The sequence below is a fragment of the Paenibacillus sp. FSL R7-0163 genome (assembly GCF_037969975.1).
In the GTDB taxonomy this organism is placed as follows: Bacteria; Bacillota; Bacilli; order Paenibacillales; family Paenibacillaceae; genus Paenibacillus_AQ; species Paenibacillus_AQ odorifer.
In genome coordinates, this window is record NZ_CP150224.1 from 6805229 (window position 1) to 6859859 (window position 54631).

At 44.8% G+C, this 54631-nt stretch carries 70 protein-coding genes and 1 other annotated feature; of the genes, 68 read left to right on the forward strand and 2 right to left on the reverse strand.

Features of this window, described 5'->3' with window-relative positions; genetic code table 11:
* Positions 1-53: 53 nt before the first annotated feature.
* From NST45_RS29775 to NST45_RS30090, 64 genes are all read left to right on the forward strand, one after another.
* Positions 54-1142, forward strand: a complete 1089-nt coding sequence (locus NST45_RS29775) for a PIN/TRAM domain-containing protein (RefSeq protein WP_036680481.1) — start codon at positions 54-56, stop codon at positions 1140-1142.
* A gap of 95 nt (positions 1143-1237) precedes the next feature.
* Positions 1238-1936, forward strand: coding sequence for a 2-C-methyl-D-erythritol 4-phosphate cytidylyltransferase (gene ispD / locus NST45_RS29780; RefSeq protein WP_036680484.1), 699 nt, complete (start codon positions 1238-1240; stop codon positions 1934-1936).
* Positions 1933-2421, forward strand: a complete 489-nt coding sequence (gene ispF / locus NST45_RS29785) for a 2-C-methyl-D-erythritol 2,4-cyclodiphosphate synthase (RefSeq protein ID WP_036680486.1) — start codon at positions 1933-1935, stop codon at positions 2419-2421. The genes ispD and ispF overlap by 4 nt, the downstream gene beginning before the upstream one ends.
* A 51-nt stretch (positions 2422-2472) precedes the next feature.
* The gene (gene gltX, locus NST45_RS29790) at positions 2473-3936 is read left to right on the forward strand and encodes a glutamate--tRNA ligase (RefSeq protein WP_036680487.1); all 1464 of its coding nucleotides are present in this window, start codon (positions 2473-2475) and stop codon (positions 3934-3936) included.
* A gap of 553 nt (positions 3937-4489) precedes the next feature.
* Complete coding sequence (gene cysE / locus NST45_RS29795) at positions 4490-5182, forward strand: serine O-acetyltransferase (protein ID WP_036680489.1); 693 nt, start codon at positions 4490-4492, stop codon at positions 5180-5182.
* Between the two features lie 49 nt (positions 5183-5231).
* Entirely contained in the window at positions 5232-6638 is a 1407-nt protein-coding gene (gene cysS / locus NST45_RS29800; RefSeq protein WP_339824468.1) for a cysteine--tRNA ligase, read from the forward strand.
* Positions 6635-7069, forward strand: a complete 435-nt coding sequence (locus NST45_RS29805; RefSeq protein ID WP_038573467.1) for a Mini-ribonuclease 3 — start codon at positions 6635-6637, stop codon at positions 7067-7069. Before cysS ends, NST45_RS29805 begins: the two co-directional genes overlap by 4 nt.
* Positions 7070-7105: 36 nt before the next feature.
* Positions 7106-7870, forward strand: coding sequence for a 23S rRNA (guanosine(2251)-2'-O)-methyltransferase RlmB (gene rlmB / locus NST45_RS29810; protein ID WP_036680492.1), 765 nt, complete (start codon positions 7106-7108; stop codon positions 7868-7870).
* Between the two features lie 2 nt (positions 7871-7872).
* Positions 7873-8394, forward strand: coding sequence for an NYN domain-containing protein (locus NST45_RS29815; protein ID WP_036680494.1), 522 nt, complete (start codon positions 7873-7875; stop codon positions 8392-8394).
* Positions 8395-8552: 158 nt separating this feature from the next.
* A complete protein-coding gene (gene sigH, locus NST45_RS29820; protein WP_036680496.1) occupies positions 8553-9197 on the forward strand; it encodes an RNA polymerase sporulation sigma factor SigH in 645 nt (214 codons plus the stop codon).
* A gap of 391 nt (positions 9198-9588) precedes the next feature.
* The gene (gene rpmG, locus NST45_RS29825; RefSeq protein ID WP_076099620.1) at positions 9589-9738 is read left to right on the forward strand and encodes a 50S ribosomal protein L33; all 150 of its coding nucleotides are present in this window, start codon (positions 9589-9591) and stop codon (positions 9736-9738) included.
* A gap of 20 nt (positions 9739-9758) precedes the next feature.
* Complete coding sequence (gene secE, locus NST45_RS29830; RefSeq protein WP_036680497.1) at positions 9759-9950, forward strand: preprotein translocase subunit SecE; 192 nt, start codon at positions 9759-9761, stop codon at positions 9948-9950.
* A gap of 21 nt (positions 9951-9971) precedes the next feature.
* On the forward strand, positions 9972-10505 hold the full coding sequence (gene nusG / locus NST45_RS29835) for a transcription termination/antitermination protein NusG (RefSeq protein WP_036680499.1): 534 nt from the start codon (positions 9972-9974) through the stop codon (positions 10503-10505).
* Between the two features lie 74 nt (positions 10506-10579).
* Positions 10580-11005 carry a 50S ribosomal protein L11 gene (gene rplK / locus NST45_RS29840; protein ID WP_036680502.1) on the forward strand — a complete coding sequence of 142 codons (426 nt, stop codon included), beginning with the start codon at positions 10580-10582 and terminating at the stop codon, positions 11003-11005.
* Between the two features lie 82 nt (positions 11006-11087).
* Positions 11088-11780 carry a 50S ribosomal protein L1 gene (gene rplA, locus NST45_RS29845; protein ID WP_036680504.1) on the forward strand — a complete coding sequence of 231 codons (693 nt, stop codon included), beginning with the start codon at positions 11088-11090 and terminating at the stop codon, positions 11778-11780.
* 67 nt (positions 11781-11847) lie between these two features.
* Positions 11848-12000, forward strand: a sequence feature (ribosomal protein L10 leader region).
* Between the two features lie 64 nt (positions 12001-12064).
* Positions 12065-12568, forward strand: coding sequence for a 50S ribosomal protein L10 (gene rplJ, locus NST45_RS29850; RefSeq protein ID WP_036680505.1), 504 nt, complete (start codon positions 12065-12067; stop codon positions 12566-12568).
* Positions 12569-12633: 65 nt separating this feature from the next.
* Positions 12634-12993: a 50S ribosomal protein L7/L12 gene (gene rplL, locus NST45_RS29855; protein ID WP_036680508.1), complete on the forward strand. Its 360-nt coding sequence runs from the start codon at positions 12634-12636 to the stop codon at positions 12991-12993.
* A 111-nt stretch (positions 12994-13104) separates the two neighbouring features.
* Positions 13105-13704 carry a class I SAM-dependent methyltransferase gene (locus NST45_RS29860; RefSeq protein WP_038573463.1) on the forward strand — a complete coding sequence of 200 codons (600 nt, stop codon included), beginning with the start codon at positions 13105-13107 and terminating at the stop codon, positions 13702-13704.
* Between the two features lie 422 nt (positions 13705-14126).
* The gene (gene rpoB, locus NST45_RS29865) at positions 14127-17672 is read left to right on the forward strand and encodes a DNA-directed RNA polymerase subunit beta (protein WP_339824471.1); all 3546 of its coding nucleotides are present in this window, start codon (positions 14127-14129) and stop codon (positions 17670-17672) included.
* A 116-nt stretch (positions 17673-17788) separates the two neighbouring features.
* On the forward strand, positions 17789-21400 hold the full coding sequence (rpoC, locus tag NST45_RS29870) for a DNA-directed RNA polymerase subunit beta' (protein ID WP_036680514.1): 3612 nt from the start codon (positions 17789-17791) through the stop codon (positions 21398-21400).
* 180 nt (positions 21401-21580) lie between these two features.
* On the forward strand, positions 21581-21832 hold the full coding sequence (locus tag NST45_RS29875) for a ribosomal L7Ae/L30e/S12e/Gadd45 family protein (protein ID WP_038573459.1): 252 nt from the start codon (positions 21581-21583) through the stop codon (positions 21830-21832).
* A 133-nt stretch (positions 21833-21965) separates the two neighbouring features.
* Positions 21966-22385 (forward strand): 30S ribosomal protein S12, encoded by a 420-nt coding sequence (gene rpsL, locus NST45_RS29880; protein ID WP_036680518.1) that lies wholly within the window; start codon positions 21966-21968, stop codon positions 22383-22385.
* A 45-nt stretch (positions 22386-22430) separates the two neighbouring features.
* Positions 22431-22901 carry a 30S ribosomal protein S7 gene (gene rpsG / locus NST45_RS29885; protein WP_036680520.1) on the forward strand — a complete coding sequence of 157 codons (471 nt, stop codon included), beginning with the start codon at positions 22431-22433 and terminating at the stop codon, positions 22899-22901.
* Positions 22902-22948: 47 nt separating this feature from the next.
* Positions 22949-25027: an elongation factor G gene (gene fusA / locus NST45_RS29890; protein WP_036680521.1), complete on the forward strand. Its 2079-nt coding sequence runs from the start codon at positions 22949-22951 to the stop codon at positions 25025-25027.
* 109 nt (positions 25028-25136) lie between these two features.
* Positions 25137-26327, forward strand: coding sequence for an elongation factor Tu (tuf, locus tag NST45_RS29895; RefSeq protein ID WP_036680523.1), 1191 nt, complete (start codon positions 25137-25139; stop codon positions 26325-26327).
* Positions 26328-26590: 263 nt separating this feature from the next.
* The gene (locus tag NST45_RS29900) at positions 26591-27940 is read left to right on the forward strand and encodes a globin-coupled sensor protein (RefSeq protein WP_076099617.1); all 1350 of its coding nucleotides are present in this window, start codon (positions 26591-26593) and stop codon (positions 27938-27940) included.
* Positions 27941-28165: 225 nt separating this feature from the next.
* The gene (rpsJ, locus tag NST45_RS29905) at positions 28166-28474 is read left to right on the forward strand and encodes a 30S ribosomal protein S10 (protein WP_017692074.1); all 309 of its coding nucleotides are present in this window, start codon (positions 28166-28168) and stop codon (positions 28472-28474) included.
* Positions 28475-28517: 43 nt separating this feature from the next.
* Positions 28518-29141 carry a 50S ribosomal protein L3 gene (rplC, locus tag NST45_RS29910; RefSeq protein WP_036680532.1) on the forward strand — a complete coding sequence of 208 codons (624 nt, stop codon included), beginning with the start codon at positions 28518-28520 and terminating at the stop codon, positions 29139-29141.
* Between the two features lie 25 nt (positions 29142-29166).
* A complete protein-coding gene (rplD, locus tag NST45_RS29915; RefSeq protein ID WP_036680536.1) occupies positions 29167-29790 on the forward strand; it encodes a 50S ribosomal protein L4 in 624 nt (207 codons plus the stop codon).
* Complete coding sequence (rplW, locus tag NST45_RS29920; protein ID WP_036680537.1) at positions 29790-30083, forward strand: 50S ribosomal protein L23; 294 nt, start codon at positions 29790-29792, stop codon at positions 30081-30083. The genes rplD and rplW overlap by 1 nt, the downstream gene beginning before the upstream one ends.
* A gap of 29 nt (positions 30084-30112) precedes the next feature.
* On the forward strand, positions 30113-30943 hold the full coding sequence (rplB, locus tag NST45_RS29925; protein ID WP_036680541.1) for a 50S ribosomal protein L2: 831 nt from the start codon (positions 30113-30115) through the stop codon (positions 30941-30943).
* A gap of 76 nt (positions 30944-31019) precedes the next feature.
* Complete coding sequence (gene rpsS / locus NST45_RS29930; RefSeq protein WP_036652940.1) at positions 31020-31298, forward strand: 30S ribosomal protein S19; 279 nt, start codon at positions 31020-31022, stop codon at positions 31296-31298.
* Between the two features lie 33 nt (positions 31299-31331).
* Positions 31332-31664 carry a 50S ribosomal protein L22 gene (gene rplV, locus NST45_RS29935; RefSeq protein WP_036680546.1) on the forward strand — a complete coding sequence of 111 codons (333 nt, stop codon included), beginning with the start codon at positions 31332-31334 and terminating at the stop codon, positions 31662-31664.
* 13 nt (positions 31665-31677) lie between these two features.
* Complete coding sequence (gene rpsC, locus NST45_RS29940) at positions 31678-32343, forward strand: 30S ribosomal protein S3 (protein WP_038573452.1); 666 nt, start codon at positions 31678-31680, stop codon at positions 32341-32343.
* 2 nt (positions 32344-32345) lie between these two features.
* Complete coding sequence (gene rplP, locus NST45_RS29945; RefSeq protein ID WP_036680552.1) at positions 32346-32780, forward strand: 50S ribosomal protein L16; 435 nt, start codon at positions 32346-32348, stop codon at positions 32778-32780.
* On the forward strand, positions 32770-32967 hold the full coding sequence (rpmC, locus tag NST45_RS29950) for a 50S ribosomal protein L29 (RefSeq protein WP_019908232.1): 198 nt from the start codon (positions 32770-32772) through the stop codon (positions 32965-32967). Before rplP ends, rpmC begins: the two co-directional genes overlap by 11 nt.
* Before the next feature lie 43 nt (positions 32968-33010).
* Complete coding sequence (gene rpsQ / locus NST45_RS29955; protein WP_036680554.1) at positions 33011-33277, forward strand: 30S ribosomal protein S17; 267 nt, start codon at positions 33011-33013, stop codon at positions 33275-33277.
* A gap of 37 nt (positions 33278-33314) precedes the next feature.
* The gene (gene rplN, locus NST45_RS29960) at positions 33315-33683 is read left to right on the forward strand and encodes a 50S ribosomal protein L14 (protein ID WP_036680556.1); all 369 of its coding nucleotides are present in this window, start codon (positions 33315-33317) and stop codon (positions 33681-33683) included.
* A 48-nt stretch (positions 33684-33731) separates the two neighbouring features.
* Positions 33732-34085: a 50S ribosomal protein L24 gene (gene rplX / locus NST45_RS29965; protein ID WP_076099615.1), complete on the forward strand. Its 354-nt coding sequence runs from the start codon at positions 33732-33734 to the stop codon at positions 34083-34085.
* 31 nt (positions 34086-34116) lie between these two features.
* On the forward strand, positions 34117-34659 hold the full coding sequence (gene rplE, locus NST45_RS29970; RefSeq protein ID WP_036680558.1) for a 50S ribosomal protein L5: 543 nt from the start codon (positions 34117-34119) through the stop codon (positions 34657-34659).
* 49 nt (positions 34660-34708) lie between these two features.
* Complete coding sequence (locus NST45_RS29975) at positions 34709-34894, forward strand: type Z 30S ribosomal protein S14 (protein WP_013312154.1); 186 nt, start codon at positions 34709-34711, stop codon at positions 34892-34894.
* Positions 34895-34926: 32 nt separating this feature from the next.
* Positions 34927-35325 (forward strand): 30S ribosomal protein S8, encoded by a 399-nt coding sequence (gene rpsH, locus NST45_RS29980; RefSeq protein ID WP_036680560.1) that lies wholly within the window; start codon positions 34927-34929, stop codon positions 35323-35325.
* Positions 35326-35355: 30 nt separating this feature from the next.
* On the forward strand, positions 35356-35898 hold the full coding sequence (gene rplF / locus NST45_RS29985) for a 50S ribosomal protein L6 (RefSeq protein ID WP_036680562.1): 543 nt from the start codon (positions 35356-35358) through the stop codon (positions 35896-35898).
* A gap of 84 nt (positions 35899-35982) precedes the next feature.
* Positions 35983-36351, forward strand: coding sequence for a 50S ribosomal protein L18 (rplR, locus tag NST45_RS29990; RefSeq protein ID WP_036680564.1), 369 nt, complete (start codon positions 35983-35985; stop codon positions 36349-36351).
* Between the two features lie 27 nt (positions 36352-36378).
* A complete protein-coding gene (rpsE, locus tag NST45_RS29995; RefSeq protein ID WP_036652980.1) occupies positions 36379-36876 on the forward strand; it encodes a 30S ribosomal protein S5 in 498 nt (165 codons plus the stop codon).
* A gap of 14 nt (positions 36877-36890) precedes the next feature.
* Complete coding sequence (gene rpmD / locus NST45_RS30000) at positions 36891-37076, forward strand: 50S ribosomal protein L30 (protein WP_036680567.1); 186 nt, start codon at positions 36891-36893, stop codon at positions 37074-37076.
* A gap of 40 nt (positions 37077-37116) precedes the next feature.
* Complete coding sequence (rplO, locus tag NST45_RS30005) at positions 37117-37557, forward strand: 50S ribosomal protein L15 (protein WP_036680569.1); 441 nt, start codon at positions 37117-37119, stop codon at positions 37555-37557.
* Positions 37557-38855 carry a preprotein translocase subunit SecY gene (gene secY, locus NST45_RS30010; RefSeq protein ID WP_036680571.1) on the forward strand — a complete coding sequence of 433 codons (1299 nt, stop codon included), beginning with the start codon at positions 37557-37559 and terminating at the stop codon, positions 38853-38855. The genes rplO and secY overlap by 1 nt, the downstream gene beginning before the upstream one ends.
* A 96-nt stretch (positions 38856-38951) precedes the next feature.
* The gene (locus NST45_RS30015; protein WP_038573451.1) at positions 38952-39596 is read left to right on the forward strand and encodes an adenylate kinase; all 645 of its coding nucleotides are present in this window, start codon (positions 38952-38954) and stop codon (positions 39594-39596) included.
* A 4-nt stretch (positions 39597-39600) separates the two neighbouring features.
* A complete protein-coding gene (gene map, locus NST45_RS30020; protein ID WP_038573450.1) occupies positions 39601-40353 on the forward strand; it encodes a type I methionyl aminopeptidase in 753 nt (250 codons plus the stop codon).
* A gap of 11 nt (positions 40354-40364) precedes the next feature.
* Positions 40365-40673 (forward strand): KOW domain-containing RNA-binding protein, encoded by a 309-nt coding sequence (locus NST45_RS30025; RefSeq protein ID WP_036680581.1) that lies wholly within the window; start codon positions 40365-40367, stop codon positions 40671-40673.
* A gap of 2 nt (positions 40674-40675) precedes the next feature.
* Positions 40676-40891 carry a translation initiation factor IF-1 gene (gene infA, locus NST45_RS30030; protein ID WP_036652996.1) on the forward strand — a complete coding sequence of 72 codons (216 nt, stop codon included), beginning with the start codon at positions 40676-40678 and terminating at the stop codon, positions 40889-40891.
* A gap of 53 nt (positions 40892-40944) precedes the next feature.
* A complete protein-coding gene (gene rpmJ / locus NST45_RS30035; protein ID WP_003322638.1) occupies positions 40945-41058 on the forward strand; it encodes a 50S ribosomal protein L36 in 114 nt (37 codons plus the stop codon).
* A gap of 19 nt (positions 41059-41077) precedes the next feature.
* Entirely contained in the window at positions 41078-41446 is a 369-nt protein-coding gene (rpsM, locus tag NST45_RS30040; RefSeq protein WP_036680583.1) for a 30S ribosomal protein S13, read from the forward strand.
* A 19-nt stretch (positions 41447-41465) separates the two neighbouring features.
* Positions 41466-41861 carry a 30S ribosomal protein S11 gene (gene rpsK, locus NST45_RS30045; protein ID WP_019908251.1) on the forward strand — a complete coding sequence of 132 codons (396 nt, stop codon included), beginning with the start codon at positions 41466-41468 and terminating at the stop codon, positions 41859-41861.
* Positions 41862-41991: 130 nt separating this feature from the next.
* Complete coding sequence (locus NST45_RS30050; RefSeq protein ID WP_036680585.1) at positions 41992-42936, forward strand: DNA-directed RNA polymerase subunit alpha; 945 nt, start codon at positions 41992-41994, stop codon at positions 42934-42936.
* Positions 42937-42970: 34 nt separating this feature from the next.
* Positions 42971-43336 carry a 50S ribosomal protein L17 gene (rplQ, locus tag NST45_RS30055; protein ID WP_019908254.1) on the forward strand — a complete coding sequence of 122 codons (366 nt, stop codon included), beginning with the start codon at positions 42971-42973 and terminating at the stop codon, positions 43334-43336.
* 319 nt (positions 43337-43655) lie between these two features.
* Positions 43656-44438, forward strand: coding sequence for a tRNA pseudouridine(38-40) synthase TruA (gene truA, locus NST45_RS30060; RefSeq protein WP_036680587.1), 783 nt, complete (start codon positions 43656-43658; stop codon positions 44436-44438).
* A gap of 229 nt (positions 44439-44667) precedes the next feature.
* The gene (gene rplM / locus NST45_RS30065; protein WP_036680589.1) at positions 44668-45105 is read left to right on the forward strand and encodes a 50S ribosomal protein L13; all 438 of its coding nucleotides are present in this window, start codon (positions 44668-44670) and stop codon (positions 45103-45105) included.
* 20 nt (positions 45106-45125) lie between these two features.
* Positions 45126-45518 carry a 30S ribosomal protein S9 gene (rpsI, locus tag NST45_RS30070; RefSeq protein ID WP_025706574.1) on the forward strand — a complete coding sequence of 131 codons (393 nt, stop codon included), beginning with the start codon at positions 45126-45128 and terminating at the stop codon, positions 45516-45518.
* Positions 45519-45746: 228 nt separating this feature from the next.
* Positions 45747-46439: a phosphoadenylyl-sulfate reductase gene (locus NST45_RS30075; protein ID WP_036680616.1), complete on the forward strand. Its 693-nt coding sequence runs from the start codon at positions 45747-45749 to the stop codon at positions 46437-46439.
* Positions 46440-46476: 37 nt separating this feature from the next.
* Complete coding sequence (sat, locus tag NST45_RS30080) at positions 46477-47646, forward strand: sulfate adenylyltransferase (protein WP_339824473.1); 1170 nt, start codon at positions 46477-46479, stop codon at positions 47644-47646.
* 78 nt (positions 47647-47724) lie between these two features.
* Entirely contained in the window at positions 47725-48465 is a 741-nt protein-coding gene (gene cwlD / locus NST45_RS30085) for an N-acetylmuramoyl-L-alanine amidase CwlD (RefSeq protein ID WP_036680622.1), read from the forward strand.
* Positions 48466-48555: 90 nt separating this feature from the next.
* Entirely contained in the window at positions 48556-49665 is a 1110-nt protein-coding gene (locus NST45_RS30090; RefSeq protein WP_036680625.1) for an Mrp/NBP35 family ATP-binding protein, read from the forward strand.
* A 59-nt stretch (positions 49666-49724) separates the two neighbouring features.
* Here the strand turns inward: NST45_RS30090 and gerD are convergent, their stop codons facing one another.
* Positions 49725-50411: a spore germination lipoprotein GerD gene (gerD, locus tag NST45_RS30095; RefSeq protein WP_036680627.1), complete on the reverse strand. Its 687-nt coding sequence runs from the start codon at positions 50409-50411 to the stop codon at positions 49725-49727.
* Positions 50412-50542: 131 nt separating this feature from the next.
* Here gerD and NST45_RS30100 point away from each other — a divergent pair, with 131 nt between their 5' ends.
* Positions 50543-51133 carry a KinB-signaling pathway activation protein gene (locus NST45_RS30100; RefSeq protein ID WP_036680642.1) on the forward strand — a complete coding sequence of 197 codons (591 nt, stop codon included), beginning with the start codon at positions 50543-50545 and terminating at the stop codon, positions 51131-51133.
* 307 nt (positions 51134-51440) lie between these two features.
* Entirely contained in the window at positions 51441-52262 is an 822-nt protein-coding gene (locus NST45_RS30105) for a PPK2 family polyphosphate kinase (RefSeq protein ID WP_051491135.1), read from the forward strand.
* 50 nt (positions 52263-52312) lie between these two features.
* Here NST45_RS30105 and pdaB read toward each other — a convergent pair whose 3' ends face one another.
* Entirely contained in the window at positions 52313-53116 is an 804-nt protein-coding gene (gene pdaB, locus NST45_RS30110) for a polysaccharide deacetylase family sporulation protein PdaB (RefSeq protein ID WP_036680629.1), read from the reverse strand.
* Between the two features lie 108 nt (positions 53117-53224).
* Here pdaB and NST45_RS30115 point away from each other — a divergent pair, with 108 nt between their 5' ends.
* Together NST45_RS30115 and NST45_RS30120 are read left to right on the forward strand one after the other, a co-directional pair.
* Positions 53225-53836 (forward strand): stage II sporulation protein M, encoded by a 612-nt coding sequence (locus tag NST45_RS30115; RefSeq protein ID WP_036680630.1) that lies wholly within the window; start codon positions 53225-53227, stop codon positions 53834-53836.
* A gap of 253 nt (positions 53837-54089) precedes the next feature.
* Positions 54090-54320, forward strand: coding sequence for a hypothetical protein (locus NST45_RS30120; protein ID WP_036680631.1), 231 nt, complete (start codon positions 54090-54092; stop codon positions 54318-54320).
* Positions 54321-54631 lie beyond the last annotated feature (311 nt).

The following is a 54631-nucleotide window of genomic DNA, read 5'->3' on the forward strand; positions in this document are numbered from 1 at the left end:
ACTGGTGAGGAATAGATCCATTTAGGATGAATAAAAAGGAGGTGCGTTAGGTTATGTGGAAAAAAGTGATTTTGTCTTTTGCCTTAATATGTGGTGCTTGGTCAGGTTTTTCGCTATACCATGCGCTCGAAAGAGGATTCCCCAAGGGGATGGAAAAGCTGGGTGAAAGCTTACCTGTAGAAGGAAGCATTTTATTTACGGTGCTGGGTGCCATTATTTTTTTGTTTGCGGGGTCTTTATGCGCGGAATGGGGAGGTTCAAAACTGCGGGAGGCGGTTCACTACTGTTCGCGTATTCCAATGAATGAATTAGCTGCAAGTGCAGCTGGGCTTACAGGGGGGCTTCTGTTATCTCTTCTGTTATACCCTGCAATGATCTGGCTTGGGAAAGCTGGGCAGCTGCTGCAAGTGCCAGCTACGTTAGCTTTTGGATATCTGGGGCTGCGGATCGGTTTGGAGAAAAAAGAGGAGCTAGCTGCACTGTGGACATCTGGACGCTGGGGTCAAGCGGCTGAGCCGGAAGGCCGCGGGCTTGAGGAACATAAAATCCTCGACACAAGTGTTATTATCGATGGAAGAATCGCTGACATTTGTAAGACGGGATTTATTGAGGGAACCATTGTCATACCTGAATTCGTACTAGAAGAGCTCCAGCATATTGCTGATTCTTCGGATTTGTTGAAGCGGAACCGGGGACGGCGTGGGCTTGATATTCTAAACAAAATTCAAAAAGAGCTTGATGTGAAGGTATTGATCTATGAGGGAGATTTTGAAGAAATCTCTGAGGTTGACAGTAAGTTAGTGAAGTTGGCGAAGGTACTGCAAGGTAAAGTAGTCACTAATGATTTCAACTTAAATAAGGTTTGCGAATTGCAGGGCGTTTCCGTACTGAATATTAACGATCTGGCGAATGCTGTGAAGCCAGTAGTGCTGCCTGGTGAGGAAATCGTAGTTCAGGTCATTAAGGATGGCAAAGAGCATGGGCAAGGTGTAGCCTACTTAGACGATGGAACGATGATTGTTGTAGAGGGCGGACGGGAATATATCGGGACTACGATGGAGGTTCTGGTCACTAGCGTGCTGCAAACTTCGGCCGGACGAATGATATTTGCTAAGCCAAAACTTTTGGAAAAAGCGCAATAAGTGAAGATAAAGTGTATGGGGACTGTCCTATGGGTTGGAAATGCCCGCCAAACACGTTATGATGGGATTATACGTGAAAGACAGGAGCCAGATTAATGTCAAACAGTGTGGGCGTCGTCATTGTGGCGGCAGGCAGAGGAACGCGAATGGGAACTGCGGAGAGCAAGCAATATTTGTTACTGCAGGGGAAGCCGATTATCGTTCATACGCTGGAGGTATTCCAGCAGCACGAATTGATCTCTGAAATCGTGCTCGTAACCGGTGAAGAGGATGTTGAACGCTGCCGGGAATGGATACAGCTCTATAAGCTGGACAAGGTTAAGGCTATAGTAACTGGTGGATCTGAGCGTCAGCATTCCGTACATAAAGGGTTGTTGAAACTTACGACACAGTGGGTAATGGTACATGATGGTGTTCGTCCGTTTGTACAGCCGAATGAAATTGAGGCTTGCTACGAACGAGCGAAGCAGATGGGTGCTTCGGTTCTTGCTGTACCCGTCAAGGATACGATCAAACAGGTGGATAATGAAGGACAAGTACTGTCTACGCCGGATCGGCGAAGTCTGTGGGCGATTCAAACCCCGCAGACTTTTCGTCTTTCTGATTTGCTGGAGGCTTATGCAGCGGCGGAACGGGATGGCTTTCTGGGCACCGATGACTCCAGCTTGGCGGAGCGTGCGGGGATTCCGGTTTCTGTGGTAGAGGGAAGCTACAGAAATATTAAGATTACGACACCTGATGATTTGGATTATGCAGAATTCACAGAAAGAAACAGGGGAGAGGGACAATCATGATCGCTGTAGGACAAGGATTTGATGTGCATCAGCTGGTAGAGGGCAGGCCTTGTATTATTGGGGGAGTTACGATTCCTTACGAAAAAGGATTGCTTGGGCATTCCGATGCAGATGTACTGCTGCATGCAGTTAGTGACGCGATTCTAGGCGCACTTGGACTTGGTGATATCGGCAGACATTTTCCGGATACAGATCCAGCCTTTAAGGACGCAGATAGCTTGAAGTTATTAGAAGAGGTATGGGCACTTGCTCGTGAGCGAGGATATAAGCTGGGAAATATCGATTCAACAATTATCGCCCAAAAGCCTAAGATGGCTCCATACATTCCACAAATGACCGAGATTATCGCACGTGCGCTTAATGCCGACCCGTCCAAGGTGAATGTTAAAGCTACTACAACTGAGCAGCTTGGTTTTGCCGGACGCGGCGAAGGAATTGCCGCACAATCTATTGTCTGTCTACTCCAAGATGTGATATCATCTTGAGATGGTCTAAGTAGTAAATTAAGTTCAACCATATGAAGCGGAGGGAATACAATGACGGATGAAGTCCGGGTGCGTTACGCACCGAGCCCTACGGGACATTTACATATAGGTAACGCCAGAACGGCGCTGTTTAACTATCTGTTCGCCCGTAATAAAGGCGGTAAATTCATTATCAGAATTGAAGATACAGACGTAAAGCGCAATGTCGCTGGTGGTGAAGAGAGCCAGCTTAAGTATTTGAAATGGCTGGGTATGGATTGGGATGAGAGCGTTGATGTGGGCGGAGAGTACGGACCTTATCGTCAGACAGAACGTCTTGACTTATATCGTGTACATTGGCAGGATTTGCTGGACAGAGGTCTGGCTTACCGCTGCTATTGCACAGAGGAAGAGCTGGAAGCGGAACGTGAAGAACAGACTGCTCGCGGAGAAACGCCTCGTTATTCTGGCAAACATCGTGATCTGACTGAAGAGCAACGTCTAGCTTTTGAAGCTGAGGGACGAGTTGCCAGCATTCGCTTCCGTGTGCCAGAAGATCGTACGTATGCGTTTGATGATCTCGTAAAAGGCAGTATTTCTTTTGACACAAAAGAAATGGGTGACTTTGTTATTGTGAAGAAGGACGGAATTCCGACCTATAACTTCGCGGTAGCTGTTGACGATCATCTGATGGCTATTACCCACGTATTGCGTGGAGAAGACCATATTTCCAACACACCCCGCCAGCTTATGATCTATGAAGCGCTTGGCTGGGAGCCACCTTTATTTGGTCACATGACGCTTATTGTTGGCGACAACCACAAGAAGCTCAGCAAACGGGATGAATCCGTTATTCAGTTTATCGAGCAATATGATGAATTGGGTTACTTGCCTGAGGCTCTGGTTAACTTCATTTCTCTGCTTGGCTGGTCTCCAGAGGGAGAAGAAGAGATCTTCAGTAAAGAAGAACTTATTTCTATTTTTGATGCGGACCGTTTGTCCAAAAGCCCGGCTGTATTTGATAAAAACAAGCTGGCGCATCTGAATAATCATTATATTAAGCATGCTGATCCTAAACGGATCTCTGCGCTAGCTATTCCACATCTGCAAAAAGCGGGTAAAATACCTGCTGAGCTGAACGAAGAGCAACAAGCATGGGCGGAAAGCCTTGTCGCGTTGTATCAAGAGCAGATGACTGCAGCTTCTGACATCGTGGCGCTATCGGAACTGTTCTTCCGCAGTCACCTAGAGTTAGAGACGGAAGCAGCGCAGGTTCTGGCTGAAAGCCAAGTCCCTGAGGTATTGTCTGCTTTTCTGGCTAAGGTTGAAGCCTGTCAGGATTTCAGTGCAAGCAACATGGCTGTTCTGATTAAGGAAGTACAGAAAGAAACAGGTCATAAGGGCAAAGCACTCTTTATGCCAATTCGTGTGGCTCTGACCGGACAAACGCACGGACGTGATCTTAATATAACCATTGCTTTGCTCGGCAAAAATCGCGTTATCGAACGTTTGAAATCACAAATTAAGGGCGCTTAAGGTCGTATTTCATACGACTAAACCCCCTTGTCAGTATCTTGTCTTTTGCGCTAAGATAGAATTATATGATAATAGCTGTGATCAGGAGAAGTACGTCCATTGAAGACAATTGCCAGAGAGAATAACCGAGAAAGGGACACCCTTTCGGGCTGGGAGTTATTCATTTGTCCGGGGCAGAACATGCGCCTGTGAGCTGCACGGTTGAATGACCTTTTTAAGGCTCATTAGATCGCGCCGGGAACGTCGCCGTTAATGATGCCAAGTGGAATGAAGAAATTCTGCCGTTTGTTACAATAGCGGCTCATTTGATTCGTTCAAGCAGAGTGGAACCGCGGTTAAACGTCTCTGCAGCATTATGCTGCAGGGGCGTTTTTTGTCTAAATATAAGCAAAAATAATTTTCATACAATACTCTTTGTCTTATATTTCTACGAGATAACAAACCAAGCGAACACTCACAGCATATGTATGATAAGGATGATGGGCCTGGAGACAATACCTTTCTTGTGTACCTGTAAACAGGAGATAAGGAAGTTAAGAAGAGAGGAACCGTGATGTTTAAGCATATTAAGTCGGACATTCGGGCGGTATTTGATAACGATCCTGCTGCCCGCAGCTGGTTCGAGGTTGTCTTCACATATGCCGGCTTGCACGCCATTTGGGGTCACCGGATCGCCCACTCTTTTTTCAAACGCCGCTGGTATACAATGGCTCGTATGGTTTCGCAGTTTAGCAGATTTATGACTGGTGTTGAGATCCATCCCGGAGCTGTCATCGGAAACAGGCTGTTTATCGACCATGGTATGGGGATTGTTATTGGAGAAACCTGCGAAATCGGTGATGATGTTATAATCTATCAAGGGGTTACGCTTGGAGGAACCGGAAAAGAAAAAGGTAAGCGACATCCCACGGTTGGCAACAATGTAGTTATTGGTTCCGGTGCGAAGGTTTTAGGATCTTTTCGTATTGGTGACAATTCAAATATAGGTTCGAATGCTGTTGTGTTGCGTGAAGTGCCTAACAACAGTACAGTAGTAGGGAATCCAGGTCGTGTGGTAAAACGTAATGGAGAACGGGTATCCGATCGGCTCGATCATACGAAGATGCCTGACCCGCTTGTCGATTCATTGCGGTTTTTGCAGAAAGAAATCGAAGAAATTAGGGAAAAGCTTGGCGCAGAAGATAAACAAAAAACCGCACAGCGGATAGCAGAAGCTCAGCAGTATATTGGTGACTATGAAATTTAAGCATCCCGGTATTAAGGAATCCGGATGAACAGAAAGGGCTGGAATAAGGATGGCTTTACAAATATATAACACAATGACACGCAGCAAGGAGCAGTTTGTGCCCCAGGAGCAGGGCAAAGTTAAGATGTATGTGTGTGGTCCAACCGTTTATGGATATATGCATATCGGAAATGCTAGACCTATAATTGTCTTTGATATGGTCCGGAATTACTTGGAGCAGTTAGGCAATGAGGTGCGGTATGTTACGAATTTCACGGATGTCGATGATAAACTGATTCGCAAAGCCGAAGAAATGAACACTACTGTAGCAGAGGTAGCGGAAACTTTCATTGCTGCTTACCGTGAGGATCTGGAAGGGCTTGGTGTTAAACCGGCAACCTTGAATCCCCGTGTAACGGAAAGCATGGCGCTGATCATTGGATTTATTAAAGAGCTTGAGGAAAAAGGATTCGCATACGAAAGCGGTGGCGATGTATATTACCGCACTTCAAAATTTGAAGACTACGGTAAATTATCTCGTCAGAATCTGGATGAGCTGCAGTTTGGTATCCGTGTTGAGGTGGACTCACGTAAGGAGAAACCTGAGGATTTTGTGCTTTGGAAAGCAGCCAAACCTGGTGAAGTGCACTGGAGTAGCCCTTGGGGAGACGGACGTCCCGGCTGGCATATTGAATGCTCGGCTATGGCGCGGGAGTTCTTGGGAGATACGATTGATATCCATGGTGGTGGACAAGATTTGCAGTTCCCACATCATGAATGCGAATGCGCTCAGACCGAAGCTCTCACTGGTAAACCACTCTCTAATTACTGGATGCATAATGGATTCATCAACATCGGTGACGAGAAAATGTCGAAATCGCTCGGTAATGGCTGGCTTGTAAAAGACATCCGTGAGCGTTTTAAAGCAGGAGCTATCCGCTATTTCATGCTATCGACCCATTACCGTAACCCGCTGAATTTCTCAGAGGAATCTATGACTTCCGCCGAAAAGAGCGTTGAACGGATCACGCTTGCAGAGAGTAACGTTAAACATCGGCTTGAACTCGCTGCTGATGGTGCTCAAGGTGAGGTCAACTCAGAGATTAATGATAAGCTGTCGGCTATAGTGGCCAATTTCCATGCTAGAATGCAGGATGACTTTAATACGCCTGATGCGATCACGGCTATGTTCGATTGGGTGAGCCTGGCAAACCATACGCTTGCGAATAACGAGGCTGCTCCTGCTGATTTTGCTGCATTACTGCAAGCTTTTGGCGAAATGAATGCTGTGCTGCGTTTGACGCCTGAACTGGAAGAGGAAATTGCAAGTGAAGAAGTTGAACGGTTGATCGCCGAGCGGGTTGAAGCTCGTAAGAATAAGAATTGGAGCCGGTCTGACGAGATCCGTGATGAATTAGGCCGCTTGGGCATATTGCTTGAGGATACTCCACAAGGAATGCGGTGGCGTCGTAAATGAGTGAGGAACGCAAGTTTGATAACGGATGGTTTCCTTATGAGCCTTCCAAACCTGCGCGACTACTTTCGCCTATTGTTCTAGCTTATGTAGGAGATGCTATCTATGAGGTGGCTGTTCGCCAGTATTTAGTATCTCTTCCGAATTTGCGTCCGAACCATTTGCATCGTTCTGCTACAGGGCTGGTATCCGCTAAAGCACAGTGTGCAATTCTGAACTTTTTGGAGCCTAGTCTCACGGAAGAGGAGAAGGATGTCGCCCGTCAGGGGAGAAATGCGAAATCGGGAAGTGTTCCTAAGAATGCGGATGTGCTTGAATACCGTCATGCTACAGCTTTTGAGTGCTTGATTGGTTACTTGTACTACACAGGACAACAGGAGAGAATAGAAGAAATTGTGCACAAGGGTATACAGTTTATGTTGAAACAGCCGTGATAGGCTTTGGCGAAATAGAAAATAGGAGAAGTGAACATGGAAGAAGAATTGAAGACTGAAGAGGAAATATTGGCAGGGAAGCATTCTGTGCTTGAAGCGCTTCGTGCTGGTCGTACATTAAATAAAATATGGATCGCAGAGACAGCCCAGAAGCATCTGACAGCACCCATCGTTGCCGAAGCCCGGAAAGCGGGAATTGTCATTCAGCATGTGGACAAGCGTAAGCTGGATCAACTGGCACCAGGTGTGCAGCATCAAGGGGTGGTTGCACAAGCAGCACCATTTGCCTATGTTGAAGTGGATGATTTGTTAGCTATAGCAGAAGCCAAAGGAGAACCGGCATTCCTTATTTTGCTTGATGAAATTGAAGATCCTCATAACCTGGGCTCGATTCTGCGGACGGCGGATTGTACTGGAGTACATGGGGTAATCGTACCTAAACGCCGTTCGGCTCAGATAACTGCGACCGTGTCCAAAACATCCGCGGGTGCTGTGGAGTATGTTCCGGTTGCCCGGGTTACAAACCTGGGTCAGACCATTGACCGTCTAAAAGAGCAGGGAGTCTGGGTAGTAGGAACAGACGTGGATACCGATCAGAATCTATACCAATCCGATATTTTCACGGGTCCGGTAGCTGTTGTAATCGGCAATGAGAATAAAGGAATGGGACGCCTGATTCGTGAAAAATGTGATGTGCTTCTTAAGCTGCCGATGGCCGGAAAGATCAATTCATTAAATGCCTCTGTCGCCGCAGGAGTCATTATGTATGAAGTGATACGCCGCCGGCAACTGCAGGGATAGCTATGGCCGACTGGCGCGATGTGCTGCTTGTGGATGGATATAACATGATCGGTGGCTGGCCGGAACTTGTGGCACTGTCCCAGATTGGTATGCAGGAAGCACGCGACCGCTTGATGGATTTGCTGGCAGATTACCAGGCTTTCTCTGGACGAAGAGTTATTGCTGTTTTTGATGCATACCGTGTTCCGGGGTTGGGAAGGTCTTTTGTCCAGGGTAAGGTCCAGGTGTACTTCACCAAGGAAAAAGAAACCGCAGATGAATGCATTGAGCGACTGGTTGGGGAATATAGCAATCGGCGCCGGCAGATCTATGTGGCTACGAGTGATTTTATAGAGCAGCATATTATTTTTGCACAAGGTGCATTGCGAATTTCGGCAAGGGAATTGCATCTGGAAATTGAAGAGAATCAAAAACAAGTAAAAAAAGCTATCGAACCTGGCGGTGTCAGTTCTACTCGTCATTCTTTGGAAGACAAACTGCCTCCCGATGTGCGCAGTAAGCTGGAAAAATGGCGCAGACAGTGAGATCGAGGAAGAATCAGGAAATATTTTATTCCAATTTATGCTATTCTAGATTGATTTTGGACAAACTCCGGTTGACGGTGGAAGGTAACATAATATATACTGATCCTATATTTCGCGAAGTAACGATGTGTCTTGCGTTGCAGCCGGGGGGATTCTTGGTGAGTGTCGACCTCAAGGAAATAATGCTGTCTGAGTATGATTTCATAAGTGATGAAGATATTGTCGAGGCTTTCCGTGGTGGCGACAGTGGCGCATTAGAACACTTGATTAATAAATACCGTAACTTTGTACGTGCTAAAGCCCGCTCTTATTTCTTGATCGGGGCAGACCGTGAAGATATTGTACAAGAAGGAATGATTGGTCTATACAAGGCTATTCGTGACTTTAAAGGTGACAAGCTCTCTTCATTCAAGGCTTTTGCTGAGCTCTGCATTACACGACAGATTATAACGGCTATTAAGACGGCCACTCGTCAGAAACATATTCCGCTGAACTCTTATGTTTCCTTGGACAAGCCCATTTATGACGAAGATTCTGATAGAACACTTATGGATGTCATTTGTGGAACACAGGTTCTAGATCCAGAAGAGCTAATTATTAATCAAGAAGAATTCATTGGTCTTGAAGATAAGATGGCGGAGATTCTAAGTGACTTGGAGCGCAAGGTTCTGATGTTGTATTTAGACGGAAGATCCTATCAGGAGATTGCTGAAGATCTTAAGCGGCATGTAAAGTCTATTGATAACGCTCTACAACGAGTAAAAAGGAAATTAGAAAGATATCTAGAAGTACGTGACAATTGATGATATAATGAACAAGAGAGGGCTCGGACATCGAGTTCTTTTTTTTAGTCTTTTTGAAATCACTCGGATAGAATTAGGTGCTTGCACCATAAATTACTATTTGAGCCGATTTTAGTCGTTGCCGTTGAAGGTAGGTTTATACACAGACGGAATACCCCATAATGGTAAGGAAGACAGCGAAGTGTGAGGAAGAGATAGACCCAAAGACAGGGTACGGCCATATGACTACTAAACCCGGAATTACCCAGTGCAGAACGGAATTCTTTCGTTGACACAGACCTTGACATTATGCTAAAGTGTTTTAGGTAGGCCTAAATTCGCGGCTTTTTTTTAGGATCAATATTTGCGTCTTCTAATGTGAATTGGAAGGACGTCTCGGGAGGTGCACATCATGCGGGTAATTATCACTTTGGCTTGTACAAGTTGCAAACAAAGAAACTATGCGACTACCAAAAACAAGCGAAATCACCCCGACCGCATGGAGATGAAGAAATTTTGCAAGTATTGTAACTCGCAAACTCCTCATCGCGAAACCAGATAGTCTGTGGAGGTGTAGTCGGCATGAAACGTAGTTTCAAGTCTATGTTTTCCTTTTTCACTGAGAGCTGGAGTGAACTCAAAAAGGTTCGCTGGCCAAGTCGTAAAGAATTGACCAACTATACATTGATCGTTCTCGGTACGATTGTAGTTGTCGCTATTTACTTCTGGGTTCTGGACATCGGTATTTCCGCTGTGATTGAAGCGATTATTTAGAGAGGTCCCAGGTGGCTTGATATGGAAAAAAGATGGTATGTCGTTCATACCTATTCTGGGTATGAGAATAAGGTCAAAGCCAATTTGGAAAAGCGCGTTGAGTCCATGGGCATGGAAGACAAAATATTCCGCGTTCTTGTTCCTATGGAAGAAGAAATCGTAAACAAAGACGGTAAGAAAAAAACCGTTATGCGTAAAGTTTACCCCGGATATGTTTTGGTGGAAATGGTTCAGACTGATGATTCCTGGTATGTTGTCCGCAATACTCCGGGCGTTACTGGATTTGTTGGTTCGACAGGCTCAGGGTCTAAACCAACAGCTTTGCTTCCGGAAGAGGTAGAACAAATTCTGAAGCATATGGGCATGGTTGAACCTAAAGCGAAGATTGATTTCGAAATCAAGGAATCCGTACGTATTATGGTTGGTCCGTTTGCGAATTTTGTGGGCTCCGTGGAAGAAATTTTGGCTGACAAGAGCAAGATCAAAGTGCATGTTAACATGTTTGGACGGGAAACCCCGCTAGAGTTGGATTTCACTCAAGTGGAGAAAATATAACATAAGCTAGGGTTTCTTGTGGGAGAGCGCTATTGGCGTTCGAAGACCACTATTTTTGCAAGGAGGTGTCACTCATGGCTAAAAAAGTTATTAAAATGGTGAAACTGCAGATTCCTGCAGGGAAAGCGAATCCAGCGCCTCCAGTAGGTCCGGCGTTAGGTCAAGCAGGTGTCAACATCATGGCATTCTGTAAGGAATTTAATGCTCGTACTGCCGACCAGGCTGGCTTGATCATTCCGGTTGAAATTACAGTATTTGAAGACCGTTCCTTTACTTTCATCACTAAAACTCCTCCGGCTGCTGTTCTGCTTCGCATCGCTGCTAAAGTAGAAAAAGGATCCGGCGAACCAAACAAGAAAAAAGTAGCAAAAATCGGCCGCGCTGCGGTACGTGAAATTGCTGAAACAAAAATGCCTGACCTTAACGCTGCAACTGTTGAAGCTGCAATGCGTATGGTTGAAGGTACTGCTCGCAGTATGGGTATCACAATCGAAGACTAGTAGTTTTCGAAGAATCGGTCATTCGTGACCCGCAAGTATGTGGGAGGAATTTCCGCTAACACCACAAAGGAGGAACATTTTCATGGCTAAACATGGTAAGAAATACCAAGAAGCTGCTAAGCTGATCAACAGCGAAGCAACTTACGAGCCTTCAGAAGCTGTAGAGCTTGTGAAAAAGGCAGCGACTGCTAAGTTCGACGAAACCGTTGAAGCAGCAGTTCGTCTGGGTGTAGACCCGCGTAAACAAGACCAAGCAGTTCGTGGTGTTGTTGTCCTGCCTCACGGCACTGGTAAAACACAACGCGTGCTTGTATTTGCAAAAGGTGAAAAAGCGAAAGAGGCAGAAGCTGCTGGCGCTGATTTTGTTGGTGATCAAGACATGATCAACAAAATTCAACAAGGCTGGTTTGAATTTGATGTCTGCGTAGCTACACCTGATATGATGAGTGAAGTCGGTAAACTGGGTCGTCTGCTTGGTGGTAAAGGTCTTATGCCTAACCCTAAAGCTGGCACAGTTACATTCGATGTTTCCAAGGCTGTGCAAGAAATCAAAGCCGGTAAAATCGAATACCGTCTCGACAAAGCAGGTCAAATTCACGCGCCAATCGGCAAAGTGTCCTTTGATGCTGCACAATTGAACGATAACCTTAAAGCTCTTATCGACGCTTTGAACCGTGCGAAACCAGCTGCTGCTAAAGGTGTATACCTTAAAGGCATCTCGATTTCTTCCACAATGGGACCTAGCGCTCGTGTGAACACAACCGTCTTCAGATAATTAAGGGTTGACTCTTTGAGTCAATTTTGATAATCTATAACAGTTGTGAAACTTAAGGTATCAATCTTAACCTTGAATATGCTTACCGTAGACAGTAGGTGCCTTAGTGCTTAATTTCCTACCGAGGTGTTGTGATAGAAACAAGAAGTAACGAGCTTGCTCGTATAACTTTCGTTTTATCAAGCCTTCGTGATTCTGCGGAGGCTTTTCTACTGCCTGCGTAGGAGCGGTGAAGCTTTCCTTGGAAAGAACGCCGACACATAAATTTTCAGGAGGTGTATACATTGGCAAATGCAAAAGTAATTCAAGCAAAACAAGACGCGGTTGACGTCGTTACTGCAAAACTGCAAAACAGTCTTTCGACTGTTGTAGCTGACTACCGTGGATTGAACGTTTCCCAAGTGACTGAACTGCGTAAGCAACTTCGTGAAGCTGGCGTTGAGTTTCAAGTCCTGAAGAACACATTGCTACGTCGCGCAACTGCTGCGGCTGAGTTGAGTGAATTGGATGAAGTTTTGACTGGTCCAACAGCTATCGCATTCAGCACAACTGATGCAGTAGCACCAGCTAAAATTTTGAACGATTTCGCCAAGAAAAACGACGCTTTGAAATTGAAGGGCGGCGTAGTTGAAGGTCGTGTCATTGACGCGGAACAACTGAAAGCACTGGCTGAGCTTCCATCCCGCGATGGTTTGCTGTCCATGCTGCTTAGCGTACTTCAAGCTCCAGTGCGCAACTTCGCGCTTGCAGTTAAAGCTGTTGCTGAAAAAGAAGAACAAAGCGCGTAAGCCTTTGACTCTTGCAGCATAATCAATACCACAAATAAATTTAAATATAAAATGGAGGTTCAATCATGAGTAAAGAAGCAATCTTGGAAGCAATTAAAGGCATGAGCGTATTGGAACTGAACGACCTGGTTAAAGCAATTGAAGAAGAATTCGGTGTAACTGCAGCAGCTCCAGTAGCAGCTGGCGGTGCGGTAGCAGCAGTAGCTGAAGAGCAATCCGAATTTGACGTAATTTTGACAGGCGCTGGCGCTTCCAAAATCAACGTTATCAAAATCGTTCGCGAAATCACTGGTCTTGGCTTGAAAGAAGCTAAAGATCTTGTAGACAACGCACCAAAAGCAATCAAAGAAAAAGTAAGCAAAGACGAAGCCGAAGCTACTAAAGCAAAATTGGAAGAAGCAGGCGCAGCTGTAGAAGTGAAGTAATTCCTTCTATTACTGAAAACCCCTTGAACTTGTTCAAGGGGTTTGTTTTATAAATAGAGTTAGTAGGGCGTATATACCAACTGCTAACATAATAGGAAAGGGAGGAAAGAGATGTCGCAACATTATTATTCGCAGCAGCCGGAAGTACGTCATGACAGACGTAGCATTGATACCGTACTAAGAGGCAAAAGCTTTCGTTTTACGAGCGATGCCGGTGTATTCTCTAAAGGAGACATCGATTACGGTAGCCGAGTTCTTATTGAAGCTATGATAATTCCGGACGGTTCAGCGGTGCTTGATGTAGGTTGTGGTTATGGGCCGATTGGCATAAGTGCAGCATACCTAGCTCCCAAAGGACATGTGACCATGATTGATATTAACAGTCGTGCGGTAGAACTGGCGCGTGAGAATGCTCAGCACAATGGAATCCGGAATGTTACGATAATGGAAAGCGATGTGCTCGGCGCATTGAATGAGCAGCAGAAGTTCGATGTGATTCTAACTAATCCTCCGATTCGTGCAGGAAAAGCTGTAGTGCATAAGATTTTTGAAGATGCTTATGAACATTTAAATGAGGGTGGCTATCTGTGGATTGTAATTCAGAAGAAGCAGGGCGCTCCATCAGCAGTGGCAAAACTAGAAAGCTTGTTCTCAATGGTGGAAGAAGTGGGGAAAGACAAAGGCTATCGTATTATTAAAGCGCAAAAATAAAATACAATAGGTTATTGACATGTGATAGTGATAATGGTATTATTATAAAATGTCAGTATTAAGATAGGCTCCATGTCTTTAGTTTGCTGAAATGTCAAGCAATATATTGTCGCCCGGCTAGCGCATGCCGCACGGCAAGTTTTTGCGAGTTGGTTGTCTATGCTCTAACGCAGCGAATGCTACGTGGTAATAGATAATAGCGCATAAACTATTGCTTGGTGACGTATAATATGTACGTTTTGGGCAAATCTACTTGATAAGGAGTATTTTGGTCATGGATAAATGCGCTCTTTTTTCGAAGATTTCGATAAGGGCTTTTCTTTTATTTATGACTGAATCCTTGTAGTATGGTTCCATTATACGGTTCCAAACAAGGGTTCGCAATCAATTTTTAAGTGAGTAGACATGAGGGGTGAGTAAAGTTGGCAGGACATCTTGTTCAGTATGGTCGACGCACTCGGCGGAGCTATGCGAGAATTAACGAGGTACTCGAGGTCCCGAACCTGATCGAGATCCAACAAAAATCTTATGATTGGTTTTTGGAGGAAGGATTGCGGGAAATGTTTCAGGACATCTCGCCGATCCAGGATTTCACAGGTAATTTGGTACTAGAGTTCATTGATTACAGCCTGGGTGAACCGAAATATACGGTTGACGACGCTAAAGAGCGGGACGTAACGTATGCGGCTCCTCTGCGTGTAAAGGTGCGGCTCATTAATAAAGAGACCGGTGAGGTTAAAGAGCAGGAAGTGTTCATGGGAGATTTCCCGCTGATGACGGAGACCGGCACTTTTATTATTAATGGTGCGGAACGGGTTATTGTCAGCCAGTTGGTTCGCTCTCCAAGCGTCTATTTCAGCACAAAAGTGGATAAGAACGGCAAAAAAACCTACACCGCCACAGTAATCCCGAACCGCGGAGCCTGGTTGGAACTAGAAACCGATGCTAAGGACATTATGTATGTTCGTATCGATCGGACTCGTAAAATTCCTGTTACCGTACTTTTGCGTGCTCTCGGTTTCGGTAGTGATGCCGAAATTCTGGAATTGCTTGGCAATGATGAATATATTCGCAATACGCTGGATAAAGACAACACGGACTCCACGGAGAAGGCGCTTATTGAGATTTATGAGCGTTTGCGTCCGGGCGAACCGCCGACACTAGACAATGCCAAAAGTTTGCTGGTTGCGCGTTTCTTTGATCCAAAACGCTACGACCTAGCTAACGTAGGCCGTTACAAAATCAATAAAAAGCTACACATTAAGAACCGTCTTTTCAATCAACGTCTTGCTCAGCCTTTGGTTGATGACTCTACTGGAGAAATCCTGGCAGAATCCGGCCAAATGGTCGATCGTAGATTGCTTGATGAATTGATTCCATATTTCGAAAAAAATGTTGCCTTTAAAAACTACCGCGTTACTGGCGGAGTTATGGACAGCGAAGATATTCCTCTTCAAACAATTGACGTATTCTCGCCAATTGAAGAAGGCCGGGTTATTAAGCTGATCGCTAACGGCAACATCGACAAATCTGTTAAGCATATTACTCAAGCTGATATTATATCCTCAATCAGCTACTTTATTAATTTGCTTCACGGAATTGGCAATACCGATGATATCGACCACTTGGGTAACCGTCGTCTGCGTTCTGTAGGTGAACTCTTGCAGAATCAGTTCCGTATCGGTTTGTCCCGGATGGAACGTGTTGTACGTGAAAGAATGTCGATTCAGGATGCTAATGCGATTACGCCTCAGGCTCTGATCAACATTCGTCCGGTCATCGCGTCTATTAAAGAGTTCTTCGGTAGCTCCCAGCTGTCTCAATTTATGGATCAGACGAACCCGCTTGCGGAACTTACGCATAAACGTCGTCTGTCCGCCCTCGGACCTGGTGGTTTGACACGTGAACGCGCGGGCTTTGAAGTTCGTGACGTCCATCACAGTCACTACGGTCGGATGTGTCCAATTGAAACGCCGGAAGGTCCAAACATCGGGTTGATCAACTCCTTGTCCACCTTTGCCCGCATCAATGAATACGGCTTTATTGAAGCTCCGTATCGTTGGGTGGATCCGAAGACTGGTAAGGTGACTGAGCAAATTGACTATCTGACTGCTGATGAGGAAGATAATTATGTAGTTGCTCAGGCTAACGTGTTGATCGAAGAAGATGGCACCTTTAAAGAAGACATGGTAATCGTTCGTTACAACAAAGACTCAGACAACATTACAACGATGCCAAGTAATCGTGTCGATTACATGGATGTTTCGCCTAAACAGGTTGTATCTGTCGCTACGGCGCTCATTCCGTTCCTTGAGAACGATGACTCCAACCGCGCACTGATGGGATCTAACATGCAACGTCAAGCCGTTCCGCTTCTAATTCCAAAAGCTCCGCTGGTCGGAACAGGGATGGAACATAAATCCGCTAAGGATTCTGGCGTATGTATCGTTTCCAAGTATGACGGTATTATCGAACGTTCTTCAGCTAATGAAATTTGGCTGCGTCGCGTTGAGACTGTCGAAGGCAAGGAAGTTAAAGGCGATATCGTTAAATATAAATTACACAAATTTATGCGTTCTAACCAAGGTACCTGTATTAACCAACGTCCTCTAGCTAAAAGAGGGGACATTGTTAAGAAAGGTGATATCCTGGCAGACGGTCCTTCCACAGAAATGGGCGAACTTGCTCTTGGCCGTAACGTAGTCGTTGCGTTCATGACTTGGGAAGGTTATAACTACGAGGATGCGATCCTGTTAAGTGAAAAGCTGGTTAAGGAAGATGTATATACTTCGATTCATATCGAAGAATACGAATCTGAAGCTCGCGACACTAAACTGGGACCTGAAGAAATTACGCGCGATATTCCGAACGTCGGCGAAGAAGCTCTGCGCAATCTTGATGAGCGCGGAATCATCCGTATTGGTGCGGAAATCAGCGCTGGTGACATTCTGGTTGGTAAGGTTACTCCTAAGGGTGTGACTGAACTGACAGCAGAAGAACGTCTCCTGCACGCTATCTTTGGTGAGAAAGCTCGTGAAGTACGGGATACCTCTTTACGCGTTCCTCATGGTAGTGATGGTATTATCGTGGACGTTAAAGTCTTTACACGTGAGAACGGCGATGAGCTGCCTCCTGGTGTAAATCAATTGGTTCGTGTCTACATCGCTCAGAAACGTAAGATTTCTGAGGGTGACAAGATGGCCGGACGTCACGGTAACAAGGGTGTCGTTGCCCGTATCCTGCCAGAAGAAGATATGCCGTTCCTTCCGGACGGTACGCCAGTACAGGTTGTTCTTAACCCTCTGGGCGTTCCTTCTCGTATGAACATCGGACAGGTGCTTGAGGTCCATATTGGTATGGCCGCATTGCGTCTGGGAATTCACATTGCAACGCCGGTATTTGACGGAGCGCGTGAGTACGACGTGTTTGATACGATGGAAGAAGCAGGTATGCAGCGTAATGGTAAGACTGGACTGTATGATGGCCGTACAGGTGAACGCTTCGAACGTGAAGTTACTGTTGGTGTCATGCACATGATCAAACTGGCGCACATGGTTGATGATAAGATTCACGCCCGTTCAACAGGACCTTACTCACTAGTTACGCAACAACCATTGGGTGGTAAAGCTCAATTTGGTGGACAGCGTTTCGGGGAGATGGAAGTGTGGGCGCTTGAAGCTTACGGTGCTGCATATACATTGCAAGAAATTTTGACCGTGAAATCCGATGACGTGGTTGGTCGCGTGAAGACGTACGAATCCATTGTCAAAGGTGAAAATGTACCGGAACCAGGTGTTCCTGAGTCGTTCAAGGTATTGATCAAAGAACTGCAGTCCCTGGGTATGGATGTTAAGATTCTTAGCGGTGACGAGCAGGAAATTGAAATGAGAGAATTGGACGATGAGGACGAGACGTCAGGCGACAAACTAAGCCTCAATTTAGAAGGTTCAGAAGTCGGAGTAGAATAATCAAGCTGGAGCTTAAAAGTTCCATTTTATAAAGGACCGCACGCCCTCTTTTGATGTAACAGTCAGAAGAGGGTAAAGCGGTACTAAATCAGGATTAGGTTAAGGAGGGTTGCTCCTTGTTGGACGTTAACAATTTTGAATTTATGAAAATCGGACTCGCTTCTCCGGAGAAGATTCGTTCATGGTCCCGCGGAGAAGTTAAGAAACCGGAAACCATTAACTATCGTACATTGAAACCGGAAAAAGAGGGTCTTTTCTGTGAGCGTATCTTTGGACCACAAAAAGACTGGGAATGTCATTGCGGTAAATACAAACGTGTCCGTTATAAGGGCGTAGTCTGCGACCGTTGTGGCGTTGAGGTTACCCGTGCTAAAGTTCGTCGTGAACGTATGGGTCACATTGAATTGGCTGCTCCGGTATCTCATATCTGGTATTTCAAAGGTATCCCAAGCCGCATGGGGCTTGCACTAGATATGTCTCCAAGATCACTTGAAGAAATTATCTATTTCGCATCTTATGTTGTAACGGATCCAGGTGAAACTCCACTGGAAAAGAAACAACTTCTGTCCGAGAAAGAATATCGTAGCTACCGTGAAAAATACGGTTACGGGTTCCAAGCCGGCATGGGTGCTGAAGCTGTTAAAAAGCTTCTTCAAGATATCGACATCGATAAAGAGCTGGAATTCCTCAAAGAAGAACTGCGTACGGCCCAAGGCCAACGCCGTAACCGGGCGATCAAACGTCTGGAAGTCATTGAAGCATTCCGTAACTCCGGCAACAAGCCTGATTGGATGATCATGGATGTTCTTCCGGTTATTCCTCCGGAGCTTCGTCCGATGGTTCAGTTGGATGGTGGCCGTTTTGCTACGTCCGATTTGAATGATCTCTATCGCCGTGTTATTAACCGGAACAACCGTCTGAAAAGACTGCTTGATCTCGGTGCTCCTGACATTATCGTGCAGAACGAGAAACGGATGCTCCAGGAAGCTGTCGATGCTCTCATCGATAACGGCCGTCGGGGACGTCCGGTAACCGGTCCTGGTAACCGTCCACTTAAATCGCTCAGCCATATGCTGAAAGGTAAACAAGGACGTTTCCGCCAGAACTTGCTCGGTAAACGGGTTGACTACTCTGGACGTTCCGTTATCGTTGTAGGACCGTACCTCAAGATGTATCAGTGCGGACTTCCTAAGAAAATGGCGCTAGAATTGTTCAAGCCTTTTGTTATGAAAGAATTGGTTAATAAGGGCCTTGCCCACAACATAAAGAGCGCGAAACGTAAAGTTGAACGCGTAAGTCCTGAAGTTTGGGATGTACTCGAAGAAGTAATTAGAGAACACCCAGTGCTTCTAAACCGCGCACCAACACTTCACCGTCTCGGTATTCAAGCATTTGAACCGATTTTGGTGGAAGGTCATGCTATTCGTCTTCACCCACTCGTATGTACGGCGTACAATGCCGACTTTGACGGTGACCAAATGGCGGTGCACGTTCCTCTGTCTGCAGAAGCTCAAGCGGAAGCACGCATTCTCATGCTTGCATCTGGTAATATCTTGAACCCTAAAGACGGTAAGCCAGTTGTAACACCTTCCCAGGATATGGTCCTTGGTACTTTCTACTTGACCATGGATAACAAGGAAGAAAAGGGTAGTGGTATGATTCTGCGTACCGTTAACGAAGCTGTATCAGCTTACCAACGCGGAACTGCAGGACTTCATGCTCGTGTTGCTATTCCGGCTAAAGCACTTGGCAAAACATGCTTTACGGAAGAACAACAAAATGCAATGTTGATTACTACGATCGGTAAGATCATCTTTAATGAAATCTACCCAAGTAGTTTCCCTTATATCAACGAAGCAACCAAAACCAACTTGCTGCACGGCACACCAGAGAAATACTTTATCTACGAAAAAGGCGCGAACATTCGCGAGCTGATTGAATCCGCTCCAGAAGCCAGTGCTGTAGGTAAAGAATATCTGGGTCTGATAATTGCTCGTTGTTTTGAAACTTATCACACAACCAAAACTTCTATGATTTTGGATAAAATTAAACAGCTCGGATTCACTTACTCCACACGTTCTGGTGTTACAGTTGCCGTGTCGGACGTTATTGTTCCTGAGGAAAAGGTTACCATCCTGAAAGAGTCTGAAGCTAAGGTTGATGTGGTTGCTAACCAATATCGCCGTGGTTTGATCACCAATGACGAACGGTATGACCGTGTTATTGAGATCTGGTCGAAGACTAAGGATGATCTTACGAACATCCTGCTTAAGTCGATGGACCGTTTCAACTCTATCATGCTCATGGTTGACTCTAAAGCGCGTGGTAACAAATCGCAGATCACTCAGCTGGGTGGTATGCGTGGTCTGATGGCAACACCTTCAGGTCGGATTTTCGAATTGCCAATCAAGGCGAACTTCCGTGAAGGTCTTACCGTCTTGGAGTACTTTATCTCCACTCACGGAGCGCGTAAAGGTCTTGCCGATACCGCACTTCGTACCGCTGACTCAGGGTATCTGACACGTCGTCTTGTTGACGTTGCCCAGGACGTTATTGTCCGTGAAGAAGATTGTGGAACCGATAAAGGCTTCACAGTTAGTCGTATTCAGGATGGTAAAGAGGTTATCGAGGATCTGTATGACCGTATTGAAGGTCGTTACTGCTTCGAAACTGTTCGTCACCCAGAAACAGGCGAAATCATTGTTCACCGCAATGATTTGATTGACTCCGATAAAGCGGAGGCAATTGTAAACGCAGGTGTAACTAAGCTGCAAATTCGTTCTGTACTGAGCTGCCGTGCCCGTCATGGTGTTTGTAAGAAATGTTACGGACGTAACTTGGCAACTGGTAAACACGTTGAGATTGGTGAAGCAGTTGGTATTATTGCCGCACAATCTATCGGTGAACCAGGAACCCAGCTTACAATGCGTACGTTCCATACCGGCGGTGTTGCCGGTGATGACATCACTCAAGGTTTGCCGCGTATTCAGGAGTTGTTTGAAGCTCGTAACCCTAAAGGTCAAGCTACAATCAGTGAGATCGATGGCGTAATCAAGGAAATCCGTGAAACCAAAGACCGTCGCGAAATCGAGGTTCAAGGTGAAGCAGAATCCAAGACTTATTCCATAACTTATGGTTCACGTCTACGTGTTAGCGAAGGCCAAGAAATCGAAGCCGGCGATGAGCTGACAGACGGTTCGATTGACCCTAAAGAAATGCTGCGTATCAAAGGGATCCGTGGGGTACAAAACTACATTCTGCAAGAAGTACAGCGTGTATACCGTAACCAAGGCGTTGAGATCAATGATAAGCACATTGAAGTTATGATCAAGCAAATGCTTCGGAAGATCCGTATCATTGACGCAGGTGACACAAGTCTGTTGCCAGGTGCATTTGCGGATATTCATGAGTACGAAGGTGCTAACAAGGAAGCTATTTTGTCTGGTAAAGAGCCTGCTGTTGCTAAACCAGTCTTGCTCGGTATTACCAAGGCGTCTCTTGAAACTGATTCCTTCTTGTCAGCTGCATCATTCCAAGAAACTACTCGTGTCCTAACAGACGCTGCTATCAAAGGTAAAGTAGATAAGTTGCTTGGACTTAAAGAAAATGTTATTATCGGTAAGTTGATTCCTGCAGGTACTGGGATGAACCGTTACCGTAACGTTAAGCTAAGTGATCCAAATGCAGAAAGCGAACTTGAATCATTAGAGACGGTTCCTGCTGAATAAATTAGCAATCATGGTAGTGTGCTCATGTCATACCTACTCATAGGTGTGGCATGAGTGTTCTGCTGTGTATAATTTCTATAAAAATTGTTGCTGAATTTCTTGACACCATCTATTGATAATGCTAAAATGTCTAAGGTGCGTGAGTAGCCATGTTATCCTTGTTCATTGGAGGTAAAGAGAATGACTGATGATAGAGGACTACAGGATGCTCAGGTCAAGATCGGTACCAAACAAACCGTCAAGGCGGTAGAGTTGGGCCTAGCCGCAGAAGTCTATGTGGCAGAGGACGGAGATCAAAGGCTTACTTCCAGGATAGTTTTGCTTTGTAACAAACAAGGTGTTAAGATCACATATGTGGATACGATGCTGAATTTGGGCAAGGCCTGCGGAATAGAAGTTGGCGCTGCGATGGCAGCCGTCTTAAAACAATAGCTACAGAAATGTTTTTGTACTGGGGTGAACACCAGCGGCAAGAACTTTTCATTTGTCTTTTTATGAACCGCCTGGGTCTGTGGGCTTAGAGTTCTTAAATCGACTATCATTTCAGGAAGGGGGTGGCAACAACATGCCAACAATTAACCAATTGGTTCGTAAAGGCCGTCAAGCCAAAATCGAAAAATCTAAATCTCCCGCTCTTCAAAAAGGGTATAACGCCCTCAAGCGTGAGGCTACAAATTTGAGCGCTCCGCAAAAACGCGGTGTGTGCACTCGTGTAGGCACAATGACTCCACGTAAACCAAACTCAGCGCTTCGTAAATATGCCCGTGTTCGTTTGACGAACCGTCTCGAGGTAACAGCTTATATCCCGGGTATCGGACATAACTTACAAGAGCACAGTGTTGTATTACTTCGCGGAGGTAAAGTAAAGGACCTTGCAGGGGTTCGTTACCATATCGTTCGTGGTGCTTTGGATACAGCAGGTGTAGCTAACCGGATGCAAGCTCGTTCTAAATACGGTGCAAAACGTCCTAAAGCTAAGAAGTAAGATAACAATATCTGAATAATAAACATTTAAGAAAGGGGGATATCCATGCCACGCAAAGGTCCAGTTACAAAGAGAGACGTATTGCCAGATCCGTTGTATAATAGCAAGTTGGTTACTCGTTTGATTAACCGCATTATGCTGGGTGGTAAAAGAGGTGTCGCTCAAAGCATTCTGTACAATTCATTCAAATTGATTGAAGAACGTACGGGTAAAGATCCGATGGAAGTTTTCGAAGCTGCCATCAAGAATATCATGCCGGTTTTGGAAGTCAAAGCTCGTCGTGTCGGTGGTGCTAACTATCAAGTACCTATCGAGGTTAAACCGGAGAGACGTACTGCTCTGGGATTACGTTGGCTCGTAAACTACTCTCGCAACCGCGGTGAGAAGACTATGGAAGAGCGTTTGGCGGCTGAGATCATCGACGCTTCCAACAACACAGGCGCTTCTGTTAAGAAACGTGAAGATACACACAAAATGGCTGAAGCAAACAAAGCGTTCGCTCACTACCGTTGGTAGGATAAAGGTCATTCAAATAACTTATATTTTGAAGGGAGATCCATTTCATGGCTAGAGAGTTCTCCTTAAAAAATACACGTAACATCGGGATCATGGCGCATATTGATGCTGGTAAAACAACTACCACAGAGCGGATTCTTTTCTATACAGGCCGTACGCACAAAATCGGTGAAGTTCACGAGGGTGCTGCTACAATGGACTGGATGGAGCAAGAACAAGAGCGCGGAATCACGATTACGTCCGCTGCTACGACTGCTGCGTGGAAAGGTCACCGCATCAATATCATTGATACCCCAGGACACGTTGACTTCACTGTTGAAGTTGAACGTTCCCTGCGTGTATTGGATGGGGCAGTTGGTGTATTTAGTGCAAAAGAGGGCGTTGAGCCTCAGTCTGAAACCGTATGGAGACAGGCTGACCGTTATAACGTTCCCCGGATTGCATATGTAAACAAAATGGACATTATCGGTGCGGATTTCCTTAACGTAATCGAAACTATGCGTGATCGCCTTCAAGCCAATGCAGTTGCTATTCAATTGCCAATTGGTGCAGAAAGTGATTTCACTGGTATTATCGACCTAGTTGAGCAAAAAGCACACATGTTCAGAGATGATCTGGGCCAAAACATCGAAGTAACGGATATTCCGGAAGAATATTTGGCCAAAGTTGAGGAGCTGCGTCTCGAGTTGATCGAGAAAGTTGCTGAACTTGATGAGGATCTGACTATGAAGTATTTGGAAGGCGAAGAAATTACAATTCCGGAAATTAAAGCTGCAATTCGCAAAGGCGTAGTTGAAGTTAAATTGTTCCCTGTAATTGCTGGATCTTCCTACCGAAACAAAGGGATTCAGCTTATGCTGGATGCTGTTGTTGATTACTTGCCATCTCCTCTTGACGTTCCAGCTATTACTGGACATCTTGATGACGGTACAGAAGCTGTTCGTCACTCTTCGGATGAAGAGCCGTTTGCAGCTTTGGCATTTAAAATCATGACAGACCCTTATGTTGGTAAACTTACGTTCTTCCGTGTTTACTCAGGCGTACTTGAGTCCGGATCATACGTAGTTAATGCAACTAAGAACAAGCGTGAACGTATTGGTCGTATCCTTCAAATGCATGCGAACAGCCGTCAAGAAATTTCCATCGTGTATTCTGGCGACATCGCAGCTGCTGTTGGTTTGAAAGATACCAGTACAGGTGATACACTGTGTGATGAGAAGAATCCAGTAATTCTGGAATCAATGAACTTCCCTGATCCAGTTATCGAGATCGCTGTTGAACCAAAAACTAAAGCTGACCAAGATAAAATGGGTGTTGCTCTCGGAAAGTTGACTGAAGAGGATCCAACTCTTCGTGCTCACACTGATGAAGAAACAGGCCAAACAATCCTGGCTGGTATGGGTGAACTTCACTTGGACATCATCATCGACCGTATGCGTCGTGAGTTCAAAGTAGAAACCAATGTGGGTAAACCACAGGTTGCTTACCGCGAAACGTTCAAGGCACCTGCTCGCGTCGAAGGTAAATTTGTACGCCAATCTGGTGGTCGTGGTCAATACGGTCACGTATGGGTTGAATTTGAACCCCTCGAACCAGGTACTGGTAGCAAATTCGAAAGTAAAGTTGTGGGTGGCTCGGTTCCTAGAGAGTACATCGCTCCTGCACTTGCGGGTATTGAAGAACAAATGAAAAACGGCGTACTTGCTGGCTTCCCGCTAGTAGACGTTAAAGCTACCATCGTAGATGGTTCTTATCATGATGTCGATTCCAACGAAATGGCATTTAAAATTGCCGGTTCGATGGCACTCAAAGCAGCTAAAGACAAGTGTAAGCCTGTCCTGCTTGAGCCAATCATGAAAGTAGAAGTAACTGTTCCTGAGGAATATATGGGTGATGTAATGGGTATGCTGAACTCCCGCCGTGGCCGTATCGAAGGTATGGATTCCCGTGGTGGAGCGCAAATTATCCGTGCTAAGGTGCCTCTTTCCGAAATGTTCGGATACTCTACAACACTTCGTTCTGGTACACAAGGACGTGGCGTATTCTCAATGGAGCTTTCTCACTATGAAGAAGTTCCTAAATCCATTGCGGAAGAGATCGCTGCAAAGAACAAAGGCGCTGAATAATTACCAGTTTTAACTTGCCGTCCCGGGTATAAACACTCAGTCATCTAAGATTACACGTATGCGGGCGGCTCAAATATAAGGAACCCCACATTAAGGAGGAACTGTTCAAATGGCAAAGGCAAAGTTTGAACGTAACAAACCGCACGTTAACATCGGTACTATTGGTCACGTCGACCATGGTAAAACGACTCTGACTGCTGCAATCACTACTGTATTGTCCAAAACTTACGGTGGCGCAGCTATCGCATTCGATCAAATCGACAAAGCTCCTGAAGAGCGCGAACGTGGTATCACAATCTCCACTTCCCACGTTGAATATGAAACTCCTAACCGTCACTACGCTCACGTAGACTGCCCTGGTCACGCCGACTATGTTAAAAACATGATCACTGGCGCAGCGCAAATGGACGGAGCTATCCTGGTTGTATCCGCAGCTGATGGCCCAATGCCACAAACTCGCGAGCACATCCTGTTGTCCCGTCAAGTAGGCGTTCCTTACATCGTTGTCTTCTTGAACAAATGCGACATGGTTGAAGACGAAGAGTTGTTGGAATTGGTTGAAATGGAAGTTCGCGACTTGCTTAGCGAGTATGACTTCCCAGGCGACGATACTCCAATCATCCGTGGTTCTGCTCGTGAAGCTCTGCAAAACCCAGATGGCGATTACGCTAAAAAAATCATCGAAATGTTTGAAACAATCGATGAGTACATTCCACTTCCTGAGCGTCAAACTGACAAGCCTTTCTTGATGCCTGTCGAAGACGTATTCTCCATCACTGGCCGCGGTACTGTGGCAACTGGTCGCGTAGAACGCGGAACAGTTAAAGTCGGAGAAGAAATCGAAATCGTTGGTATTCATGAAGATACTAAGAAATCCGTAGTTACGGGCGTAGAAATGTTCCGTAAATTGCTGGATTCCGCTCAAGCTGGGGACAACATCGGAGCATTGCTTCGTGGTGTTGACCGTAACATGATCGAGCGTGGCCAAGTATTGGCTAAGCCGAACTCCGTTAAACCACACACTGAGTTCACTGCTCAAATTTACGTTCTGACAAAAGAAGAAGGTGGCCGTCACAAGCCTTTCTTCACTGGATACCGTCCACAGTTCTACTTCCGTACAACTGACGTAACTGGTATCATCAACTTGCCAGAAGGTACTGAAATGGTTATGCCTGGTGATAACATCTCCGTAACCGTACAACTGATCTCCCCAATCGCTATTGAAGAAGGTACTAAATTCTCCATTCGCGAAGGTGGCCGTACAGTTGGTGCTGGTAGCGTAGCTTCTATCCAAAAATAATAATTCGACTTCTATCTGCGGGTAGATTCCGAATTACAAACACCCCTGATTCTTCTTGCGGAGAATCAGGGGCTTTTTTTTATTTTTTTTTTGAGAAAGATTTATTATTCGACACCAATTGATAATAAAGCATAACAATATGATCTTTTTCTACATAATTCGTCAAATTACAACAATCGATTGTTTACAATTATACTAATCTTAGAGTAAAATGAAGGAGGTATAATAATGTAAAATAATAGGAGTTGTGGGAGGGTGTTAATATGGGGAAATGTCCTTTTTCCTTCATGCATGCGTTAACTGCACGTAATAATAATGTGGATTCTCCTGCCTCTCGTTCCTTAGACTTCAAGGATCAGAATCATGCTGTTGCGGAGTCTTTTCATAAACTGGAAGGACATGGCGAACTTAACGAGCAGATGAGGATGATTGATCTGACTGAAGCAGATCTGAACTTACTACGCAGGGTGAAACCTGTTGTTGAGCAGAATATAGACTATATCATTGATCAATTTTACAATTCTGTATTAGGTGTAAATAAACTCGAAGCTATTATTTTGGAACATAGCAGTATAGATAGGTTAAAAACTACTCTGCGTGGTCATATCCTAGAGATTTTTAATGGAAAGGTTGACGATGAGTACATAGCAAAGCGTCTAATGATCGCTAATATTCATAAAAGAGTAGGACTTGAGCCTAAATGGTACTTATCTGCTTTTCAGAATCTTCAGAACGTATTTATACGCGTTATATATAATGAAACAAACGATGACAATATACGCCTTCGAGTGGTTCAGACGGTGACTAAACTGCTTAATCTCGAGCAGCAATTGGTGCTAGAAGAATATGAGAAGGAGAATATAAGAGAGAAGGAGGAGCAATATTTATTAGTGAAAAATGAATTGAAACAAAAAATTTCAGAGTTTAGCGTTGAACTGATAGATTATAGCATCGATACTAATGCTGCTGTGAAGCAGCTAGTGGCAAGCAGCAATGAAGTAAGTAGAACATTCCAACGTACGGCTTCATCCGCTCTGGAGTCACAGGGATTAGCTGCAGATGGGCATGAACACTTGGACGATTTGACTGAGCAAATTAATCTCATATATCAGACCACCAGTGAGATGGAAGACTCGATCATTGAGTTAAGCGATTCCTCTAAACAAATTCAAAAAATTGTGAACTCAGTAAGGGAAATTGCTGATCAGACTAAAATCCTCTCACTTAATGCAACGATTGAAGCCGCAAGAGCTGGTGAGCATGGTAGAGGGTTTAGTGTGGTTGCTCAAGAAGTTAGCCGGCTTGCGGAGGATACTAAGAATACTGTGATTCAGATCGTAGAGCTAACAAATAAATCAGGACTCCTCACTCAGCAGGTTGTAGAAGAGATTCGTAAGGTGCAGGACTTAACTAAGAATGGGAAACACCAATCGGTCGAGACTAGTCTTATGTTCTCTGATATTGTAGATGCTATGCGTAGCAGTACACAGGAGATTGTAATAGTGGAAGAAGAAATAAGAACCTTAATCCAAACCATTGAGGGGATCGGAACTGCAACGGCTCAGACTGCTTCCTCCGCAGAGATTTTTAAGTCTGCGACAGAGAATCTTTAACATATATATAGTAGAAGAACAGCGCATGAAAAAAATATGCGTTGTTTTTCTATTTTCGCTTGCAATACTGCTGCCTATTATATATAATAATAAATGTTGTTCTGAGACGTTGCGATGATGTGAGAGGTTACTGACACACCCGGCCCCTTTGCCATGGGGACGAGGTCAGAAAATTTTCACGGAGTATGTCCGATACCAAATTGGGCGATAGAAGGAGGGACTAAAATGGCAAAGCAAAAAATTCGTATTCGCTTGAAAGCATACGACCACAGAATTCTTGATCAATCCGCTGAGAAGATTGTTGAAACAGCAAAACGTTCGGGTGCAGGTGTGTCCGGGCCGATTCCGTTACCAACTGAGAAGCAAATCATTACTATTCTCCGTGCGGTACACAAGTACAAGGATTCCCGTGAACAGTTTGAACAACGGACTCACAAACGTTTGATCGATATTGTGAACCCAACACCACAAACTGTGGATGCCTTGATGCGCTTGGATCTACCGTCCGGTGTAGATATCGAAATCAAATTGTAATTTTATTTTTAAGTAACTTAGGAAAAGAAAAGAGGTGTCAACATTGAAAGGTATCTTAGGAAAAAAACTCGGTATGACTCAAGTGTTTACTCCAGAAGGTAACGTAATTCCTGTTACTGTTATCGAAGCAGGACCTTGTGTAGTACTGCAAAAGAAAGACCTGAATATCGACGGATATGAAGCAGTGCAATTGGGCTTTTCTGATAAAAAAGAAAAACGCTCCAATAAGCCTGAACAGGGTCACGCCAAAAAGGCAAATGCAACACCTAAGCGCTACGTTCGTGAAATTCGCGGTGTTGATCTCGGGTCTCTCGAGGTTGGACAAGAACTGAAGGCTGATATCTTTGCTGAGGGCGAATTTGTTGACGTAACTGGTACATCTAAAGGTAAAGGTTTCCAAGGTAACATCAAACGTTGGGGACAAAGCCGCGGACCAATGGCACACGGATCGCGTTACCACAGAAGACCGGGTTCCATGGGTTCTATCCAAGCTAACCGTGTTCCTAAGGGCAAACGCCTTCCAGGACATATGGGTCACACGACTATTACGGTTCAAAAGCTTGAAATTATCAAGGTTGATGTTGAACGTAACGTATTGCTGGTTAAAGGCGCTATCCCAGGTCCTAAAAACAGCTTCGTGAAAGTTAAACAAACCGTTAAGAAATAATTATTGAAGAAAGGAGGAACATGAAATGCCAAAAGTAACACTTTTTAATATTAGTGGCAACGAAGTTGGTGAAGTGGAACTGAGCGATACAGTATTCGGTATTGAACCGAATGAGCACGTTCTACATGAAGCTGCGCTTATGCAAAGAGCTTCCCTACGTCGTGGTACACACAAAGTAAAAGGACGTTCTGAAGTTCGTGGCGGTGGACGTAAACCTTGGAAACAAAAAGGTACAGGTCGCGCTCGTCAAGGCTCCATTCGTTCTCCACAATGGAAAGGCGGCGGCGTTGTCTTCGGACCAACACCACGTAGCTATTCCTGGAAACTGCCTAAGAAGGTTCGTCGTTTGGCGATCAAATCCGCTTTGTCCTCGAAAGTACTCGAGAATGACATTATCGTATTGGATAGCTTGACAATGAATGCTCCGAAAACGAAAGAATTCGCAGCAATCTTGAACAATCTGAAAGTAGATCGTAAAGCGTTGATCGTAGCTACTAGCTATGATGATAACGTAGCACTTTCCGCTCGTAACATCCCTGGGGTGAAATTCGTAGCGGCTGACGGCATTAATGTTCTTGACGTACTGACGTACGACAAACTGATCATCACTAAAGAAGCAGTTCTGAAGGTAGAGGAGGTGTTCGCGTAATGAAAGATCCTCGTGATATTATCAAACGTCCGGTGATTACGGAACGTACTTCCGACTACATGAGCGAAATGAAATACGCTTTTGAAGTGGATATCCGTGCTAACAAAACCGAAATCAAAAAAGCTGTCGAGGCTATTTTCAAAGTAAAAGTAACAAATGTGAACACAATGCGCGTACCTGGCAAACTGAAACGTTATGGTAAATATTCTGGTTACACTCCAGAGTGGAAAAAAGCCATCGTTAAGCTTAGCCCGGACAGCAAACCGCTTGAATTTTTTGAAGCGGTAGAATAATACTCTGTTGAAGTAAGGAGGGAACTACAGTGCCAATCAAAAAGTACAAACCGACCTCTCCGGCAAGACGCGCTATGTCCGTGTCTACGTTTGAAGAAATTACAACAAACCAGCCAGAGAAATCGTTGCTTTCTCCGCTGTTCAAACATGCGGGACGCAACAACCAAGGTAAAATTACGGTTCGTCACCATGGCGGCGGACATAAACGTAAATACCGTATTATCGACTTCAAGCGGACTAAAGACGGCATACCAGGTAGCGTTGCTACAATCGAGTATGACCCGAACCGCACATCTAATATTGCTTTGATCCACTATGCTGATGGAGAGAAACGTTATATCATCGCTCCTAAAGGTCTAAGAGTTGGGGATAAAGTAGAGTCCGGTCCTGCGGCCGACATCAAAATTGGTAACAGTCTTCCACTGGAAAACATTCCAGTAGGTACAGTTATCCACAACATTGAGTTGAAACCAGGTAAAGGCGGACAATTGGTTCGTGCAGCTGGTACAGAAGCTCAATTGCTTGGTAAAGAAGAAAAATACTGTTCCGTTCGTTTGTCATCCGGTGAGGTTCGTAAGATCCTTAGCGTATGCCGTGCAACTATCGGTTCCGTAGGTAACGAAGATCACGAATTGATCAAAATCGGTAAAGCTGGACGTAGTCGCTGGCTCGGCCGTCGTCCTGAAGTTCGCGGGGTAGTAATGAACCCTAACGATCACCCACACGGTGGTGGTGAAGGTCGCGCTCCAATCGGACGTAAATCGCCAATGTCTCCATGGGGCAAACCAACCCTTGGTTACAAAACGCGTAAGAAAAACAAGGCATCTGATAAATATATCGTTCGCCGCCGCACTAAATAAGACGCTTCTGGCAAGTTAATAAAGCGCGAAGCGTCGATTCGCGGTTTGAAGAACCGGATGAAGGGAGGATTCACACATGGGTCGCAGTTTAAAGAAGGGGCCGTTTATCGATGGCTACCTGCTTAAAAAAGTTGAGGAACTGAACGAGGCTGAAAAAAAGGTTGTAGTTAAAACTTGGTCCCGTCGCTCAACCATTTTCCCTCAGTTTATCGGACATACGTTTGGTGTATATGACGGCCGTAAACACGTGCCTGTATACGTAACAGAAGATATGGTAGGTCACAAGTTGGGCGAGTTCGCGCCAACACGTACTTACAAAGGCCACGCGGGTGACGATAAGAAAACAAGAAGATAATAATAAGGTCTCTGTTTGAAAGGAGGTTAAACAATGGAAGCAAAAGCACATGCAAGATCGGTGCGAATTTCCGCTCGTAAAGCGAAACTGGTTGTTGACTTGATTCGTGGTAAGCAAGTGGGGGAAGCAATTGCTATTCTTCGCCACACTCCGAAATCCGCTTCTCCGGTCGTTGAAAAGTTGCTTAATTCGGCAATTGCGAATGCTGAGCATAACTATTCTTTGGACGTGAACAGTTTGTTCGTTAGCGAGGTTTTCGTTAACCAAGGACCTACTATGAAACGTTTCCGTCCGCGCGCCATGGGCCGCGCAAGTCGGATCAATAAACGCACGAGCCACATTACACTGGTGGTATCTGAGAAATAAGGAGGGATAACACGTGGGTCAAAAGGTAAATCCAATCGGACTCCGAATCGGTATTATTCGCGATTGGGAATCTAAATGGTATGCAGGAAAAGATTTCGGTACTCTTCTGATGGAAGACGTCAAAATCCGGGAATACCTTAAAGGCAAATTGAAGGATTCCGCTGTTTCCCATATCGAGATCGAAAGAGCGGCTAGCCGCGTGAACGTTACAATTCATACAGCTAAACCAGGTATGGTTATTGGTAAAGGCGGAGCAGAAGTAGAAGTACTTCGCAGCGCAGTTACAGCAATCGCTGGTGGCAAAAAAGTACACATCAACATCAATGAAATCAAGCACCCTGAATTGGATGCAATTCTTGTAGCTGAGAGCATTGCTCAACAATTGGAACGTCGTGTATCGTTCCGTCGTGCCCTCAAACAAGCGATTCAAAGAACTATGCGTTCTGGCGCAAAAGGGATTAAAACTCAAGTGGGCGGACGTCTTGGCGGAGCTGAGATTGCTCGTTCAGAAGGTTATAGCGAAGGAACAGTTCCACTTCATACGCTTCGTGCCGATATCGATTACGGAACGGCTGAAGCACATACAACTTACGGTCTTATTGGCGTAAAAGTATGGATCTACCGTGGAGAAGTTCTTCCCCCAGCTAAGAAACAAGCTGCTCAGGAAGGAGGCAACTAATCATGTTGGTACCAAAACGCGTAAAACACCGCAAGCAACAACGCGGACACATGAAGGGTATGGCAAAAGGCGGTACTGAATTGAACTTCGGCGAATTCGGCCTGGTTGCACTTGAACCGTCTTGGATCACTAACCGTCAGATCGAAGCTGCTCGTATCGCGATGACACGTTATATCAAACGTGGCGGTCAAGTTTGGATCAAGATTTTCCCAGATAAACCTATTACTCAAAAGCCTCTCGAGGTTCGTATGGGTAGTGGTAAAGGTAACGTTGAGAAATGGGTAGCCGTAGTTAAACCGGGCAAGATTATGTTCGAACTCGGAGGCGTGTCGGAAGAAATCGCTCGTGAAGCGATGCGTCTTGCCGCTCACAAGCTGCCTGTAAAGACTAAGTTTGTGAAACGTGAAGAATTGGGTGGTGAAGCAAATGAAAGCTAATGAACTTCGCAACTTAACCACTGCTGAGATTGAACAAAAGATCGCTGGATTCAAAGAGGAACTTTTTAATCTCCGTTTTCAATTGGCAACTGGCCAATTGGACAACCCAACTCGGATTCGTGACGTGCGTAAGGAAATAGCTCGTGCTAAAACCGTGATCCATCAAAGAGTGCTTGGGATTAGTTAAGTGAGACGGATCGCAGATCCGTATTCAGGAAGGAGGCTAACTAATGAGTGAAGAACGTAATGCACGTAAAGTGCTAATCGGTAAAGTGGTCAGTGATAAAATGGATAAAACCATCGTAGTTGCTGTTGAAACCTATAAAAAACACAATTTGTACCACAAACGCATCAAGTCTACGAAGAAATTCAAAGCACATGATGAGGGAAATGTTGCAAAGATTGGCGATACCGTAAAACTCATGGAAACTCGTCCGTTGTCTAAGGACAAACGTTGGAGACTAGTTGAAGTGGTAGAAGCAGCGGTTATCATCTAAGATATCAAGAGAGTTTTTCCGGAAGGAGGAAATTATAATGATTCAACCATTTACACGTTTGCATGTGGCTGACAACTCTGGTGCGAAGGAACTGATGTGTATCCGCGTACTGGGTGGTACTGGACGCCGTACAGCAGCAATCGGTGATTTGATCGTTTGTTCCGTTAAACAAGCAACACCAGGCGGCGTTGTCAAAAAAGGTGATGTTGTTAGAGCGGTAGTTGTTCGTACGAAACGTTCCGTTCGTCGTAAAGATGGATCTTACATCGCATTCGACGAAAACGCAGCTGTTGTTGTTAAAGACGACAGAAGCCCTCGTGGAACACGTATCTTTGGACCAGTTGCTCGCGAACTTCGCGATAAAGACTACATGAAGATCGTTTCCTTGGCACCGGAAGTTATCTAATAAACACGGCACCAATAAGTTGAAGGTTAGTTATAGGAGGTGTAATAAATGCCTAGAGTGAAAAAAGTTCTGGAATCCCATAACAATAAACTGCACGTGAAGAAAGATGACGTGGTGCTTGTGATTAGTGGTAAAGACAAAGGCAAAAAAGGCCGTGTCATCGCTGCTTATCCTCGTGAAAACCGCGTTCTGGTAGAAGGCGTCAATATGGTGAAAAAACACCAAAAGCCGAACCAGCTGAATCCACAGGGTGGAATTATTGAGCAGGAAGCTTCGATTCATGTGTCCAACGTAATGCACATCGATCCGAAGACCGGCAAAGTAACCCGTATCGGTTACAAAGTTTTGGACAATGGTAAAAAAGTTCGGATTGCTAAAAGATCCGGAGAGATTATCGACTAATCTAGCCCTTAAGAAAGGAGGTTAAATCTTCATGGCAGCAAGAATGAAAGAACGTTTTCTTAACGAAATTACACCTGCTTTGATGCAGAAGTTTAACTATACAACTGTTATGCAAGTGCCTAAGATCGAGAAGGTTGTCATCAACATGGGTGTGGGTGACGCTGTTCAAAACTCCAAAGTACTTGATGCTGCAGTTAATGACATGCAGTTGATCGCTGGTCAAAAACCAGTAATCACTAAAGCTAAAAAATCCATCGCTGGTTTCAAACTACGCGAAAATATGCCGATTGGGGTTAAAGTAACACTGCGCGGAGAGCGTATGTATTACTTCTTGGACAAATTGTTCAACGTAACACTTCCACGTGTACGTGACTTCCGTGGTGTTTCCACTAAAGCCTTTGATGGCCGTGGTAACTACACACTTGGTCTTAAAGAACAATTGATCTTCCCCGAGATCGAATATGACAAAGTGGATAAAGTCCGCGGTATGGACATCGTTATTGTAACGACTGCTAAGACGGACGAGGAATCCCGCGAGCTGCTGGGTCAGCTGGGAATGCCTTTCGCAAAATAAAGTCGGTTAATCCATTTTCTCCGAAAATGTTTAGGAGGTGTCAGGCTAAGTGGCAAAAACTTCGATGAAAGTTAAACAACAACGTACGCCTAAGTTTAAAGTACGTGCATATACACGTTGCGAACGTTGTGGTCGTCCACATTCGGTACTGCAAAAGTTCAAAATTTGCAGAATTTGTTTCCGTGAATTAGCTTATAAAGGCCAGATCCCTGGCGTGAAAAAAGCAAGTTGGTAAGAAGTTTATAAACGGGAAGGAGGTTTACACACATGACTATGTCTGATCCTATTGCAGATATGCTTACTCGTATTCGTAACGCTAACATTGTGCGTCACGAGACGGTAGAAATGCCTGCTTCTACTATGAAGAAACAAATCGCTGACATTTTGAAGCGTGAAGGTTTCATCCGCGATGCGGAATTCGTTGAAGATAGCAAACAAGGGATTATCCGTATCTTCTTGAAATACGGCCCTAACCAAGAGCGTGTTATTTCTGGTTTGAAAAGAATCAGTAAACCAGGCCTTCGCGTATACACGAAGAGCAATGAAGTGCCTCGTGTACTCGGTGGTCTAGGAATCGCGATTATCTCCACATCTAAGGGAGTTATGACCGACAAAGAAGCTCGTCAATCAAAATCTGGCGGAGAAGTTGTCTGCTACATTTGGTAATAAACGTCACAAGATAAGGAGGTGCAACACATGTCTCGTATTGGTCGCAAACCAATCGCAGTACCTAGCGGTGTAGATGTCACTTTGGACAACGCCGTTATTACAGTAAAAGGTCCAAAAGGTTCTTTGACTCGTGAGCTTCATAAAGACATGAAGGTTACAGTTGAAAATAACGAAATTACCGTTGTTCGCCCGTCGGATAACAAATTGCATCGTTCACTTCACGGCACAACCCGCTCCGTTGTCAACAACATGGTAGCAGGTGTGACTGAAGGTTTCTCGAAATCTCTGGAACTGGTTGGGGTCGGATATCGTGCAAGCAAATCCGGAGATAAAATCGTTCTGAACGTTGGTTATTCCCACCCGGTTGAAATTACACCGGAAGCTGGTATCGAGTTCGAAGTTCCTGCGAACACGAAGATCATCGTTAAAGGTATCGATAAAGAACGCGTTGGCGCATACGCTGCTAAAATCCGTTCCGTTCGTGAACCAGAACCGTATAAAGGTAAAGGTATCAAATATGAAGGCGAGCGTATCATCCGCAAAGAAGGTAAAGCTGGTAAGAAGAAATAACCAGTTTAAACTTAATTGTAAGATACCCCGTGCATCTTAAAGTGAAGCTGTTTACGGCAAACTGAAGGGAGTGAAAGGGAAGTCATGATTACAAAAGAAGATAAAAACAAGGCTCGTCTCAAAAGACACCTGCGTGTTCGTAAGAAGATCCAGGGAACTACTGAGCGTCCACGTTTGAACGTATTCCGTTCTTCGAAACACATCTACGCTCAACTGATCGATGATGTTAAAGGGGTTACTATCGTATCCGCTTCTACACTTGATAAAGATCTGAGCGCTAACATCGGTAATGGCGGCAGCGTTGAAGCTGCAGCGAAAGTTGGCCAATTGGTCGCTGAGCGTGCCAAAGAAAAAGGATATGCAGTGGTCGTATTCGACCGCGGAGGTTACTTGTACCATGGACGGATTCAAGCATTGGCTGATGCAGCTCGTGAAGCTGGTCTTGAATTCTAGAATAATTCTTAAAAGGAGGTTAACGACTTGCGTGTAGATCCGAACAGTTTAGAACTGACAGAAAGAGTTGTACACATTAACCGTGTTGCAAAAGTTGTAAAAGGCGGACGCCGTTTCAGCTTTAGTGCACTTGTTGTTGTGGGCGACGGCAACGGCTACGTCGGTGCTGGTATCGGTAAAGCCGGCGAAGTTCCGGATGCCATCCGTAAAGGCATTGAAGACGCCAAGAAAAACCTGATTCACATCCCAATCGTAGGAACTTCGATTCCCCATCTCGTTACTGGACACTTCGGCGCAGGACGCGTGTTGCTGAAACCAGCATCAGAGGGTACTGGCGTTATCGCTGGCGGTCCAGTTCGTGCGGTATTGGAATTGGCAGGCGTTGGCGACATTTTGACAAAATCACTGGGTTCTTCGAATTCCATGAACATGGTCAATGCAACTTTGGAGGGACTTTCCCGTCTGAAACGCATTGAAGAGGTCGCGAAACTTCGCGGCAAATCTGTCGAAGAATTGCGCGGTTAAGGAGGGGAACGTCAATGGCAAAATTGCAAATTACCCTCGTACGTAGTGTAATCGGACGTCCAGAAACACAACGTGTTACTGTTAAGACGCTCGGCCTGCGTAAACTCAACACGACAGTGGTTCACAATGACAGTCCTGCAATTCGCGGAATGATCAATAAAGTGAGTCACTTGCTATCTGTAACTGAAATTGAAGGCTAATCGCCTCGCATAAATTAACAAACATAAGGAGGTGCAAACGATGAAGTTACATGAACTTGCTCCAGCTCCTGGTTCCCGCAAAGAACGCAATCGCGTTGGTCGTGGTCCTAGTAGCGGAAATGGTAAAACTTCCGGTCGCGGTCACAAAGGTCAAAACTCACGTTCTGGCGGTGGTGTTCGTCCGGGCTTCGAGGGTGGACAAAATCCGCTCTATCGTCGTCTGCCTAAACGTGGTTTCGTCAATCCTACCCGTAAAGAGTATGCGATTGTGAACCTGGAAGATCTGAATAGCTTTGCAGAAGGAACTGAAGTGACTCCGCAGTTGTTGCTTGAAACTGGTGTTGTCAAGAATTCCAAAAGCGGCATCAAGATTCTCGGCAACGGTGAGTTGACCGTAAAATTGACTGTACAAGCAAATAAGTTCTCTCAATCTGCGGTAGAGAAAATCGAGGCTGCCGGCGGTAAAACCGAGGTGATCTAATGTTCAAGACGCTTAAGAATATCTGGCATGTTGAAGATTTGCGCAAAAAGATCCTGTTTACCTTGTTCATTCTGTTTATCTACCGTATCGGTTCGTTTGTTCCGGTTCCTGGTGTAAACAAAGATGTACTGGCAACAGCAAATCAGAGCGGTGACGCTTTGATGGGACTCTTGAACACCTTCTCGGGCGGAGCGCTCAAAAACTTCTCGATATTTGCGATCAGTATTTATCCGTACATTACAGCATCCATCATCGTGCAATTGCTGTCGATGGATGTTGTTCCTAAGTTTGCTGAATGGGCTAAACAAGGGGAGCACGGAAAAAAACAATTGGCGCAAATCACTCGTTACGGTACAGTGATATTAGCCCTGATCCAAGGTTTTGCTACGTCGATAGGGTTTAACCGGATATACAATACTCAAATGATGCCGAATGCGACATTTGCTGATTACTTGCTGGTTGCCATTATCTTGACGGCAGGTACTTCTTTCTTGATGTGGCTTGGTGAACAGATTACCGAAAAGGGAATCGGGAACGGGATTTCGATCCTGATTTTTGCGGGAATCGTCGCCGGTATCCCGGGATATATCACAAGTACGGCTAACTCAAGCTTTATTCAGCCGGATCAGGTGTTCCTGAATATTCTTAAAGTCGTTATTGTGCTGATTGTGATTGTAGCGATTATTACAGCAGTTATCTTCGTGCAGCAAGGTATTCGGAAGATTCCTGTTCAATATGCTAAACGCGTAGTTGGCAACAAAATGTACGGTGGACAGAATACACATATTCCGCTGAAAATTAATGCGGCAGGTGTAATTCCGGTAATCTTCGCCGTATCATTGCTTCAGTTCCCAGTTGTTCTCTCCAGTTTCTGGTCAACACATGCCTGGGCACAATGGATTACCAAATATTTGGCAACCGATGCTCCGCTTGGTATGCTTCTGTATGTAGTGATGATCATCGGGTTTACGTTCTTCTATACGTTCGTACAGATGAATCCTCAGCAGATGGCTGATAACATGAAGAAGAATGGTGGTTACATCCCAGGTATCCGTCCTGGTAAAGCTACAGAGAAATATCTGACTAGAGTAATGTCTCGTTTGACTATGTCAGGCGCGTTGTTCCTAGCTTTGATCTCTGTACTACCGATGTTCTTCGGTGCTATATCTGGATTGCCCAAAGAAGTTCGAATTGGTGGCACTGCGCTGCTTATCGTAATCGGCGTGGCATTGGATACTATGAAGCAGATCGAGAGCCATTTGATCAAACGCCATTACAAAGGCTTCATCAATAAATAGGTGATAGGTTCCGGTGAAGCTTAAGTTTTTATTCTTCCCGGCACCTATTATGCTGTTTCTTGCTTGGTGGCGAACTTTTGGGGGGAGAGAGAAATCGTGAACATTTTATTCATGGGCCCTCCTGGGGCAGGCAAGGGAACACAAGCGGCAGAAATCGTTAAAGAATTTGGTATTCCTCATATTTCGACAGGAGATGCTTTCCGTTTGGCAATCAAACAGGAAACTCCGGTAGGATTGAAGGCCAAATCATTTATAGATCAAGGTTTGCTTGTACCAGATGATGTGACCATTGGGATAGTCGAAGAACGGTTGCAGCAGTCCGATTGCGAAAAAGGATTTCTATTGGATGGTTTTCCAAGAACTCTTTCGCAAGCGGAAGCGCTGGATGATATTCTTAGCCGTTTGAACACTTCTTTGGATCATGTCATCAACTTGAATGTTGACCGTGGATTGCTAATGGCGCGTCTTACTGGACGTCGTATCTGCAGCGTTTGCGGAGCATCCTACCATTTAATCTTCAACCCGCCGAAGCAAGATGGCATTTGCGACATTGATGGCGGTGAGTTATATCAACGTCCGGATGACAACGAAGAAAGTGTAGGCAAGCGCCTGGATGAGTATGATAATAAAACAGCGCCGCTGCTTGCGTTTTATGATAATAAAGGTCTTTTGCGTCAGGTAAACGGGGAAAACGAAATTAATGTCGTTACTTCTGAAATCGTGTCTTTAATGCGGGGTTAATGTAATGATCATTTGTAAATCCGAACAGGAACTTGCCTTTATGAGGGAAGCTGGTCGAATTGTTGCCGAGAGTCACCGTCTTATTGCTCAGGCCATTGAGCCTGGCATTACAACGGGCGAGCTCGACAGAATCGCCGATCAATACATTCGCAGTCAAGATGCTGTGCCGTCTTTCAAAGGCTACAACGGTTTTCCTGCCAGCATTTGCGCTTCAGTCAACGAACAATTGGTGCATGGATTTCCAGGTAAACGTAAACTGATCGAAGGCGATATTGTTACGCTGGATATCGGTGCAGAGTACCGCGGTTATCACGGTGATTCCGCCTGGACCTACGGTGTGGGCAGCATTTCCGAAGAGGCTCAGCGTTTGCTGGACGTTACGGAAGGCTCCTTGTACGCGGGACTGGCGTTAGTTAAGCCGGATGTGCGCTTGTTTACAATCTCCCATGCTATTCAGCAGTACATCGAAGAGGCTGGTTTCTCAGTCGTACGTGAGTATGTTGGTCATGGTATTGGGGCAAAACTGCATGAAGAACCGCAAATTCCGAATTATGGCATAGCGGACCGCGGACCACGTCTGAAACCGGGTATGGTGCTCGCGATTGAGCCGATGGTAAACGCAGGAAAGAGACATGTCAGAACACTGGAAGATAACTGGACTGTCGTTACGGTTGATGGCTCACTATGTGCTCACTTCGAGCATACAGTAGCAGTTACTCCGGACGGCATGGAAATTTTCACAAAACTGAATGCGTAGGTGATCTCCTCTTGAATACTGTGAGCAGCCCGCAGGTTGGTCAATTAGTGAGAATTCTCAAAGGCAAAGATGCCGGAGAGGCAGCCGTTGTTATCGCAGTTGTTGATAGCAGATTTGTATACATTGCAGATGGAGACAAACGTAAGTTTGATGGGCCAAAGAAGAAGAATATTCTTCATCTTGAGCTCATACCCTTCATCAGCAGTGAGGTTGTGGACAGTTTGAAGGAAACTGGGCGGGTAACAAACGGAAAGCTGCGATTCGCAGTCATGAAGTATGCTGGACCCACCGGAATAAGTGCTGATGAGAAAGGAGACTAACTGTGGCTAAGGAAGATGTCATTGAAGTAGAAGGTACTGTCCTTGAACCGTTGCCAAACGCAACGTTTAAGGTTGAGCTTGAGAACGGTCATCAAATACTTGCCCATGTATCCGGTAAATTGCGGATGCACTTTATCCGTATTTTGACCGGAGACAAAGTGGTCGTGCAGTTATCGCCTTATGATTTATCAAAAGGTCGTATAACTTACCGTAAATAGATGGGAACTACGAAAAAAGTTTTGCTTCGCAAAACTTTGAGGAGGTAATTAACATGAAGGTAAGACCTTCTGTAAAGCCCATTTGCGAGAAATGTAAAGTAATCCGCCGCAAAGGGACTGTTATGGTGATTTGCGAAAATCCGAAACACAAACAAAAACAAGGTTAAGAAGGGGGTGTAGCGTAAAATGGCTCGTATAGCTGGAGTGGATTTGCCACGTGACAAACGCGTTGAGATCGCCTTGACTTATATTTTCGGAATCGGTAAAACGACTTCTCAGAAAATTCTTAATGAAACAGGCATTAGCGCTAATACACGTGTCCGTGATTTGACGGAAGATGAAGTCAGCAAACTGCGTGAAACGATCGACAAAACGGTTAAGGTTGAAGGTGACCTGCGTCGTGAAATTTCCTTAAATATTAAACGTCTTACTGAGATCGGCTGTTACCGCGGTGTTCGCCACCGTCGTGGATTGCCTGTTCGCGGTCAACGTACTAAAACGAATGCCCGTACCCGGAAAGGCCCGCGTCGTACGGTAGCAAACAAAAAGAAATAATAAGGGGGGATAAGAGACAATGGCTAAACCGAAAAAAGTCGTACGTACCAAACGTCGCGACCGTAAAAATATCGAATCCGGCGTGGCACATATTCGTTCCACGTTCAACAACACCATCGTTACCATCACGGATCCTCACGGAAATGCAATTTCCTGGGCAAGCTCCGGCGGCCAAGGATTTAAAGGTTCCCGTAAGTCCACTCCATTCGCAGCGCAAATGGCAGCTGAATCAGCAGCTAAAGCAGCTATGGAGCACGGCATGAAGTCGGTTGAGGTTATGGTTAAAGGACCGGGCGCGGGCCGCGAAGCAGCCATCCGTTCCCTTCAAGCTGCAGGGCTTGAAGTTAACCTTATTAAAGACGTAACTCCGGTTCCTCACAATGGATGCCGTCCGCCTAAGCGTCGTCGCGTATAGTGAAATCAGTATTGTGAATGTGGTATAATTCTGACGCATCTGCTAATAATAGGTGTTTAGGCATACTACATGATGCACCTGATGGGGTGACAGTTTCATATAGGAGCGACGTTGAAGGAGGGGTAAACTCGTGATAGAAATCGAAAAGCCGAAGATTGAGACCGTAGAAGCTAATGATGAAGGTACCTATGGGAAATTCGTAGTTGAACCGCTGGAACGTGGGTATGGCACGACTCTGGGGAACTCGCTTCGCCGGATATTGCTTTCTTCGCTTCCAGGAGCCGCAGTGACTTCGGTCCAAATTGACGGCGTTCTGCATGAGTTCTCGACCGTTCCAGGCGTAATGGAAGATGTGACGGAAATCATTCTGAACCTTAAAGCCTTGTCTCTGAAGATTCATTCAGACGAGGAAAAAGTGTTCGAGATTGATGCTGAAGGGGAAGGCATCGTTACCGCAGGTGATATCCGTGCGGACAGCGATGTTGAGATCCTCAATCCGGATCTTCACATTGCAACGCTGGGACCTGGTGCGAGACTTCATATGCGTATTTTTGCAGGCCGTGGTCGCGGCTATGTCCAAGCGGACCGGAACAAACGTGACGATCAGCCAATTGGTGTTATTCCAGTTGACTCCATCTATACTCCAATTTCACGCGTTAACTACGGCATAGACAATACACGTGTTGGTCAAGTGACTAACTACGACAAATTGACGCTTGAAATTTGGACGGATGGAAGTATCAGACCGGAAGAGGCTGTAAGCCTCGGAGCCAAAATTTTGAACGAGCACCTCGTTCTGTTCGTAGGTCTTACGGACGAAGCGAAAGACGCCGAAATTATGGTTGAAAAAGAAGAAGACAAAAAAGAAAAAGTACTTGAGATGACAATCGAAGAGCTTGATCTTTCTGTTCGTTCCTACAACTGCCTCAAACGTGCTGGTATTAATACCGTACAAGAGCTTACCACGAAGACTGAAGAAGATATGATGAAGGTGCGTAACCTTGGTCGTAAATCTTTGGAAGAAGTTCAGGAAAAGCTTGAGGAACTTGGTTTGGGTCTCCGCACAGAAGAATAGCTGCAGATTGCTTTAGTAAAGGAGGGAAAACACAATGGCATACCAAAAATTGGGCCGTGATTCCAGTGCGCGTAAAGCGTTATTTCGCGACATGGTAACGGATCTGTTTTTATACGAGCGCATCCAAACAACGGAAGCTAAAGCGAAAGAAGTTCGTTCTATCGCTGAAAAGCTGATCACTAAAGCTAAAAAAGGTGATCTTCATGCTCGTCGTCAAGTAGCTGCATTTGTTCGCCGCGAGACTGTTGATGGTGAACAAGATGCAATTCAAAAATTGTTCTCTGACATTGCTCCTCGTTACACTGAGCGTCCAGGTGGATACACTCGTATCCTTAAACTAGGACCTCGTCGTGGCGACGCTGCGCCTATGGTTTATCTTGAATTGGTAGACCGCGCGTAGTATCACAAGTATTGATTTCCGATGCTTCCCTTTCATCCAGCCCTCTTTGGAGTAAAGATGGGGGAAATATCAGCGTTATTGTGCTGCAGAGGCGCAAGACTCTGCTGTACTAATAACCGTGGGAATCACCTTGGTTCAATTGAAGGAGCTCCCGCAGGGGCTCTTTTTTTTGAAATTAAGGATCCTATAGGACTCTTTTAGTTCTATATATGAAAAATGGATGCCGTCCTACTAGGGACGGCGAAGCCATTTCTTCAAATAGAAGATCAGACAGTGCTTCGATCGACGTTCTGCTGACCGGTTTAAAAAGGAGAACGGAATGCGTAATCTATTGATGAAGGTCAATTATGACGGAACGAATTATGATGGCTTTCAGACCCAGCCTCAGGGCAATACGATTCAGGATCGGCTGGAGCAAGCCATACTCCATCTGACAGGTGAGAAGCTTAAGATTACTGCTTCAGGCCGCACAGATGCCGGAGTACATGCCTATGGCCAGCCTTTTAACTTTACAACCTCCTCTCGAATCCCAACTGAACGTTGGTGTCTAGCGCTTAATGCCCGGCTGCCACAAGACATCGTGGTTACAGAGGCTAGGGAAGTTCCGCTAACGTTTCACTCTCGTAGAGGGGCTAAGCGTAAAACTTACCGATACACGATTAATGGCAATAGGTTTCCAGATCCGTTTCAACGGCGCTGGCAGCTTCACCATCCAGTGAAGTTGGACATTCCTGCGATGCAGCAAGGCTTAACGCAAATTATAGGGACACATGACTTCACTTCGTTTGCATCACGACGGTCTACGAAGACTTCTCATGTACGAACGATCTTTGAAGCTCATATGGAAGTAGATCGCAGTATGTGCCGACCCTCTTCATCAGATCAAGGAGTTATCCATACTTATATAACGGGTAGTGGATTTCTTCAGCACATGGTTCGCATTATTATGGGGACTTTGATCCATGTGGGGGAAGGTAAAATACCTGCTGATAAGGTTGCTGAAATATTGGCAGCATGTGATCGATCACATGCTGGTCCAACAGCTGTGGCCATGGGGTTAGCTTTGTGGAGTGTTGAATATGACGAGATTGAAAGTGAATAGTTTTTTCTATAAATTTCTTCCTAATTAATAGGCTAAATGTTTAAAAATCACTTGCACTTGTTATGTTTATACTGTAATATAAAAGTTGTGTTTTCTTGATGGCTATCCCACAGCCCCGATCAGGAAAATGCCAAAAAAATGCTTTGCTTAACTCACATAATCGTAATTCAATGAGAAACAAGATATACGAAACAGAAGATTTTCGTACGAGAACAAGGAGGAAACATTCATGCGTACCACCTATATGGCGAAGCCGAACGAAGTTGAACGCAATTGGCACATTATTGATGCCGAAGGCAAAACACTCGGTCGTTTGGCCAGCGAAGCCGCTGCTTTGATCCGTGGCAAACACAAACCGCAATTCACTCCACACGTTGATACAGGAGATTTCGTTATCGTAATCAACGCTGAGAAAATTCACTTGACCGGTAAGAAATTGCAAAACAAAAAATACTACCGTCACTCGATGCACCCAGGTGGTTTGAAAGTTACTAATGCTGAAACTCTGCTGAACACTAAACCAGAACGCGTAATTGAATTCGCGGTTCATGGTATGATTCCTAAGACTCGTCAAGGGGACCACATGAAGCTGAGATTGAAAGTATATGCAGGCGCCGAGCATCCACATGCAGCACAAAAACCTGAAGTTTACGAACTTCGCGGATAAGAATAGAGGAGGACAGTTTCATGGCACAAGTACAATACTATGGGACAGGTCGTCGTAAACATTCGGTAGCACGTGTTCGCCTTGTACCGGGTGAAGGACGCATTGTCATTAACAAACGTGAGATGGACGAATATTTCGGTGTGGAAACACTGAAAATGATCGTAAAACAACCTTTGAACCTGACTGAAACACTGGGCAACTACGATGTAATCGTTCTTGCACATGGTGGCGGCATTTCCGGTCAAGCTGGAGCAATTCGTCACGGTATCTCCCGTGCATTGCTTAAAGTTGACCCTGAATATCGCGGTGCATTGAAGAAAGCCGGCTTCCTGACTCGTGACCCACGTATGAAGGAACGTAAGAAATACGGCTTGAAGGCTGCACGTCGTGCGCCTCAGTTCTCGAAACGTTAATATCTACAGAATTCAACCCTTGGCCTTATGGCCGAGGGTTTTATTTTTTATTGCCCCTTTCCACAAGAAATGGGCTTTTTTTGCATCTATTTACTAATTCTAACGGTTGAAACGCATTGACTTCCTCAGTAAAAGTTATATACTATTTCATATAGAATTAGTTGGTTTTATTACTTCTTTTACCTCATTTATTCATACGATTAATATTTTGGATGGAGGAATACCTTAATGAACCTGCTCGAGAAAGAGGATTTAATCAAAGTTAAGGCCGAAGAATTAGAAACTGCTTCACCCGAGGAAATTATCCGCTGGGCTGTAGAAACATTTCCTAACATTACTTTTGCCTGCAGCTTTGGTGCCGAAGATGTAGTGCTAGTTGATATGCTTCACAAAGTTAGTCCGTCTACAGACGTCTTTTATCTCGATACAGATTATCATTTTAAGGAAACCTATGAGACCAGAGATTTGATGGCGGATAAATACGGGCTGGAGTTCGTACGAGTGTCTCCACAAATCACTCCGCAGGAGCAAGCACTTCAACACGGTGATGCGTTATGGACAGTAGATCCTAACCAATGTTGTGGGATTCGTAAAGTAGAGCCGCTGACTCGTATCCTATCTCAATATGAAGCTTGGATTACAGGCATTCGTCGTGACCAAGCACCTACCCGTGCTAATGCCAAAAAGGTTGAGTATGATTATAAATTTGGTTTGGTTAAGTTTAATCCAATTGCGGATTGGACAACTGAGGATGTATGGAACTATATTCGTGAAAATGATGTAATTTATAACCCTCTACATGACCGTAACTATCCAAGTATCGGCTGTGAGCAATGTACACGTCAGGTTATGCCTGGTGAAGATCCGCGTGCTGGACGTTGGGCTGGATCAGAGAAGACTGAGTGCGGATTACACAAGTAAGACCTATCCCCGTGAGAACCCAGAAGGAGAGACGATAATGACTTCAATACGTCCGCATGGCGGAACATTAGTTAACCGTGTAGTAGAGGGTAAAGAAAGAGAAGAATTGCTGCAGCTTGCACGTGAATATAAGGCGATTGCCGTGAACACCTGGACTTTATCTGATTTGGATCTAATAGCGGTAGGTGCATTTTCTCCACTAACTGGATTTTTGAATGAACAAGATTATCACTCCGTAGTAAAAAACATGCGTTTAGAAGATGGCACAGTGTGGAGCATTCCAATAACACTTGCTGTAGAAGAGGGTGTGGTCTCTGGTTTAGCTATTGGAGACAAAGTATCTCTAATCGGTGAAGAGGATGGCGAGATCTACGGTTTATTGGATATTGAGAGTATTTATACGGTTGATCAAAACCTTGAAGCGCAAAATGTATTCAAAACAACAGACCCTGAACATCCAGGAGTAAGTAAGCTGTTGGCCCGCCCGGCTACCTATGTAGGAGGACCAATTACAGTGCTGAATAGACCACAGCCAGAAAAGTTCGGAGAATTTTATTTTGACCCTTCAGCTACACGTAAGATATTTGCAGACAAAGGCTGGAGAACAGTTGTAGGCTTCCAGACGCGTAACCCAGTTCATCGTGCACATGAATATATTCAGAAGTGCGCTATGGAGGTTGTAGACGCTCTGTTCTTAAACCCGCTTGTGGGTGAGACGAAGTCTGATGATGTACCGGCAAATGTACGAATGAAGAGCTACCTGGAGCTTTTGGAGAATTATTATCCTGAGGATCGTACCTTTCTAGGTGTTTTCCCAGCAGCCATGCGTTATGCAGGTCCGAGAGAAGCAATTTTTCATGCTATGGTTCGCAAAAATTACGGCTGCACTCATTTTATTGTCGGACGTGACCATGCGGGCGTAGGCGATTACTACGGAACTTATGAAGCACAAGAAATTTTCGCGAATTATACCGCTGAGGAACTTGATATTACTCCATTATTTTTTGAACACAGCTTCTTCTGTAAAAAATGCGGAAATATGGCTTCCAGTAAAACCTGCCCGCATCCTGGCGACGATCATATGACTTTGTCGGGTACAAAGGTACGGGCTTTGCTTCGGGAGGGTCAATGTCCACCTCCTGAATTTACGCGACCTGAGGTTGCGCAGATTCTAATTGAAGGGATGACTCAAGAAGTAACAGCTTAATCATCGTTATCTAGTACTATTTGGCCTTCTTGTCCCATATAGATGAGTATTATCTATCGGGACGAGGGGGTCTTTGTTATGTCTGGCCGAAAACACAGTAAAGTCTCGGTCTGGATCTCATGGAGCAGTATCAAAAAATGTATGCTGGGCGCAACACTGCTGGCTATAATGATCGGCATTATAGCGTATGACATGCCTACTGCCAAAACGTTAAATTATTGGAGTCTGCCTTTGTCTGGTAAAGTGATCGCTATCGACGCTGGACATGGGGGAGCAGATGGAGGGGCAGTTAGCCGGGAAGGGCTAATTGAGAAAGACATTAATCTCGCGGTCTCTCTTTATTTACGTGATTACCTGCAACAGGCAGGGGCTATTGTTGTGATGACCCGTGAAGGGGATTATGATTTGGCTCAGGAGGGCACTAAGGGCTATTCTAAGCGCAAGACTGAAGATCTTAAGCAAAGAGTAAGAAGCATTGAAGAGAAGGGCGCAGATCTTTTTATAAGCGTTCACATGAACAGCGTGCCTTCGAACCGATGGAGCGGGGCGCAGACCTTTTACTATCCCAATCACAAGGATAATAAAGCTATCGCAGAGTTTGTACAGAGTGAGCTGAAGATTACACTGGAGAATACTGATCGTGTAGCTAAGACTGTAAATACTGTTTATCTACTAAAAGCATTAAAAATACCTGCGATCCTTGTAGAGGTCGGTTTCTTGTCGCACCCTCAGGAATCAGTTCTGCTCGGAGATGATGTTTATCAACGCAAGGTAGCGACTAGCATATATCGTGGCATTCTTCGTTATGCTTCCGAGTAGCCGGGACTACTCATCAGGAGATGGGTAATGCTATAATAGACAAAAACTCCGGAAGAATTCTCCTCCGGAAAGGAAACAGAGGTGCTTTCCATGCTGACTAGGGAACATATCCAGGAAATACTGCAGTCATTAACAGACCCGGAAACCGGAAAAAGCCTTGTGGAACTACAGCTGATCCGTGACATTATGATTAAAGAAGATCGTATTTCTTTGTCAATCGTATGTCTGGATCCTGAAGAGCAAAGTCGCATGGACCTAGAACAACAGGTTCGTGAGTTGCTTGAAGCGGGTGGAGTCACTAATGTACATATCCGGCTGCGTGATGCAACCGATTATGAACGTGCTCTGCTTCGCGGAGAGAGTGCTGGGGAAGAGCCATTGGCTGATGAACCGGGGAAACTTAAGGGACATGCAGCAGGCCTTGACGATCATGAATTAATCAATGAGAACTCTGGTGTTAACTTTATCGCCATTGCCAGTGGTAAAGGCGGGGTTGGAAAGTCTACGGTTACTGTGAATTTGGCAGTAGCTCTGGCTAGAAAAGGTAAAAAGGTTGGATTGATTGATGCGGACATTTATGGGTTTAGCATCCCTGATATGATGGGAATCGAAGAGGGCCCCGTTGTAGAAGAGGGAATCATTATTCCTGTGGAACGTTTCGGAGTGAAGGTCATGTCTATGGGCTTCTTTATCCGTGAGAATAGTCCGGTAATTTGGCGGGGACCTATGCTTGGCAAAATGCTGCGCCAATTCTTTGGTGATGTGGGCTGGGGAGAACTTGATTATATGCTGCTTGATCTTCCTCCAGGTACAGGTGATGTGGCGCTTGACGTACATCAGATGCTCCCTCACAGCAAAGAGATTATTGTTACGACCCCTCATGCTACCGCAGCGTTTGTGGCGGCTAGAGCGGGCTCTATGGCTCTGCAGACAGAACATGAGATTATTGGAGTCATTGAGAACATGGCTTATTATGAGTGTAAAGACTGTGGTAAAAAAGATTATATTTTTGGCAGAGGTGGAGGCGCGCGGCTTGCGGAGACACTCCATACGGAGCTGCTTGCACAAGTTCCATTGGGCGCACCGGACAACCATATTTCTGAACCGGATTTCTCACCTTCTGTATACAAGGAAGACACACCAACTGCCTTGTTGTTTGCTGATATCGCCGAAAAGCTGATTGCGAAATATGAGCACTAATTATTGTGCATAAAAAGAGGCCGTCCCACTTTGTTAGGTGGGATAAGGCCTCTTTTTTGTTATGTGCTTGAATCATCGCCGCTACCGCTGCCACTTTCACCACCGCTGCCGCTGCCTTCCTGTTTATCGCCGCTTTCGCCGCCCTTTTTCTGTTCCTTTGGCTCGAGTTCGTCCTGAACGACCTTTTTAAGTAAATTCAATACCTCCATCCGGAATAATGGAGTCTGCATAGATTCCTGGATGGTCTTCATGGATTGCTTTCGGTAGTCAGGTGTTTTGGTTAGATTAAGAAACATGGTCATCATTTCTGGAGACTTCATGATTTCTTCGACGGATTTTTGATATGTGGGATCTTTAATTAGTTGCAGGTGCAATTCTTTGCTTTGTGATTGAATGGCTTTAGCAAAATCGCCTGCGAACTTGGGATCAGTCATAATTTTCTCGATTTCCTTTTGATATTCCGGTGCAGTGAGGGTATCTTTAACAGCGGTTTTTATATCCTCTGTTGTTTGAAGTGGCATCATTTTCATACTCATTCCGCTGGTGCCTCCAGAACTGGAATTTGATAATGATTCCTCAACCGCTTTTTTCCCATCTTCACTTTTTAATATATCAATAACCATGGTCTTCATTTCTTTATAACTGCCCTGACCAGAAGAAGAACTGCTCTGCTCACTTCCGCAAGCCGTTAAGGCCATAACAAAGCTTAAAGCCAAACCCACAGATCCGATAAATCTCCATTTCATTGGCGCTGCCCTCCTTTATTAGGATTCTCCAGTTGTATTATGCCGCATTAACACACATTTATGTTGCTGATGTAATGGTGTTTTGTCGGTATCCTTGGTAAAATAAATCTGACATAGGGGAGGTGAAGTGGCTGAGTATAAAAAAATGGTTTTATTTATTTTGGACAACCCTTCTAATAGGAGCGGGCGGAGCAGTAATCGCAGGTCTGGCACTGCAATTCGTGAACGGCCGAATTGATTTCAAAAGTGTCGATGATTTCTTTTTATACCCGTTGATACTATTCGGCTACGGTATGCTTGTCAGTGTTTATGCGCAACTTGGTTTTTTTGCTTATCTAATTTTGAATTACATGGGCAATGGTGTTTTCCCACCAAAAATTTGGAAATACATACAACTGGTGCTTTCTGTGCTCGCATTGCTTGAACTGATTTTTTTGCGTACCGTCGTTGGCGGGGAAAGAAGTGTCTTGTCTGATCTAATACTAGGAATCTTTATTTTGTTAGCTGCCATTATTGTGTCTTATTTCAAAGTGAAAAGTACAAACATCTCAGCTTGGATTCCAACCCTCTTTTTTATGACAGCTATTTCAATTGTGGAAATTATCGGCGTGCTCCGTATAGGTGTTGATAGTGCGACAGTGTTTATTGTTGTTCCGCTCATCGCCTGTAATGCATTCCAAATTTTGATGCTTCACCGTATTCTCAAGCCGGCAGCCGGATAAAGGCTGGGGCGAATTCAGCAAATCATGAACCCCGTGCTCTGGCCTTCAGAAGACGGGGTTTTTTGCTCTAGAATGTATCCTAACGATTAGAATCCGCTGGAGGAGGTTAATCTTAAAGAACAATAGAGCGGATTCTTTGTGTGTAGCAACGCTCACAAAACTAAGTAGATGCTTCCGAAGCGAGTTTTGTACGTAGTAATACAAAGCGTAGCATCGCTCACAAAACTAAGTAGATGCTTCCGAAGTGAGTTTTGTACGTAGTAATACAAGCGTAGCAACGCTCACAAAACTTTTAGGAGGGGAATATATGGACATCAAGCGCTATATGATAAAAGACACAAATGAAATCCAGCTTAACAAGCTGGACCCGGACGATACAGGTAACTTTAAATCAAAAAAAGAAGCAGAAGCCAAAACAGAGCAGTTAAAGGAACGGTTGGCAGAACTTCAAGATATTCTTTTTGCACAGAAAAAGCACTCACTACTCGTAATTCTGCAAGGGATGGATTCCAGCGGTAAGGATGGAACGGTTAAACACATTTTTTCAGGGATCAATCCACAAGGCTTTATAGTGACCAGCTTCAAGAAACCTTCTCTGGAGGAAGCAGCTCACGATTTCTTATGGAGAGTGCATCAAAAGACACCCCCTAAAGGCTACATCTCTGCATTTAACCGCTCACACTATGAAGATGTATTGGTACCGCGGGTACATGGGGGACTGAAAAAGGATGACTTGAAGCGCCGCTTTCGTTACATACGGCAGTTTGAGGAGATGCTGGTGGAAGAGGGAACGACAATTATCAAGCTTTTTCTGCATATTTCAAAAGAAAAGCAGCTTAAGAAAATCAAAGAACGGCTTGAAGATCCCAAAAAACACTGGAAATTCGACGCAAGTGATCTACAGGAGCGGGAGTTTTGGGATGATTACCAAGAGGCATATGTAGATGTTTTTAAGGAGTCTAGTATTGATAAAGCACCCTGGTACTGGATACCAGCCAATCATCAATGGTACCGCAACTATTTGGCCTTATCCATCGTTGTAAAGACACTGGAGAGTCTGGATCTGAGCTATCCGAAGCTGAATACCCCCACACCCGACATATCGGAGCTCATTTCCCCGCGTCATTAATATTTGGATAAGACCAACATCTATTGCGGTACCTAAGATTGGGAGGAGCGTTACAGCCCAGCAGCATCCTCTAAGGCACTATTTAGTGAGGCCGAGTCACGAACCTCTTTACCCTCTGCGTTGCTTTGGCTGATCAGCTCAGAGACGGTAACGAATTCATAACCTTGTCTGCGGAGCTCATCGATAATTTGCGGAAGAGCTTCGTGAGTTTGTTTGCAGGAATCGCTGGCATGCAGTAGAACGATATCACCAGGATGTGCTTTAGTCGTTACACGCTTCACGATATTGTCTACACCTATGTTCTTCCAGTCTAGAGAGTCTGTGTCCCACTGGATGACTTTGTAACCAAGATCATTGGCCACTTGCAGAACTCTTTTGTCAAAATCACCATTAGGCATACGAATTAGATTGGGTTCTTTACCGGTTAATTCTGTAAGCACAGTGTGAGCCGTTGTGATCTGAGTGCGAATCTCTTCGTTACTTAGAGTGCTGTAATTGACGTGTTTATGGCCATGACTGCCAATTTCGAATCCTGCGTTTTTGATGCTTGTTACAATATCGGGGTGAGTCTTACTCCATGGTGACGATAGGAAGAAGGTGGCTTTGTCCACTTTCTTGTCTTCAAGTACCTTCAAAATTGGTTCGGGTCTCTTTTCCCCCCAGCTAATATCGAAGGTTAGGGCAATCAGCTTCTTCTCTGTTGGCACACTGTAAATGGCAGAAGGTCCAGCCTCAGAAAAAACGGTGATATTACCCCTCTCGACATAGACAACTCCAGCAGCAAGAAGCACAGCGGCGAAGATATAGATGAACCTTTTGATCTTTTTGCCGCTGAATACATAAAAAGAATTCATTAATGACAGCGCTCCTCTCCCATGCGAAATGCTTGTTTGTTCTAAATGTATGCTCGTACCGCACGGTTATGACCTAAGAAACAGAGATCACAATTTCAGGAGGTATTTATGTTGTCGTTCTTCACGTTTGTTAAAGATATTAAATCGATCCGCAAGGCTTTGCTGCTATCCTGTCTGCTCTTCGTAATAGGAGCGGTTGTTGGCTGGGTAGCCACAAGTAGTCTGGAAAAACTATTGGTTCAGCAATTGGAAGGGCTAAGTGAGATCAGCGGAAACTTAAGAGACACCTCTAATCCGCAATGGAACTTCTTTGTATTTATATTTTTGAATAACGCCATCAAGGGCGTGGTTATTATTTTCCTGGGAGCGTTGTTCGGCATATTGCCAGCTATATTCTTATTTATAAACGGAGCGGTAATTGGCTACTTGATACATTTATCCGCACTGCAAGGACAGGATTTGTTCGATTTAATCGTAAAAGGATTACTGCCACACGGGATTATAGAGATTCCGGCAATCATTATCGCTTGTGCCTTTGGACTGCATTTTGGCGGGAAAGTGATTTCAAGTTTATTTCGATCTACAGATAGAAAAGAGGAGAGAAGCGCAGACTGGTCTGCTTTCATGCGTCAAACACTTACGGCTTCCATATGGACTGTAATCCTGTTATTTGTTGCAGCCATTATTGAAAGTACAATTACTTTTTCACTTTTATCATAAAACTTCCGGGAATAGAGCATAACATTAAGGGCGTTCATCCAAGGATTGCCTAAAGGTAAGGAGTATATAATCGACACGAAACCATAAAGGGAATTTTTAATAATTATGGTTATAAAAAGAGGACTCCGGTTAATCTAGTGTAAGAGGATCTTAAGGCAGCTTTCTCCATGAGATGTTACTTACTGTTTATGCACAAAAGTTTTGGGGGTTTAGAGAAGGTGTTAATTGCAACTTCATGAAGGAGGCCAAGCATATGTTGGGAATGTTGTTTAACGAAAAGGAATGCAAGGAACTGGATTATGTTTTGAGAAAAGAACTAGATGAGATGCTGTTAGATTTGAGTGATCAGCGCTTGGACCAAAATATCAGGCACGCCATCGCTAATAGATATAAGACTGTATTCCGGATGTATGCTCGCTTCGCTCCTCAGAAAGAGCTTTCCAAGTATGCATGGGGTGGACGTTCTTCTCAGTATAAACACTGAAGATATACGAGAATTGCTACAGTTTTATAAAGTTTTCAGATTATTTAATAAAATAGCTTGACTAAAAAGGAGTGCTCATGATAAATTATATCTCGCGCTCCTTTTGCTTGTGTAAAAGGGAAGCGGAAGGCAAGAAAAATTGAAAAAAAAGATTTTTCAAAAAAAAGACTTGCCAAACAGCTTAACACTGTGATATATTATAAAGGTCGCCGCTGATAAACAATGACGACGAAATGAGAGACATTGATCTTTGAAAACTGAACAACGAGTGAGTAGGAAATCACGCAAGTGAGGTCCAAATTAGAGAATTA

Excerpts from the sequence above, each read along its gene's own strand:
- rplW (WP_036680537.1), top strand. The coding sequence starts at position 29,790 with ATGAAAGATCCTCGTGATATTATCAAACGTCCGGTGATTACGGAACGT.
- rplQ (WP_019908254.1), top strand. The coding sequence starts at position 42,971 with ATGGCATACCAAAAATTGGGCCGTGATTCCAGTGCGCGTAAAGCGTTA.
- NST45_RS29815 (WP_036680494.1), top strand. The coding sequence starts at position 7,873 with ATGGCCGACTGGCGCGATGTGCTGCTTGTGGATGGATATAACATGATC.
- sat (WP_339824473.1), top strand. The coding sequence starts at position 46,477 with ATGACTTCAATACGTCCGCATGGCGGAACATTAGTTAACCGTGTAGTA.
- rpmJ (WP_003322638.1), top strand. The coding sequence starts at position 40,945 with ATGAAGGTAAGACCTTCTGTAAAGCCCATTTGCGAGAAATGTAAAGTA.
- truA (WP_036680587.1), top strand. The coding sequence starts at position 43,656 with ATGCGTAATCTATTGATGAAGGTCAATTATGACGGAACGAATTATGAT.
- rplF (WP_036680562.1), top strand. The coding sequence starts at position 35,356 with ATGTCTCGTATTGGTCGCAAACCAATCGCAGTACCTAGCGGTGTAGAT.
- NST45_RS29805 (WP_038573467.1), top strand. The coding sequence starts at position 6,635 with ATGAGTGAGGAACGCAAGTTTGATAACGGATGGTTTCCTTATGAGCCT.
- NST45_RS29875 (WP_038573459.1), top strand. The coding sequence starts at position 21,581 with ATGACTGATGATAGAGGACTACAGGATGCTCAGGTCAAGATCGGTACC.
- ispD (WP_036680484.1), top strand. The coding sequence starts at position 1,238 with ATGTCAAACAGTGTGGGCGTCGTCATTGTGGCGGCAGGCAGAGGAACG.
- rpsS (WP_036652940.1), top strand. The coding sequence starts at position 31,020 with ATGGGTCGCAGTTTAAAGAAGGGGCCGTTTATCGATGGCTACCTGCTT.
- rplL (WP_036680508.1), top strand. The coding sequence starts at position 12,634 with ATGAGTAAAGAAGCAATCTTGGAAGCAATTAAAGGCATGAGCGTATTG.
- NST45_RS29775 (WP_036680481.1), top strand. The coding sequence starts at position 54 with ATGTGGAAAAAAGTGATTTTGTCTTTTGCCTTAATATGTGGTGCTTGG.
- ispF (WP_036680486.1), top strand. The coding sequence starts at position 1,933 with ATGATCGCTGTAGGACAAGGATTTGATGTGCATCAGCTGGTAGAGGGC.
- NST45_RS30115 (WP_036680630.1), top strand. The coding sequence starts at position 53,225 with ATGTTGTCGTTCTTCACGTTTGTTAAAGATATTAAATCGATCCGCAAG.
- rpmC (WP_019908232.1), top strand. The coding sequence starts at position 32,770 with ATGAAAGCTAATGAACTTCGCAACTTAACCACTGCTGAGATTGAACAA.
- NST45_RS29900 (WP_076099617.1), top strand. The coding sequence starts at position 26,591 with ATGGGGAAATGTCCTTTTTCCTTCATGCATGCGTTAACTGCACGTAAT.
- rpsQ (WP_036680554.1), top strand. The coding sequence starts at position 33,011 with ATGAGTGAAGAACGTAATGCACGTAAAGTGCTAATCGGTAAAGTGGTC.
- rpsJ (WP_017692074.1), top strand. The coding sequence starts at position 28,166 with ATGGCAAAGCAAAAAATTCGTATTCGCTTGAAAGCATACGACCACAGA.
- rplE (WP_036680558.1), top strand. The coding sequence starts at position 34,117 with ATGGCAGCAAGAATGAAAGAACGTTTTCTTAACGAAATTACACCTGCT.
- NST45_RS30075 (WP_036680616.1), top strand. The coding sequence starts at position 45,747 with ATGAACCTGCTCGAGAAAGAGGATTTAATCAAAGTTAAGGCCGAAGAA.
- rpmD (WP_036680567.1), top strand. The coding sequence starts at position 36,891 with ATGGCAAAATTGCAAATTACCCTCGTACGTAGTGTAATCGGACGTCCA.
- rpsL (WP_036680518.1), top strand. The coding sequence starts at position 21,966 with ATGCCAACAATTAACCAATTGGTTCGTAAAGGCCGTCAAGCCAAAATC.
- NST45_RS29860 (WP_038573463.1), top strand. The coding sequence starts at position 13,105 with ATGTCGCAACATTATTATTCGCAGCAGCCGGAAGTACGTCATGACAGA.
- map (WP_038573450.1), top strand. The coding sequence starts at position 39,601 with ATGATCATTTGTAAATCCGAACAGGAACTTGCCTTTATGAGGGAAGCT.
- rplP (WP_036680552.1), top strand. The coding sequence starts at position 32,346 with ATGTTGGTACCAAAACGCGTAAAACACCGCAAGCAACAACGCGGACAC.
- rpsG (WP_036680520.1), top strand. The coding sequence starts at position 22,431 with ATGCCACGCAAAGGTCCAGTTACAAAGAGAGACGTATTGCCAGATCCG.
- secY (WP_036680571.1), top strand. The coding sequence starts at position 37,557 with ATGTTCAAGACGCTTAAGAATATCTGGCATGTTGAAGATTTGCGCAAA.
- secE (WP_036680497.1), top strand. The coding sequence starts at position 9,759 with ATGAAACGTAGTTTCAAGTCTATGTTTTCCTTTTTCACTGAGAGCTGG.
- rplX (WP_076099615.1), top strand. The coding sequence starts at position 33,732 with ATGCCTAGAGTGAAAAAAGTTCTGGAATCCCATAACAATAAACTGCAC.
- rplO (WP_036680569.1), top strand. The coding sequence starts at position 37,117 with ATGAAGTTACATGAACTTGCTCCAGCTCCTGGTTCCCGCAAAGAACGC.
- rplV (WP_036680546.1), top strand. The coding sequence starts at position 31,332 with ATGGAAGCAAAAGCACATGCAAGATCGGTGCGAATTTCCGCTCGTAAA.
- cwlD (WP_036680622.1), top strand. The coding sequence starts at position 47,725 with ATGTCTGGCCGAAAACACAGTAAAGTCTCGGTCTGGATCTCATGGAGC.
- rpsK (WP_019908251.1), top strand. The coding sequence starts at position 41,466 with ATGGCTAAACCGAAAAAAGTCGTACGTACCAAACGTCGCGACCGTAAA.
- rplD (WP_036680536.1), top strand. The coding sequence starts at position 29,167 with ATGCCAAAAGTAACACTTTTTAATATTAGTGGCAACGAAGTTGGTGAA.
- NST45_RS30120 (WP_036680631.1), top strand. The coding sequence starts at position 54,090 with ATGTTGGGAATGTTGTTTAACGAAAAGGAATGCAAGGAACTGGATTAT.
- fusA (WP_036680521.1), top strand. The coding sequence starts at position 22,949 with ATGGCTAGAGAGTTCTCCTTAAAAAATACACGTAACATCGGGATCATG.
- NST45_RS30105 (WP_051491135.1), top strand. The coding sequence starts at position 51,441 with ATGGACATCAAGCGCTATATGATAAAAGACACAAATGAAATCCAGCTT.
- rplN (WP_036680556.1), top strand. The coding sequence starts at position 33,315 with ATGATTCAACCATTTACACGTTTGCATGTGGCTGACAACTCTGGTGCG.
- rpsI (WP_025706574.1), top strand. The coding sequence starts at position 45,126 with ATGGCACAAGTACAATACTATGGGACAGGTCGTCGTAAACATTCGGTA.
- gltX (WP_036680487.1), top strand. The coding sequence starts at position 2,473 with ATGACGGATGAAGTCCGGGTGCGTTACGCACCGAGCCCTACGGGACAT.
- rpmG (WP_076099620.1), top strand. The coding sequence starts at position 9,589 with ATGCGGGTAATTATCACTTTGGCTTGTACAAGTTGCAAACAAAGAAAC.
- rpsM (WP_036680583.1), top strand. The coding sequence starts at position 41,078 with ATGGCTCGTATAGCTGGAGTGGATTTGCCACGTGACAAACGCGTTGAG.
- rlmB (WP_036680492.1), top strand. The coding sequence starts at position 7,106 with ATGGAAGAAGAATTGAAGACTGAAGAGGAAATATTGGCAGGGAAGCAT.
- rplK (WP_036680502.1), top strand. The coding sequence starts at position 10,580 with ATGGCTAAAAAAGTTATTAAAATGGTGAAACTGCAGATTCCTGCAGGG.
- gerD (WP_036680627.1), bottom strand. The coding sequence starts at position 50,411 with ATGAAATGGAGATTTATCGGATCTGTGGGTTTGGCTTTAAGCTTTGTT.
- rplR (WP_036680564.1), top strand. The coding sequence starts at position 35,983 with ATGATTACAAAAGAAGATAAAAACAAGGCTCGTCTCAAAAGACACCTG.
- pdaB (WP_036680629.1), bottom strand. The coding sequence starts at position 53,116 with ATGAATTCTTTTTATGTATTCAGCGGCAAAAAGATCAAAAGGTTCATC.
- rplM (WP_036680589.1), top strand. The coding sequence starts at position 44,668 with ATGCGTACCACCTATATGGCGAAGCCGAACGAAGTTGAACGCAATTGG.
- cysE (WP_036680489.1), top strand. The coding sequence starts at position 4,490 with ATGTTTAAGCATATTAAGTCGGACATTCGGGCGGTATTTGATAACGAT.
- rplA (WP_036680504.1), top strand. The coding sequence starts at position 11,088 with ATGGCTAAACATGGTAAGAAATACCAAGAAGCTGCTAAGCTGATCAAC.
- cysS (WP_339824468.1), top strand. The coding sequence starts at position 5,232 with ATGGCTTTACAAATATATAACACAATGACACGCAGCAAGGAGCAGTTT.
- tuf (WP_036680523.1), top strand. The coding sequence starts at position 25,137 with ATGGCAAAGGCAAAGTTTGAACGTAACAAACCGCACGTTAACATCGGT.
- nusG (WP_036680499.1), top strand. The coding sequence starts at position 9,972 with ATGGAAAAAAGATGGTATGTCGTTCATACCTATTCTGGGTATGAGAAT.
- rpsH (WP_036680560.1), top strand. The coding sequence starts at position 34,927 with ATGACTATGTCTGATCCTATTGCAGATATGCTTACTCGTATTCGTAAC.
- NST45_RS30090 (WP_036680625.1), top strand. The coding sequence starts at position 48,556 with ATGCTGACTAGGGAACATATCCAGGAAATACTGCAGTCATTAACAGAC.